Source organism: Mycobacterium mantenii, from assembly GCF_001667865.1.
Classification (GTDB): Bacteria; Actinomycetota; Actinomycetes; order Mycobacteriales; family Mycobacteriaceae; genus Mycobacterium; species Mycobacterium mantenii_A.
Genome location: NZ_LZJP01000069.1, coordinates 57,672 through 114,740, shown reverse-complemented (window position 1 = coordinate 114,740; position 57,069 = coordinate 57,672). Strand labels below are relative to the sequence as shown.

Below are 57,069 nucleotides of genomic sequence, written 5' to 3'. Positions count from 1 at the left end.
GATCTCAACGTGCTGACCAAGCCGAAGCAGCCCGGGGGTGGAAAATGAGCCCGCGCCGCAGGTTCGCGCCCGGCGAGCGATCCCTGCTCATCACTCGCCCGGTCGAGGCGCGGCGGCCATGGCCGGTGCCGCTGGCCGGCACGGTCGCCGCCGTGCTGATGGTGGCGGCGATCACGGCCTGCACACTGATGCTGGTGTCGCATGAATCCCGGGCCCGGAACACGGCGAGGGACCGCGAGGTGGTCAGTTACGTCAGCGGGTTCATGACGCAATTCGTATCCATCGATCCCTTTCACGCCAACGACTACGTGAACCGGGTATTGGCCCAGGCGACCGGCGACTTCGCCAAGCAATACCAGAAGAACGCCAACGAGATTCTGCTCCAGGTCGCCCGCGCCGAACCGGCCACCGGCAGCGTCCTGGACGCCGGCCTGGAGCGATGGAACGACGATGGCAGCGCAAACGTCATGGTGGCCACGGCAATCACCACCAAGTCGCCGGATGAAAAGCAGGTGTTGGAGAACGCCAATCGTTGGGCGGCGACCGCGACGCGGGAAGGGAACCAGTGGAAGATCAGCAGCCTGCAGCAGGTGACGTGACCGCCGAGGAGAACCCAGCCGCCCCCGACGACGAGGCGACTGGCGCGGCAAAGGGCGACGGCACGGAGCCCGACGACGAAAAGACCGAAGCGACAACCGAATCCGAGGATGCGGCCGGCGCCGATGCCGAGGCCACGGACGAGGACGCGGAGCAGGCCACGGACACGCCGCCGGCCGACGGTGGACGCAGGAAGCGGCGGGCCGGCAAGGCCTGGGCCGTCGCCGCCACGATTGCCGCCCTGCTGTTCGTCGGCTCCGCGGCGTTCGCCGGCGCGATGGTGCAGCCGTACCTGGCCGACCAGGCCAACGCCGCAACGAAACTCAACGTCGCACGGACCGCCGCCAACGCGATCACCACGCTGTGGACGTACACGCCGGAGAACATGGACACGCTCGCCGATAGGGCATCGCACTACCTCAGCGGCGATTTCGAAGCGCAGTACCGCAAGTTCGTCGACGCTATCGTGGCCCCCAACAAGCAGGCCAAGGTCACCAACAGGACCGACGTCACCGGTGCGGCGGTCGAAACGCTCGACGACCAGAACGCCGTGGTCATCGTCTACACCAACACGACGTCCACCAGCCCGCTCACCAAGAACGTGCCGTCACTGAAGTACCTGTCGTACCGGCTGTTTCTGAAGCGGTCCAACAGCCGCTGGCTGGTGACCAGGATGACGACGATCACGTCGCTGGATCTGACTCCAAAAGTTTAGTGATGACAGCGGGCGGTGCCGAAATATACTGCACCGCATGGGCGTCACGTCACCGGTATCCGAACGATGGACCGTCGCAGCGCTGCTGCTGTTGACCTTCGCCACCGGATTGGCGGACTCGATCAGCATCTTGGCGCTCGGCCACGTGTTCGTCGCCAATATGACCGGAAACGTCATCTTCCTCGGATTCTGGCTTGCTCCGAGCACCACCGTCGACCTCAACGCAGTCGCGGTCGCACTGCCGACCTTCGTCTGCACCACGATCGTCAGCGGCCGGTTGTCACGGCATCTCGGGGACCGCACGCGGGCGTGGATCACCACGGTGCTGTCGATCGAAATCGTGCTGCTGATAGGGCTGTCGATCCTGGCGGGCACGGGAGTGCTGCGTTATCAGGGGGCTTCGAAGCTGATCCTGATCGGTATGCTCGCGGTGACCTTCGGCTTGCAACACTCGAGCGCCCGCCAGTTCGGCATCCGGGAACTCTCCACCACCGTGCTGACGTCGACGATCGTCAGCCTCGGACTGGACAGCCGCCTGGCCGGCGGTACGGGCGAACGCGAAAGGCTGCGTGTCGGTGTGGTCGCCACGATGTGCGCCGGGGCCTTCTTCGGCGCGACGATGTCGAGATACGTGATCGCGCCGGTGTTCGTGGTCACCGCGGCGGTCATCGCGACGAGCTTGCTGATCTTCCGGTTCGGCCCGCCGGCGACGAAAACCGCCGCGGCCGTTACTAGTTGAACGCCAACCAGCTGGGCAGCGCCCGCTCGTGGGAATCGCACAGCACCTGCCGGGTGTCGCACGATCCCCGCGGGGATCCCGCGCCGGCCCACATGCCCCCGGTGTCGCGGCGCAGCACGATCGCCGACGAGCCACCGCCGTCGAGCAGCACGGCGTTGTCGCTGCCCAGGCCGCGGAACAGGTCCTGCATGTTGTCCGGCGTGTAGTTGCCGCCCTCGAAGATGTACATCTCGTCCTTTTGCCTGGCGTAGGCCAAAGCCGTTCGGGCCGCGCTGGGTCCGCCGTCGTGCAGCTGTCCGGTGTTGCCCGGCGCCAGCAGTCCGATGCCCGACACCGCGACGAACTTTTCGTTCTTGTTGAGCAGGTCGGCGACCACAGGTGTGGCAGCGTCGTAGTCGCTCTTTGTCCTGGGCCACACCACATATGGGGCGCCGCCGGACGGCAGGATCATGGTCGACAGCGCGCTCCAGCTCTCACCCCCACCGGAGAGGCCCTGCTTGCCCGGGTAGGCGACGGTCCCGGTGACGGCCTGGTTGGCGCGGCCCTGGCCCTGGGTGTTGTCGACGAACGCGCCCAGCGGTGAGCTGCAGCCGGTCTGCCGCCACGAGCCGCCCCTCTGCCCGCGGACGTCAAAGAAGTTGGCATTGATCGCGATGGTCGGCTGGCCCATGCGTTGCCACGCCTGCAGCGGTGCGTAGAGTTCCGAGGCCTGCCAAAGACCCTCGCCGGTGCGCGCCCCCGGATTGTTCTCGCACCGGGCCTGGTCGCCCTGGTGCGTGTCGACCAGCAGGTGGGGCGACAGGCGTCCCGCCGCGTTCTTGATGATCATCAGGTGGCCGCCGTTGTTCATCTCGTACCAGCTGCCACCGGCATTGAGCATCGGCGCGGGATGGCCGGGGCCGAAGTTGTAGACCAGGTAGGAGCCGCGGGTGCTGCCGATGGCGTTGGCCAGCAGATCGCGACCGTCGGCGGCCCGGGCGAGGGGCTGTCCCGACGTGATCGCCAGCGTGAAGCAGGCAACGAGGGTGGCGCAGCATGCGGCCAGGCGGCGGAAGCTGGCGCGTCGGGTCAGCACGATAGCCCTTTCCGCCCTGAACTGAATGCAACAGAGACATCATCAGTCTCAGAAGTCACACTGTCAACAAAGATAACAGCGTGGTGACGGTACGGCTACGCCCGAATTACGTACGCTCGCTTGAGCTTTCGGGCTCCGACGCGGCGGGCTCGGTTCCCGCGGCTTCGGTGGCGGCCGGTTCGGTTCCGACGGCTTCGGTGGTGACCGCGTTGGTGTCGGCCGGTTCGGTGCGCTTGCCGCGGCGGGCCTGGTGTTGGGCCTGGTGTTCCTGGGCGATCGCCAGCTCGACCGCACCCGGAATCCGGTGAAAGCCCTTGCGGTCGTAGAGGTGTGTGACAATGCCGCCGAGCAGCAGGCCGATGACGAGGCCGATCGACGTCATGGTCAGCGCCTGCGTCAGGCCGGCGTCACCGCGGCCGCCGAAGTACAGCAGCGACCGGGCCCCGAGGAAGACCTGGTGCATCGGTTCGAACTCGGCCAGCCAGCGGAAGAAGGACGGCGTCGCCTCCAGCGGCACGGTGGCGCCGGCCGACGGCAGCCCGAGGATCACGAAGATGAGCATGCTGACCAGCATTCCCGCGGTGCCCAGCACCGACAGCAACGAACTGGACGTAATGCCCACCGCGGCGATCGCAAAGACACCGAACGACCACAGTTGCCAGCTGTGGTCGATGGGCATGCCGAGCCCGTCGGCGATCGCCAGGTACACCGCCGAGGTCAGCAGCCCCAGCAGCACCATCATCGCCCACTTCAGCAGCAGCGTCTGGAATCTGGAAATCCTGACCTGCTCGGCGAACCGATACACCGGTCCGAATTCGGCCGGTACGTAACCGAGCAACGCATCCACCAGCGTGCTGACCACAATGCTTCCGGTGAATCCGGCCAGGAGCAGCAAGAGCGCGTAATAGAAGGCCGACAGGCCGTTGCCGGTGCCGTTGGGCAGCGGGTTGTAGACGTTGGACTGGATCTCGATCGGGGCGCTCAGGCCGACCTGGGCTGCCCCGGCCAGCGGCGCACCGCCGGTCTGCGCGGCCACCTCGGCCATAACCCGTTGTCCGGCTATGCCGTTGGCGATTCCCATCGCCGTGTTGAGGGTTTGGCCGGCGATGCTCGCACCGAGCGTGCCGGCCCGCGGATTGGTGGACACGGTGATCGAGGGCCGCTCGGCGCGGGTGGGCATCACCGCGCTGGTCCCGAAGTCCCGCAGCCTCGACGAGAAGCTCGGCGGGATCAGCACCTGCCCGTACACCTGACCGGTGTCCATCTGGTGCTTGGCCTCGCTGCGGGGCAGCACGCGGACGTCGAACTTGTTCTTGTCCAACCCGGTGACCAACCGGTCGACAATCTGCGCGCCCCCGGGACCGGCGTCCTCGTTGACCACGGCGATGGGGAAATGGCGCAGGTTGCTCGTCGGGTTCAAAATGCCGCCCAGATAGAGCGCGCACAACGCCGACATCAGCGCCACGGTGATGACCAGGGGCGCCGCCCAGAACCGCACGGTGCGGATCGCCTTGATGTTCCGGTTGGGGTTGGGCGCCGCGTGCTGCGCGTGCGAGTGAGGCATGCCGACTCCTGTCTGTCGAGCCCACTCTATGGGCTGCGGCGCCGGCCCTCTATGGCCTCAGTCACCCAGCTTCGCGTGCATCTCCCAGATCAGCAGTTCCGAGGGCGTGCTCGCCGACACGCGCCGGCCGTCGGCGTCCGTGAATCGCACCGCATCGCCCTCGTTCACCATGCCGATTCCTTCCACGTCGGCTTGGCCTCGCGCCACGAAAAGGTGCAGGTAGGGGGCCGGCGGCAGGTTCACCGCCGCACCGGCCGGCAGCCGGGTGCCGTGCAGCGCGGCGTTGCGGTTGTGCAGGGTGATCGCGGCGTCGTGGGCGGGCACTCCTGAGGCGATCGTCACAAGGCCGGCCGCCAACAGCTTTTCGTCGATCTCATGCTGCTGGTAGCTCGGTGGAACGCCGGCCTCGTCGGGCACCACCCACATCTGCACGAAATGGACCGGGTCGCTGGGGGAGTCGTTCCGCTCGGAGTGCAGGATCCCGGTGCCGGCCGACATGCGTTGCGCCAGGCCGGGATAGATCACACCGTGGTTGCCTGCGGAGTCGCGATGCGCGAGTTCGCCGCTCAGCACCCAGGTCACGATCTCCATGTCCCGGTGTGGGTGGGTGTCGAAACCCGTTCCCGCCGAGACGATGTCGTCGTTGTTCACCAGCAGCAGCCCGAAATGGGTGTTGTCCGGGTCGTAGTGGTCTCCGAAGGAGAAGGAGTGCCGGGACGTCAGCCAGGGGGTGTTGGTGACGGCCCGGCCCGCCGCATGCTTGATCTCCGTGGTGGCGGACATGACCCAAGCGTATCTTCGGTCGCGTCAGAGCACCGCGGCGGTGAGCAGCCCCTGGGCGTGCCGAAGCGCGGCCTCGAGGTCGGGCAACGTCAGGCCGGTGGAGTGACCCAGGTGGATCTCGATCTGGTAGTCCGGCTGGCCATCAATGGCGAATATCGGCAGGACGACGAATTCGACTGTGGCCAAGTCTGTTTCGAGAGAGTCGGTGACCGACTGCAGGGTCACCATCGTCATCAGGGTGGTGAGCTGGCGGGTGACTTGGGCCGTGGGCTCCAGCGAGGCGAGCACGTCGGCCAGCCGCGTGTGCAGCGACCGGTGGGTGTCGTCGAAGCGCCATGCGCCGTAGCCGCGGACGCGAATGTCGGCGAGTACCCGCTGGTGCCCGGCGATTTCGGTGCGGGTGAGCCGGGGGGTGACGCGCTGCAACCAGGCTTGGACGGCGTCGTCGTCGCGCCACGCCATGGCGACCAGGCCGAACGGCGGGTCGATGGGGAACCGCTGACCCACGGCGTGTTCGCCGTCGGTGGCATGGCCGACCGTGTCGACGGTGGTCAGATGGCGTTCGCCGATCTTCGACATCGAGCAGCCCGCCCCGAGCGCGTCGTGCAGGAAGCGCAGCGCGTCACGGCCGCGGTCCAGCAAGGGAAACTGCTCCCGAAGCCCATGGACCAGCCCGAACAATCCGCTGCCCAGCACGTAGCGGCGATCGCCGCGTCGTGCCACCCAGGCCCGCCGTTCCAGCTCGGCCAGCACCAGCGCGCACGTCGAGGTGCTGATCGCGCAGCTCTTCGCGAGCTCGGCCGAGGTCAGGCCGTGTTGCGAATTCGCAAGAGCGGCAAGGACATTCATCACCCGTGCGGTGGGTGGCGATTTGACGCCCGAGTCGCTGTGCGTCTCGGCCATTGACGTAGCCACTGACGCCTCCTTACGATCCGTCCAAAATGCAAGGATATAAGTCCTAATATTAGGAGATAGTCGTGCTCAAGGTGGGAGTTTGGGGGCCGGGTTCGATGGGGGTGATCGCCCTGCGCGGGGTGATCGACCATCCGGAGCTGGAACTGGTCGACGTCGTCGTGCACAGCGACGCGAAAGCCGGCCGCGACGCCGGGGAGTTGTGCGGCATCGCGCCGGTCGGGGTGGTGGCCACCCAGGATCCGGCGGCCCTGCTGGCCGGTGACGCCGACGCGGTGGTGTACGCCGCCGGTGCGAACCTGCGGCCGCTGGAAGCCGTCGAGGACATGGTGTCGATCCTGCGCGCCGGAAAGAACGTGGTGTCGTGTTCGGTGGTGCCGCTGGTCTTTCCCGACGCCCCAGAACCCGAGCGTGCCGCCTTCACCGACCCTTTGCGACAGGCCGCGATCGAGGGGGGCGTGTCGTTCTTCACCACCGGCATCGACTCCGGATTCGCCAATGACGTTCTGCCGCTGGTTCTTACTGGCGTATCGCGGGTGATCGACTCGGTGCGGGTGACCGAGATGTTCAACTACGCGACCTACCCGGACCGCTCCGCCGTCTACGAGATCCTCGGGTTCGGCCAGCGGCCGGACTATCCCGCCTTCGCGGCCCAACCGGGGATCTTCACCTTCGGCTGGGGTCCGGTGCTGCACCAGCTGGCCGCGGGACTGGGCACCACGATCGACAACATCGAGGAGAGCAACGAGCGGATTGCCGCCACCGAGTCGTTCGATACCCCCACCGGTCACATCGCGGCCGGAACCGTCGCCGCGATGCGCTCGACGCTCACCGGTTACGTCGACGGGAAGCCGACATTCGTGCTCGACCACGTGACCCGGATGCGTGACGACATCGCCCCGGACTGGCCGCAGCCGCATATCTCCATCCCGCCGAAGGACCTCGGCTACGGGCCGGCCTCCGGCCGCGGTCTGTACCGCGTGGAGATCGAGGGGTCCCCGAGCATGCGCTGCGAATTCGAGATGGCCGAAGACGCGGACCACGACCTGGGGGCCCGCATCGCCGGCTCGTCGCGAATGGTCAACGCCATCCCCGCGGTGTGCGCGGCCCCACCCGGTCTGCTGTCCGCGCTGGACCTGCCGCTGATCACCGGCGCCGGTCTGGTCCGTCCCGTGCCGGGCCCGCCCCCGGACAGCCGGCTGTTTCAGCCCGGCGACGGTGAGCGCCGGAACAGCGCGAGTGAGGAGCCGGGCAATCGGAGCTAGGCTCGCTCGCCCGGATACGTCGCGGCGGCGAGCTGCAGAATCTCGGCGCGATCGGCCGGCAGGATGAACCCGGAGGCGATCGCGGCGTCGAGGGCGGCGGTGAACCGTTCCAGGTAGTGCGCGTCGCCGCCCGGATACAACTGCTGAATTGTTGCGGTGTCGAAGTGCTCCCCGGAGCCGAAGATCGCCGACATGATGCTCTCCTCGCCGCCCAGGCCCGACAGCCTGGCGACGGGCACGTCCACCCATGGGGTCCGGATGCCGCCCCGGGCGAGTCCGTGGTGGTCCAGAACGGGTTGCGGCGCAGCGCTTTCCAGGACCTCCAGCGGGTCCGCGCCCGGCGCCGGCTCGCCGGTGGCGACCCAGGCGTTCAGCGCGGAGAGCGCCGCCTGCACGACGTAGTGGTGCTGCGGACCGAAGTTGATGTTGTGCGCCAGCTGTTGTCCCATCAGCATGTTGGTCGGCGTGTAGCCGGCAGCGAGGGCCTCCAGCGGTGCCGAGCCGCTGTCGATGAACGCCACCTGGATCGTGTAGTTGTCGGCGTGGGCGGCACCGGCGATCTCCCAGACCCGCAGCCTCTCGTTGTCCGGCTGCCTGGCGAAGTAATAACCCTCGCGCGGTCCGCCGAAGACGTCGGTTTCGGTGATGACCGTCAGCAACGGGACCCGAAGCTCCGGACGGAACGTAACCGACTGCGGTGCAGGGTCTTCGGCGAAAATCGAGGTACCGTCCAGCGGGGCGGCCGGGCCGAACCGGGAATGCACCAAAAAGCCGTCATAGACGGGAGTGTGGGGATCGACGGCGTTGATGTAGGTCGTGAGGAACATCGCGGACTGGGATTCGCCCACCGCGATGACGCGTTGCGCGGGGAGGCCCCGCAGGACGGCGCCGTGCCCGCCACTTTTGAGCATCGCGCCGATCTGAGAGAAGATGTCGTAGGAGAACGCGTCGCCGGGATGGTCCAGGGCCGCATACCGTTGGGGGTCTTGGCTTTTCAGTGACATGTCCGCCCCGAGCAGGCTTTCGCCGCCCTCGATTCCCACCCGCTGGGCCGAGACCGCGACGTATGCGTAGCCTTCGCGCAGGATTTCGCGGTGCGCCATCATCCACACCGCGGCGGCGTCGATGCCACCGCTGACGTTGAGCCATTCGACGAGCGCCGTCCCGTTGAACCGGGCCGGATCCGACGGCGTCAACACCACGATGCGGGTGGTGTAATCGGCCGAGCCCGAGGGCGTTACGTCCCAGCGGCCATCGGGACCCAGGGCGGCCGCCGGGGTGTAGGAGGAGGCCGTGGCCGAGACGATGAACTCCTCGACGACGTAGCCCGCCTCGGCCAGGTCGAAGGCACTCAGCAGCAGCGCCGGCGTGCCGGGGGTGGGCGTCACCTGGGGGGTGTTCGTCATGAATGCAACCTTCTTATTCGTCACCCGCGGTCAGCGAGCCGGGCAGCCCGAATTTCGTGAACAAGGTGTCGTCGAGGAAGGCCACCACGTGGGATACCTTCCCGCCCCGGACATCCAGCACGTGCAATTGAAAGGGGACGTGCACGTCGCCGGCGCGCATATACATGGCCGTCGCGGGCTGGCCGTTGGCGATCAGTGGCAGCATGCGCATGTCACCGCTTCCCTCCGCCGGGCATTGCTGATGAATGAGGGTGACGATGGCCCCCGCGCCCCGATACCAGCCGGTGTACGGTGGCATCTCCCAGATCGCCTCCGCGGTGAACAGGTCGACCAGCCCGTCGATGTCGTAGGTTTCGAACGCGGCGATGTAGCGGGCCAGCAGATCCTGAGCTTCGGCCGAATCCGGCTGCGCCAGTTCGTCTTCGGCGCTGGGACCGACGGCTTCCAGCTGGGACCGGGCCCGCTGCAGCAGGCTGTTGACGGCGGTCGTGGTGGTGCCGACCGCGTCGGCCACCTCGGCGGAGCGCCACTGCAGCACGTCGCGCAGCAGCAGCACCGCCCGTTGCCGTGGCGGGAGGTATTGCAGCGCAGCGACAAACGCCAACCGCACCGACTCACGCGACCCGACGATGACCGACGGATCCGCCGGATGCTCGGCGAGCTCCGGCAACGGCTCCAGCCACGGCACTTCGTGGCGCTCCACCAACTCGGCGGTCGGATCCGAACTCGGGGCGCCCAAGCCCACCGGCAGCGGCCGGCGCTGGCGCCCCTCCAACGCGGTCAGACAGGTATTGGTGGCGATGCGATGCAGCCAGGTCCGCATCGAGGACTTGCCCTCGAAACGGTCGTACGCCTTCCAGGCCCGCAGCAGGGTCTCCTGCACCAGGTCCTCCGCGTCGTGCAGGGAGCCGGTCATTCGATAGCAGTGGGCCAGCAGTTCGCGCCGATACGGTTCGGCGTGCGCCGAGAAGTCGGTGCCCACCTCCGGGGCGACCGCCGAGTATTCCGCCGGGTGGGGGTGCCACCCGCTCGCCGGGGAGCTCATCCGCATGAGCCTACGCAGTGTCCCCGACGCGGGCCGCATCAACAGCCATTACGCTGCCCGTAATGACTAGGACCCCCGAGTGAACCGCTCCGAGCGCAGTTTCGACGGGTTCGGCGGTGTGCGCATCGTCTACGACGTGTGGACCCCCGACGGCGCGCCGCGAGCGGTCCTGGTGCTATCCCACGGGCTCGGCGAATACGCCCGCCGCTACGACCACGTCGCGCGGCGCTTCGGCGAAGCCGGCCTGGTGACCTACGCGCTGGACCATCGCGGGCACGGCCGCTCCGGCGGTAAGCGGGTGCTGGTGCGTGACATCCACGAATACACCTCCGACTTCGACACCCTGGTCGGCATCGCCACCCGGGAACACCACGGCCTCAAGTGCATCGTGCTGGGGCACAGCATGGGCGGCGGAATCGTCTTCGCCTACGGGGTCGAACGCCCGGACAACTACGACCTGATGGTGCTGTCGGGGCCCGCGGTGGCCGCCCAGGATCAGGTGTCTCCGCTGCTGGCGCTGGCCGCCAAGGTGCTCGGTGCCATCGCGCCCGGACTGCCCGCGCAAGAACTCGACGTCGACGCCATCTCGCGGGATCCCGCGGTGGTGGCCGCCTACAAAGACGATCCGCTGGTGTATCACGGCAAGGTGCCGGCCGGCATCGGCCGCGCGTTGCTGCAGGTCGGCGAGACCATGCCGCAACGGGCGCCGGCGCTGACGGCGCCGCTGCTGGTGGTGCACGGGGAACAAGACCGGCTGATACCCGTCGCGGGTAGTCGCCGCCTCGTCGAGTGCGTGGGGTCCACCGATGTCGAGTTGAAGGTCTACCCGGGGCTCTACCACGAGGTTTTCAACGAGCCCGAGCGCGAGCAGGTGCTCGATGACGTGGTCTCCTGGATCACCGCTCGGTTGTGAGGCGGGCGTGTCGGCCCGCTCCCGTAGTTTGGCGCTATGACCCGCGCTGGTGACGATGCAGTGGGGGCACCTCCCGCTTGCGGGGGACGAAGCGATGAGGAGGAACGGCGCTATTGACTGACGACAAAATGCTGGCGCGCATTGCCGCACTGCTGCGTCAGGCCGAAGGCACCGACAACACCCACGAGGCCGACGCGTTCATGTCCGCCGCGCAGCGGCTCGCGACGGCCGCGTCCATCGATCTCGCGGTGGCGCGCTCCCATTCGGCCCAGCGCTCGGCCGCGCAGACGCCGACGCAGCGCACCATCACCATCGGGGCGGCGGGCACCAAGGGGCTGCGCACGTACGTGCAGCTGTTCGTGCTGATCGCGGCGGCCAACGACGTGCGCTGCGATGTGGCCTCGAATTCGACGTTCGTGTACGCCTACGGGTTCGTCGAGGACATCGACGCCAGCCACGCCCTGTATGCCAGCCTGGTGGTGCAAATGGTCCGCGCGTCGGACGCCTACCTGGCCTCGGGCGCGCATCGTCCCACGCCGACGATCACCGCCCGGCTCAACTTCCAGCTGGCGTTCGGGGCGCGGGTGGGCCAGCGGCTCGCCGAGGCCCGCGACCAGGCCCGGCAGGAAGCCACCAAGGACCGCCACCGGTCGCCCGGTACCGCTATCGCGCTGCGGGACAAGGAAGTCGAGCTACGCGACCACTATCGCAGTGCGTCGAAGGCCCGCGGCACCTATCAAGTCAGCCGGGCCACCGCCGGGTATTCGTCGGCGGCACGGCGCGCCGGCGATCGGGCCGGCAAGCGGGCGCGGCTCGGCAACAGCCCCGAACTGCCCGGGGCGCGGAGCGCGCTGAGCGGGTGACTTCGGGGAACTCCCCACGGCGGGATTCTCAACGCTCCAAGGTTTATGCGGCCGAGGAGTTCGTCCGCACGCTGTTCGACCGTGCCGCCGAGCACGGCTCACCGGCGGTCGAGTTCTTCGGGACGCAGTTGACGCTGCCGCCCGAGGGGCGATTCGGCTCGGTGGACTCCGCGCAGCGCTATGTGGACGACGTGCTGGCGCTCCCAGCGGTGCGGCAACGGTGGCCGGGCGTGACCCCGCTGCGGGTGCGACCGCGGCGGGCCGCCACCGCCGCGCACTACGAAAACCGCGACGGCACAGGCATTATCGCGGTACCCGATCGTGACACCGCCGACTGGGCGCTGCGGGAGCTGGTGGTGCTGCACGAAGTGGCGCATCATCTGTGCCAGGCCGAGCCGCCGCACGGCCCCGAGTTCGTTGCGACGATCTGCGAGTTGACGGAGCTGGTGATGGGACCCGAATTGGGGCACGTGCTGCGCGTGGTCTACGCCAAACAGGGCGTGCGGTGAACGCGGGCGACCCCGACGCGCGGGCGCGCGAGGTCGAAGCCGGGATGACCGACGACGAACGCTTCGCGCTGCTGGTCTCGGTGATGGGCGCCGGCGACATGTGGCCGGTGCGCGACGAGCGCATCCCCGCGGGCGTGCCGATGAGCGCGGGATACGTGCCGGGGATCCCCCGTCTCGGGGTGCCCGCGTTGCTGATGAGCGACGCCGGACTGGGCGTCACCAATCCCGGGTTCCGCCCGGGGGACACGGCCACCGCGCTGCCCGCCGGTCTGTCGCTGGCCGCCAGCTTCAATCCGTCGCTGGCCCGGGCCGCGGGAGAGGTGATCGGCCGCGAGGCGCGCAGCCGCGGGTTCAACGTGCAACTCGCCGGGGCGATGAACCTGGCCCGCGACCCGCGCAACGGCCGCAACTTCGAATACCTCTCCGAGGACCCGCTGTTGACCGCCACGATGGCCGCCGAGTCGATCGACGGCATCCAGCGCCACGGCGTCATCTCGACGGTCAAGCACTACACGCTGAACTGCAACGAGACCAATCGGCACTTCCTGAATGCGGTCATCGATCCCGACGCGCACCGCGAATCCGATTTGCTGGCCTTCGAATTGGCCATCGAGCGTTCGCAACCCGGTGCGGTGATGACCGCCTACAACAAGATCAACGGCGACTACGCGGCGGGGAACTCCGCCTTGATCAACGACGTGCTGAAAGGCGCTTGGGCATACCGCGGATGGGTCATGTCGGATTGGGGTGCCACGCCGAGCTGGGAGTGCGCCCGGGCAGGTCTCGATCAGGAGTGCGGCGCACAGATCGACGCGCTGCTGTGGCGGGCCGAGTCCTTCGGTGCGCCGCTGCGCGACGCGTACGCCGACGGCGGGCTGACCAAGGAACGCCTGTCGGACATGGTGCGGCGGATCCTGCGGTCCGTGTTCGCCGTCGGTGTGGATCGCGCCGATGCGACCCCAGCGCCGGACCTGGCCGCGCACAACGAGATTGCGCTGGACATCGCGCGGCAGGGCACGGTGTTGCTGGCCAATCGGGGGCTGTTGCCGTTAGCCCCCGACTCGACGGTGCGCATCGCGGTCATCGGCGGCTACGCGCACGCGGGTGTGCCGGCCGGATTCGGTTCCAGCACCGTGATTCCGCCGGGCGGTTTTGCGGGCGTGGTACCGATCGGCGGCTCCGGGCTGGAGGCCGGGCTGCGCAATCTGTACCTGCTGCCGTCGAGCCCGCTGGACGAGTTGCGAAAACACCTCCCGCAGGCCCAGATTGAGTTCGATCCCGGCATCGGCCCGGCCGAGGCGGTGCGGGCGGCGCGCGGGACCGACATCGCGATCGTGTTCGCGGTCCGCGCGGAGGGCGAGGGCTTCGACATCGCCGACCTCTCGCTGCCGTGGGGTCAGGACGAGCTGATCACGGCGGTCGCGGCCGCCAACCCCAACACCTTGGTGGTGTTACAGACGGGCAATCCGGCATCCATGCCATGGCGCGACTCGGTCAACGCCGTTGTGCAGGCCTGGTTTCCGGGTCAGGCCGGCGGCCGGGCCATCGCGGAGATTCTCACCGGAAAGGTGAATCCCTCGGGCCGGTTACCGATCACCTTTCCCGTCGACCTTGCCCAGATACCGCGCCCGCAGCTGCCCGGCGCCGGTGAGCCGTGGGGAACGCCGACCACGATCGACTACTTCGAGGGCGCCGACGTGGGATACCGCTGGTTTGCCCGGCGCGGTCATGATCCGATGTTCGCCTTCGGTCATGGGTTGTCCTACACCACTTTTGACTATCACGACCTGGTGGTCAGTGGCGAGGAAACCATTCGCGCGAGCTTCAGCATCGTCAACGCCGGCGAGCGTGCCGGGGCGGACGTACCGCAGCTGTACCTGACGGCCGCCGCCGGCGAACCCTGCTTGCGGCTGTTGGGATTCGAGCGGGTGGAGCTCGAGCCGGGTGAAACCCACCGGGTGACCATCGAGGCGGATCCGCGCCTGCTGGCCCGCTATGACGGCGGTGCCGGAACCTGGCGGATCCGCCCGGGCGAATACACGGCGGCGGTGGGTACTTCGGCGATCACCCCGCGGCTCGACGCCACGGTCGAGCTGGCCGGCCGTACGTTCGGGCGATGATCAACCAGGGCTGACGCCCGAACGCACGACCGGCCCGACGGGTTACTTGACGGGGGTCAGCTCGTCGCCGCACGTGCAGCGGTACGGCTCACCCGCACCCGAGCAGTGGCAGGGGACCTCGATGCGGACGCGACAGCCGCAGCCCTCGTGACCGCACGTCAGCTCGGTTCCGGCTTCGTAAGTTGCCATTTAACTCACCCTTTTCTCTGTGTGGTGACTGTTGCGGTGCGGGTCGACCGCACCCTTACTATATACCCCCCGTGGGTATACGGTAAATGCCCGCGGCCGGTTCGGTGCCGGCCCGGCCGTCCGTGCCGACCCCGTCGGGCGCGGCTAGCGTGGGCGCCATGACCGAGAAACCAACCCCCAAAGACGTCGACGCATTCTTGGACAACACCGTGGCGGAGGGCGATCCGTCGTTGACCGCGGCGCTGGAGGCCAGCAGCGCCGCCGGATTGCCGCCGATCGCCGTATCGGTCCAGCAAGGGAAGTTCTTGAGCCTGCTCGCCGCCGCCATGGGCGCGCGCAGCATCCTCGAACTCGGCACCCTGGGCGGTTTCAGCACCATCTGGCTGGCACGCGGCGCCGGGCCGCAAGGACGCGTGGTCACGCTGGAATACGAGCCCAAGCACGCCGAGGTGGCGCGGAGCAACCTGGAGCGGGCCGGCCTCGCCGATCGGGTGGAGGTCATCGTGGGGGCCGCGCTGGACACATTGCCGACGGTGACCGGCCCATTCGATTTGATCTTCATCGACGCCGACAAAGAGAACTACCCCGCGTACCTTCAGTGGGCGGTGCGGTTGGCCCGACCCGGCACGGTCATTGTGGCGGACAACGTGATTCGACAGGGCCAGATCCTGGCACCGGACTCGAATGCCCAGGCGCGGGCGGTGCGCCAAACGCTGCAGGCGATGGGCGAGGATCCGCGGTTGGACACGGCGGTCATCCAGACGGTGGGCGCCAAGCACTGGGACGGCTTCGCGCTCGCACTGGTGCGCTAGGCGTCAGCGCGGATCCAGGTCGGCAACGGCACGCTCGGCGGAGGTGAGTTCGCCTATCCGCAAAGCGGTTTCACCGGCGTACAGGGCAGCGCTGTCCAACCAGGATTCGGGCATGCCGGCCACCGGCGCCAGGGGCGTGAAAAAGGGCAGCGCCGACGACTGCAGGCGCATCAGCGGCCTCGCATCGAAATAGCCCAGCGCCGACAGCGGGCGGCTGGCCGCGTTCAGGGTGGCGGGCAGCGCCTTGGCCCTCCCGTCCGCGCCGCACCACCGGCGGGTGGCCGCGTTGGGCACGACACGGTGGCGCAACGGCCAACTCAGGCCGAACAGGTTGGTTTCGATCGTCCTGTCCGCCTGCAGAATTCGTTGCTGGTATCCGCGGCTGGCGTTGGCCTCGTGCGTCAAGAGGAATCGCGTGCCGGCGATGACACCGTCGCCGCCGGCGTCCAGCGCGGCACGGGTGTCCGCCGCGGTGGCGATGCCCCCGGCCACGAACACCGGGCGGTTGGCGGCCGCGCTGAGGGCGCGCGGCAGAAAGTCCAGGGCCGGCATGGTTCCCACGAGATGGCCGCCGGCCTCGCGTCCCTGAGCGATCAAACCGTCGGCGCCACCCGCGATCGCGGCGCGCGCCTGCGCCTCGGTCCCCACCATCGCGAAGACGAAGATGCCCGCGGCGCGCAGGTGCTCGACAAGCCCACGTTTCTCGCCGAACGCCACCACGACGACGTCCACCCGGGCGTCGACGCAGACCTCGACGTGACGGCGATGAACGAAGGGGATCAACAGGTTTACCGCGACGGCGCGCCCCGGTGCCTCGTCGCGCACCCGATCGATCGACGCGCGTAGCCGGTGGGGGGTGTCGATGCCCAGCGTGCCCAGTCCGCCCGCCCGGGCGACCGCGCCCGCCAGTGACGCGCCCGCCAGCCCGCCGCCCATGCCGGCCTGCCCGATCGGCACATCGAGGCGCAGCCGGTCCGCGATGTCCATGTCGCATGACGCTACGCGCTCCCTCGAATTGGGCGCCGCGCGGGCGTAATCTTGATCACAGATGGATGGGTGCGGTCCGCCCACAGTGCTTGTTACACAACGGGCTTACCGCATAACAGAAAGGTCACAAAATGAGTACAGTCCATTCATCAATCGATCACCATCCCGATTTGTTGGCTCTTCGCGCGCGCTATGAGCGGGTCGCCGAGTCGATGAGCGCGCACGTCACGTTCGGTCTGGCCCTGCTCGCAGGACTGTACGTGGCCGCGTCGCCGTGGATCGTTGGATTCAGCGCCATGGGATCGCTTGCCACGTCCGACCTGATCGTCGGGATCGCGGTGGCGTTCTTGGCGTACGGGTTCGCGACGACGCTGGACCGCGCGCACGGTATGACCTGGACGCTTCCGGTGCTGGGGGCGTGGGTCATCGTCTCGACGTGGATCCTGCCGAATGTCACGCTGACCGCCGGCATGGTTTGGTCGAATGTCGTCGCGGGTGCGTTGTTGACCTTCTTGGGCCTCAACGCGACCTACTTCGGCATGCGCACCCGTGCCGCGGGCACGCACGCGTAGACCCGAACTCGGTTAAGCCGCAAGGCTGTTCGTTCGGCCCGGGCCAATCCTCCCGAATCCTCCAGGCCCGGGCCGGCGATCAACCGCAGACCGCGCCGATCGCGGCCGAGCTGACAAGTTTCACGTACTTGGCCAGCACACCGGTCTTGTAGCGCGGCTCCGGCGGGGTGAAATCCTTTCGCCGAGAGTCGAATTCGTCTGGATCGATCACCACGTCGAGCACGTGGTTGGCCACGTCCAGACGAATCCGGTCGCCGTCACGCAGGAAGGCGATCGGTCCGGCGTCGACGGCCTCGGGGGCGATGTGGCCGACGCACAGGCCGGTCGTCCCGCCGGAGAACCGGCCGTCGGTCAGCAACAGCACGTCCTTACCCAGACCGGCGCCCTTGATGGCGCCGGTGATGGCGAGCATTTCCCGCATCCCCGGGCCGCCCTTGGGGCCCTCGTACCGGATCACCACCGCGTCGCCCTTGGTGATGGTGCCGTCCTCCAGGGCGTCCAGCGCGGCCCGCTCGCCGTCGAAAACCCTTGCGGTGCCTTCGAACACGTCGGAGTCGAAGCCGGCGGACTTGACCACCGCACCCTCGGGCGCCAGCGATCCGCGCAGGATGGTGATCCCGCCGGTCGGGTGGATGGGGTTGCTCAGCGCGCGCAACACCTTGCCGTCCGGGTCGGGCGGGGCGATCTCGGCCAGGTTCTCGGCCACCGTCGCGCCGGTCACCGTCAGGCAGTCACCGTGCAGCAGCCCGGCATCCAGCAGCGCCTTCATCACCACCGGCACCCCGCCGATGTGGTCAACGTGGGACATGACGTGGCGGCCGAACGGCTTGACGTCGGCCAGGTGCGGAACCTTCGAACCGATCCGGCTGAAATCGTCGAGCGACAGCTCGACCTCGGCCTCGTGGGCGATGGCCAGCAGGTGCAGCACCGCGTTGGTCGAGCCGCCAAACGCCATCACCACCGCGATCGCGTTCTCGAACGCTTCCCGGGTGAGGATGTCGCGGGCGGTGATGCCGCGCCGCAACAATTCGACGACGGCCTGGCCGCTGCGCCGCGCGAAGCCGTCGCGGCGGCGGTCGGTCGCCGGCGGCGCCGCGCTGCCCGGCAACGACATCCCCAGCGCCTCGGCGGCGCTGGCCATCGTGTTGGCCGTGTACATACCGCCGCACGCGCCCTCGCCGGGACAGATCGCGCGCTCGATGGCGTCGACGTCCTCGCGGGGCATCAGGCCGCGGGCGCAGGCGCCGACCGCCTCGAACGCGTCGATGATGGTCACCTCGCGCTCGCTGCCGTCGGACAGCTTGGCCACCCCGGGCAGGATCGAACCCGCGTACAGAAACACCGACGCGAGGTCCAGCCGTGCGGCGGCCATCAGCATCCCGGGCAGCGACTTGTCGCAGCCGGCCAGCAGCACCGACCCGTCGAGGCGCTCGGCCTGCATCACGGTCTCGACGCTGTCGGCGATCACCTCGCGCGACACCAGCGAGAAGTGCATTCCCTCGTGGCCCATCGAGATGCCGTCGGACACCGAGATGGTGCCGAACTCGAGCGGATAGCCGCCCGCGGCGAACACGCCCTCCTTGACCGCCTTGGCGAGCCGGTCCAGGGACAGGTTGCACGGGGTGATCTCGTTCCACGACGAGGCGACCCCGATCTGCGGCTTGGCGAAGTCCTCGTCACCCATGCCTACGGCCCGCAGCATGCCCCGGGCGGCGGCCTTCTCCAGGCCGTCGGTGACGTCACGACTACGCGGCTTGATGTCGGCGGTTGCGGCCGAATCGGTGGTGGGCATCGTTCAAGTATGCGCTGGCCAGTCGCGATCCCAATTCGCGGGGTGATACCCCGATGGGGTATAAGCTGGAGTTCGGCGTGCCGCCGCCGCAGGGCGGGCGAATGAGCAGGGGTGACGAATGACGAACGACCACGGGTACTCGCAGCAGAAGGACAACTACGCCAAGCGGCTGCGGCGCATCGAGGGACAGGTGCGGGGCATCGCCCGGATGATCGAGGAAGACAAGTACTGCATCGACGTCCTCACCCAGGTCAGCGCCGTCAACAGCGCGCTGCGCTCGGTCGCCCTGAATTTGCTCGACGAGCACCTGAACCACTGCGTCACCCGCGCCGTCGCCGAGGGCGGCGACGAGGCCGAGGAGAAGCTTGCCGAGGCCTCAGCCGCCATCGCGCGGCTGGTTCGTTCCTGACGAGGCGAATTCGTTCCTCATCGGTGACGTAGTTGAGACCCGCGTTTCGGCCCTGATGCAGGGGGAGGCGTAGTTGCGGTCCGTACGGTAAGGCAGTGTGATCGCATTAGGCGCGACAACCCAGGAAGTGGGTAGTCCGGCCGATACAGACGCCATGACTGCCGAGACCAATGCTGCCGCGCGAACGTGGACCCCACGGATCGCGGCTCAGTTGGCTGTGCTGGCAGCCGCCGCCTTCACCTACGTCACCGCCGAGATTTTGCCGGTCGGCGCGCTGCCGGCCATCTCCCGCGACCTGCACGTCAGTTTGTTCGCGGTGGGAACGCTGTTGACCTGGTATGCCTTCGTGGCGGCCCTGACCACGTTCCCGTTGGTGCGCTGGACCGCGCATTGGCCGCGGCGGCGTGCGCTGATGCTCAGCCTGACCTGCCTGACCGCCTCGCAGGTCATCTCGGCACTGGCGCCCAACTTCGCGGTGCTGGCCACCGGGCGGGTGCTTTGCGCCATTACCCACGGCCTGTTGTGGGCGGTCATCGCACCGATCGCGACCCGGCTGGTGCCGCCGAGCCATGCCGGGCGCGCCACCATGTCGATCTACGTCGGAACCAGCCTCGCGCTGGTGGTGGGCAGCCCGCTGACCGCCGCCCTCAGCTTGATGTGGGGCTGGCGCCTGGCCGTCGTGTGCGTCACCGTCGCGGCCGCCGCCGTCACCGTCGCGGCCCGGCTGATGCTGCCGGAGATGGTGCTCACCTCCGACCAGCTCGCGCACGTGGGCCCGCGGTCGCGGCACCACCGCAACCCCCGCCTGATCATGGTGAGCGTGCTGGCGATGATCGCGGTCACCGGCCATTTCGTGTCCTACACGTTCATCGTCGAGATCATCCGCAACGTCCTAGGTGTGCGCGGGCCGAATCTCGCCTGGGTGCTGGCCGCCTACGGACTGGCCGGCCTGCTGTCGTTGCCGCTGGTGGCGCGGCCGCTGGACCACCGGCCCAAGAGCGCCGTCATCCTGTGCGTGACCGGGTTGACGGCGGCCTTCGTGGTGCTGACCGGGCTGGCGCTCGGTGGTCGGACCGGCGTGGCCACCGCGCTGATCGGGACCGCCGCCATCGTGCTGTGGGGGGCGATGGCCACCGCGGTCTCGCCGATGATGCAGTCCGCCGCCATGCGCAACGGGGTCGACGACCCCGACGGGGCGTCGGGCTTCTACGTGACCGCCTTCCAGGTCGGCATCATGGCCGGCTCGCTGGCCGGCGGCCTGTTCTACGAGCGCAGCATCACGTTGATGCTGACCGCCTCGGCGGCGTTGATGGCCGTCGCGCTGGCCGGCATCGCGGCCAACCGGCGGATGCTGGAGATTGCTCCGACAAGCTCACCCGATTCATAGCCGCCCAGCTCAGGCCGGTAATCGCGGCCCTTCCCGGGGCGCGCGCAACCGTCGGTGACGGTAGCTGGCGCGGGCGCTATGCCACACTGTGTCGAGAACACGAGTGGAGGTATGCATATGTCGGGCTGGACGAAGGCCAGGACCAGAAGGGGCCTCTTCGCCGCTCTGAACGCCACCGGCGTGGCGTCTGTCGTGGGCTTGGCGCTGGTGCTGAGTGCGTCTCCCGCCCTGGCGGATCCGGACCCGGCTCCGGCCGACCCGGGTGCGGTCGCGGCTCCGCCCGGACCGCCCGCGCCACCCGATCCGTTCGCGCCGCCGCCGCCGCCCGACCCGCTGGCGGCCCCGCCGCCGCCCAACCCGCTGGCGCCGGCACCATGGCTGCCGCCGGCGGCGCAACCCGCCGCGGCCCCGGCCGACGGGCAAAACAACACGCCGTTCACCGGCACGGCGCCGTTCGGGCCGCCGTCATTCGTCCCGAAGAGCGGCTCGACCGTCGGAGTGGGCCAGCCGATCATCATCAACTTCCCCGGAACGGTCGAGAACGCCGACGCGGCCATCGGCGCCGTGCACGTCTCGTCGGTGCCGCCGGTACCGGGCAAGTTCTACTGGATGACCCCGACCCAGTTGCGTTGGCGGCCAATCAATTTCTGGCCCGCGCACACCGCGGTGACCGTTGACGCCGGCGGCACCGTGTCCACCTTTCAGACCGGGGACACGCTGATCGCCACGGCCGACGACGCGACTCACCAGCTGATCATCACCCGCAACGGCACCGTGGAGAAGACCTTCCCGATGTCGATGGGCATGACGTCGGGCAATCACCAAACTCCCAACGGCACCTATTACGTGCAGGACAAGAAGGCGTCGGTGGTGATGGACTCCTCGACCTACGGGGTGCCGGTCAACTCGACCTACGGCTACAAGGTGACGGTGGAGGACGCGGTCCGCTTCGACAACGTCGGCGACTACGTGCACAGCGCGCCGTGGTCGGTGGACGACCAGGGCAAGCGCGACGTCAGCCACGGCTGCATCAACATCAGCCCCACCAACGCCAAGTGGTTCTTCGACAACTTCGGTCCAGGTGACCCGATCGTGGTGAAGAACTCCAGCGGCGGCAATTACAAGAAGAACGACGGCTCCGCCGACTGGATGAACTAGCCCCGCACCCTCAACGCAGAATCGCCCATTCGTCCGCGGAATTGGGCGATTCTGCGTCTTGCTGTCAGGACGTTACGGCGCGGGCTTTCGCCGGCCCGCGAATTATGTATAGCATCATACATAGCTGTCGACCTGAGGAGCGCCGATGCGCAGTCCACGCGAGCGGATGGTCGTTTCTGCCGCGCTGTTGATCAGGGAGCGGGGCGCGCGCGCTACCGCCATCTCGGACGTGCTCGAGCACAGCGGCGCGCCGCGCGGGTCGGCGTATCACTACTTCCCCGGCGGGCGCACGCAGCTGCTCTGTGAGGCGGTGGACTACGCCGGCGACCATGTCGCCGCGGTCATCGCCGACGCGGACAACGGCGTGGCGCTGATGGACACGTTGATCGACAAGTACCGACGGCAGCTACTCGACACCGACTTCCGCGCGGGCTGCCCGATTGTGGCGGTCTCCGTCGAGGCCGGCGAGGAGGAGCGGATGGCGCCGGTCGTCGAGCGCGCGGCGGCGGTGTTCGACCGCTGGTCCGACCTCATCGCCGCGCGGTTCATCGCCGACGGCATACCGCCGCGGCGGGCACACGACTTGGCGGTGCTGGCCACCACCGCGCTCGAGGGCGCGATCGTGCTGGCCCGGGTGCGCCGCGACCTCACCCCGCTCGACGTCGTGCACCGCCAGCTACGCGACCTGCTGCTGGCCGAGGCGACCAGAAAGGACGTCCCGCAATGACCGGTGAGTGGAAGTCCACGGCCTGCATCCTGTGTGAGTGCAACTGCGGCATCGTCGTCCAAGTCGAGGACCGCCGGCTCGTGCGGATCCGCGGCGACAAGGCGCATCCGGCGTCCCAGGGCTACACCTGCAACAAGGCGTTGCGGCTGGACCACTATCAGAACAGCCGCGCCCGGCTGACCTCGCCACTGCGCCGCCGCGCCGACGGCAGCTACGAGGAGATCGATTGGGACACCGCGATCGTCGAGATCGCCGAGGGTTTCAAGCACATCCGCGACAGCTACGGCGGCGACAAGATCTTCTATTACGGCGGCGGCGGGCAGGGCAACCACCTGGGCGGGGCCTACAGCGGCGCCTTCTTGAAGGCCTTGGGATCGCGCTACCGCTCAAATGCGCTGGCGCAGGAGAAGACCGGCGAGTCCTGGATCGACGGCCAGTTGTACGGCGGTCACACCCGGGGCGAATTCGAGCACGCCGAAGTGGCGGTGTTCGTCGGGAAGAACCCGTGGATGTCGCAGAGCTTCCCGCGGGCCCGGGTGGTGCTCAACGAGATCGCCAAGGACCCGGCCCGCTCGATGATCGTCATCGATCCCGTCGTCACCGACACCGCCAAGATGGCCGACTTCCACCTGCGGGTGCGGCCCGGCACGGACGCATGGTGCCTGGCCGCGCTCGCCGCCATCCTCGTCCAGGAAAACCTCTGTGACGAAACATTTCTCGCCGAGCACGTGCGCGGCGCCGACGCCGTTCGGGCCGCGCTGCGCGAGGTTCCGGTGGCCGGCTACGCGCAGCATTGCGGGGTCGACGAGGAATTGCTGCGCGCGGCGGCGCGGCGGATCGGCACCGCGGCCAGCGTGTCGGTGTTCGAAGACCTCGGCGTGCAGCAGGCACCCAACAGCACGCTGTGCTCCTACCTGAACAAGTTGCTCTGGGTGTTCACCGGCAACTTCGCGAAAAAGGGTGGCCAGCACCTGCATTCGTCTTTCGCCCCGCTGTTCGGCCAGTTCTCCGGCCGCACGCCGGTGACCGGCGCCCCGATCATCTCCGGACTGGTGCCCAGCAATGTGGTGCCCGAGGAAATTCTCACCGACCACCCGGACCGCTTCCGCGCCATGATCGTGGAAAGCAGCAATCCCGCACACTCGCTGGCGAACTCGGCCGCCTGCCGCGAGGCTTTTGGAGCGCTGGAGCTGATGGTGGTCATCGATGTCGCGATGACCGAGACCGCCAGGCTCGCCCACTATGTACTACCCGCCGCCTCGCAATTCGAGAAGCCGGAAGCCACCTTCTTCAATCTGGAATTTCCGCACAACACCTTCCAGCTGCGCCGCGCCCTGATGGAGCCCCTGCCGGGAACCCTGCCCGAGCCCGAGATCTGGGCACGGCTGGTGCGGGCGCTCGGCGCGCTGGACGAGACGGATCTGCGGCCATTGCACGACGCCGCACAAAGCGGCCGGCAGGCCTACACCGAGGCGTTCCTGTCCGCCGTGGCCACCAATCCGACTGTGGCGCAGTTACTTCCCTACGTCCTCTACGAGACGCTCGGGCCGACACTGCCGGACGGATTGCGCGGGGCGGCCGCCCTGTGGGGCCTGGCCCAGAAGACCGCCCTTAGCTATCCGGACGCGGTGCGGCGCGCCGGGCACGCCGACGGCAACGCGCTGTTCGACGCGATCCTGGACACCCCGTCGGGGGTGACGTTCACCGTGCACAACTACGACGACGATTTCGCGTTGATCAGCCACCCCGACCGCAAGATCGCACTGGAGATCCCCGCGATGCTAGGCGAGTTGGGGGCGCTGACGCGCACCCCGCCCCGGCTCACCACGCCGGACTTCCCGATCGTGCTGTCGGTGGGGGAGCGGCGCGCCTACACCGCCAACGACATCTTCCGCGACCCGACCTGGCGCAAACGCGACGCCGACGGTGCGCTGCGGATCAGCGTCGAGGACGCCCAGGCCCTGGGGCTGGTCGACGGATGCCGGGCGCGCATCAGCACCGCGGCCGGCAGCGCAGAGGCCACTGTCGAGATCACCGAGACCATGATGGCCGGTCATGCGGCCCTGCCCAACGGTTTCGGGCTGGACTACGTCGGCGACGACGGCCGCACCATCACCCCCGGTGTCGCACCGAACGTGCTCACCTCGACCGAATGGCGCGATCCCTACGCGGGCACGCCGTGGCACAAGCACGTGCCCGCCCGGATCGAGGCCGCCCAGGTGGCCGGCGGCGTCAGTTCCAGATCTTGACCCGGCGCTGCGGCTCCAGGAACAGCGCGCCGGCGTCGGCGCCGTCGAAGGCGTCGTAGAACGCGTCCATGTTGCGCAGCACGCCGTTGCAGCGGAACTCCGGGGGCGAGTGCGGGTCCACCGCCAGGCGCCGGATCGCTTCCGCGTCGCGGGATTTGGTGCGCCACACCTGGGCCCAGCCGTAGAACACGCGCTGCACACCGGTGAGGCCGTCGATGACCGGAGCGGGCTGGCCGTTCAGCGACAACTGGTAGGCCAGCAGCGCGATCGACAGGCCACCCAGGTCGCCGATGTTCTCCCCGACGGTGAAGGCGCCGTTGACGTGATGGCCGCTGGATAGGGCCCGCGGCGTGTAGTTGTCGTACTGCTCGATGAGAGCCTTTGTGCGGGAACCGAATTCGGTCCGGTCGGCGTCGGTCCACCAGTCCACCAGGTTGCCGTCGCCGTCGTATTTGGCGCCCTGGTCGTCGAAGCCGTGGCCGATCTCGTGTCCGATCACCGCGCCGATGCCGCCGTAGTTGGCCGCGTCGTCGGCCTCGGCGTCGAAGAACGGCGGCTGCAAAATGGCGGCCGGGAAGACGATCTCGTTCATCCCGGGGTTGTAGTAGGCGTTGACCGTCTGCGGCGTCATGAACCACTCGTCCTTGTCCACCGGCCCGCCGAGCTTGGCCAGCTCGCGGTCGTGGTTGACCGCGTACCCGCGCCGAACATTGCCGTAGAGGTCGTCGCGGTCGATCACCAGCGCGGAGTAGTCACGCCACTTCGCCGGGTAGCCGACTTTGGCGGTGAACTTCTCCAGCTTGGTCAGCGCGCGGTCCCGGGTCTGCGGCGTCATCCAGTCCAGGTCGCTGATGCTCATCCGGTACGCGGCCCGCAGGTTGGCGACCAGCTCGTCGATGCGGGCCTTCGCCCCGGGCGGGAAATGCCGCTGCACATAAAGCTTTCCGACGGCATCGCCCATCAGGCTCTCGACCAGCGACACCGCGCGCTTCCACCGTTCCCGGATCTGCTCGGCCCCGGTCAGCAGGCGGCCGTAGAAGTCGAAGTCCGCGGATACCAGCTCGTCGGTCAGCCAGGCGGCGCGCGCGCGGATCAACCGCCACCGCGCCCAGCTCTTCCACACCTCCAGGTCTTCGTTGCGCCACAACTCGGCGAAGGTACGCAAGTAATCGGGTTGGCGCACAATCACTTCCGCGAGGGCCTCGGGGCTGGCGCCGAGCGCGGCGGTCCAGCCGGCCCAGTCGAAGCCGACCGCCTCGTCGCGAAGCGCGGCGAACGTGCGCAGGTTGTAGGTGAGGTCGGCGTCGCGGCGCTTGACCACATCCCAGTGTGCTTCGGCCAGTTTGGCCTCCAGCGCGACGATGCGGTCGGCGGTCTGGATGTGGTCTTCCGGCTCACCGCCGAACACCAGGCCGTACATCCGGGCGATGTGCGCCGGATAGGCCTCCAGCACCTCGGCGTGCCGCTCCTCGCGATAGTAGGACTCGTCGGGCAACCCGAGGCCGGACTGGGTGAAGTGCACCAGGTAGCGGGCCGAGTTCTTGGCGTCGGTGTCCACATACACCCCGACGCCCCCGCCCGCACCGGTGCGCTGCTGAGCGCCGATCGCCCGGGCCAGCGCGTCGGCATCGGCGGCGTCGTCGATCACGGCCAGCTCGTCGCGCAGCGGCTGCACGCCGCGGCGCCGCACGGTGTCCTCGTCGAGGAAGCTGGCGTACAGGTCGCCGATGCGCTGCGCGTCGGCGTCCCCGGCGGCCGAGCCCCGCTCGCTGGCCTCGACGATCAGATCGCGCACCTGTTCTTCGGCGCGGTCATACAGCTGCCGGAAGGCCCCGTCGGTCGCCCGGTCCGCGGGGATCTCGTGTTCGGCCAGCCAGCGGCCGTTGACGTGACCGAACAGGTCGTCTTGGGGGCGGATGCTGTCGTCGACAAAGCTCAGGTCGATACCCGAGCGGATGGCCGTATTCGTCACCCCAACATCCTTCCATCTTTCCCGGGTGCAACGATCGGGCCATGTCCGACGGCGAGCGAACCGAGTCCCCTGCCGAAGAAGAGTCCGTTGACGAAGAGCCCGACGACGAGCCCGACGACGACTCGAAGGACGAGGCGGCCGACGCCGGCGAGGACGAAGCCGAAAGCGGCGAAGTCTTCTCCCCCTACGGCATCGCTTCCGCGGTTCTCGGTGTGCTGTGCGTGGCCGCGGTGGTGCTCGGCGTCATGATCTGGTCCGACCACCGCGACCAGGTCGCCGAGCGCGGCTATTTGAGCCGCGCCATGCAGACCGCCGCGGAGTGGGCGAACGTGTTGATCAACATGAACAGCGGCAACGTGGCCGCCAGCCTGCAGCGACTGCACGACGGGACGGTCGGAGAGCTCAACACCGACTTCGACGCCGCCGTGCAGCCGTACAAGGCGGTCGTCGAGAAATTGCAGTCCAAGAGCGCCGGGCGGATCGACGCGGTGGCGATCGAGACCGTCCACCACGACCTGGACACCCAGCCCGGCGTTGCTCGGCCGGTGGTTACCACCAAGCTGCCGCCGTTCGCGAGCCGGACCGACTCGGTGCTGCTGATCGCGACGTCGGTCAGCGAAAACGTCGGCGCCAAGCCGCAAACCGTGCACTGGAGCCTGCGGCTGGACGTCTCCGACGTGGACGGGAAGCAGATGATCTCCGGCTTGGCTTCGGTCAGATGAGGATTCGATGAGAAACATCTGGCGACTGTTCGCCTTCGACATCCTGGCCCCGCTGGCCGCGATCGCGGCCCTGCTGGCCATCGGGCTGGTGCTCGGCTGGCCGCTGTGGTGGGTGTCGGCGTGCTCGGTGCTGATCCTGCTGATCGTCGAGGGTGTGCTGATCAATTTCTGGCTGCTGCGCCGCGATTCGGTCAGCCTCGGCACCGACGACGACGCGCCGGGGCTGCGGTTGGCCGTCGTCCTGCTGTGCACCGCGGCCCTGTCGGCGGCCGTCGCGACTGGCTACACGCACTGGACCAAGGCGGACAACGATTTCACCGACGACTCCCGCCAGGTCGTGCAGATCGCCACCGGCATGGCGGAGGCGATGGCGTCGTTCAGCCCCACCGCCCCGACCGGTTCCATCGACCGGGCCGCGGCGATGATCGTCCCCGAGCATGCGGCCGCGTTCAAGGAGCAATACGCGAAGTCCAGCGCCGACCTGGCCCAGCACAACGTCACCGCGCAAGCCGCCACGGTGTCGGCCGGGGTCGAGGCCCTCGGCCCGTCGGCGGCCAGTGTGGCGGTGGTCCTGCGGGTGACGCAGAACGCGCCGGGGCAGCCACCCAGTCAGGCGGCGCCGGCATTGCGGGTGACGCTGACCAAGCGGGGCAGCGACTGGCTGGTCGCCGATGTGCTGCCGGTCAGATAGCCGATCAGTTGGCTTCGGCCGACCGGGCGGACTTCACCTTGACGAACCGGTCCGACAGCCGCCGGATCCGGATCATCAGCGCGGCCGTCGGGCTGGTGCTGCCGTCGAGGTAGCCGTCCAGCTCCTCGGCCGAGACCCCGATGCGGGACGCGAATTCCTGTGGGGCAAGGCCCGATCGGTCGATGAGGAGCCGCACGTGGCGGGCCACCTCGGCGCGTTCGTTGGCCTCCAGGTGGGTGCGGGCCCGCTCGAGCACCTCCCACAGCGCCTTGGCGATGCCGTACGGCCGGGTGCCTTCGAGGACCTCTTCGACCTGGCGGGCGGTCCGCCCGTACGGGTCGCGCTTGAGCGCGCCGGCGATACGCTTCCAGGTCGCGATGTCACCACCCTGCAGGGCGGAACGGATGGCGGCGGTCGGCCAGAACTCCACCGGCTGCTCGGGGTCCTGGAAGGGGCCGGACGGCCCTGCGGACGGCCCCCCAGACGGCCCCCCAGACGGCCCATTGCCGCGCTGGCGTTGTTCGGGGCCCGGCCGGTGGGGCGGCGGTGCGGGGCGTCGGTCGGGTGCCAACGTCACCTCGCCTCCTCCAGCATCGCTACGGCCACTGACAGGCAGCGCTGCCGGATGGCCTCCCAGTCCGAGTTGGCGTCGGCTTCCGATCCCTGGTCTTCCGGGTAGTCGGACGGGTTGGGATCTGCGAGTCGACGCACCAACTGGGTGGCAATCCACTGCCGCCTGGATGATTTACAACAGTAATACCTGTCCATTCCGGCCAGCACCACCGCGGCGGTCTCGGGCTCCAGCGATTCGACCATGTCTGCAAAGTCGGCATAATCGCGCCGACTGTTACGGCACATGATCAGGTAGCCCTTGAGTCGCAGGGTCTCCGCACCGGTCGGGACCAGCAGCCGGTCGCCGGTGGGTAGCTGCACGTTGGTGGTCTCCACCGGGCTGCGCCGTTCGTATTTCGGTCCGTCGCCGACGACGTCGGTGTCGCTTTCCAGCGCGTCGATCGCGACCGACAGGCGCCCGCGCCACAGGGTCACCGGATGAACGGGTCGGTCCACCCCGGCGATGGCTTTGGCGATGCCGTTGCGTGAGGTCAGCCCGCCGACCCGCTTCTTGGCGGCCAGGGAGCCGTTGGTGTGGCCGTTCGGGCCGGGCTTCTTGTCGGCCGGGCCCGCACCGACGCCGACCTTCTCCTCGCCGAGGGCGACCTGGTGGGGGATCTGCCCGGGACCCAGGCCCCTGGTCTGGTCGTCGTCGGGGTCCGACGCCACCTGGCTCGCGTTGCGGCCGCAGCCGGTGAAGGCGAGCGGATCGGTCACGCAAATCGCGTCCGGCGCCAGATGCTTGAGCTTCGCGGACGACTTGAGCACCATCCGCAGGTCGGCGTTGGGCGCGACCAGGGCCGAGATGTCGTCGGGGATGATGACGACGTCGCCGAGGTCGACCTCCGGCAGGGGCCGGTCGAAGTCGACCGACGGCAGCACCCGGGACAGCCACGGCGGCAGCCACCAGTTCCACTGGGCGAACATCGCCATCAGCGCCGGCACCATCACCAGCCGCACCACGGTGGCGTCCACCGCGATCGCGACGGCACAGGCCACGCCGATCTCGGCCACCAGCGGCATGCCGGCGAACGCGAAGCCGACGAACACCGCGATCATGATCAGCGCGGCGCTGGTGATGGTGCGCGCGCTGGTGCTGACGCCGTAGGCCACCGCGTCGCGGGTGTTACCGGAATGCAGGAAACGCTCCCGGATCCGGGTGAGCAGGAAGATCTCGTAGTCCATCGACAACCCGAAGGTCATCGCGAGCACCAGCGGCGGGACGGTGCTGTCGATCGAGCTGATCTGAGCGAAGCCGAGGTCCTTCAGCCAGCCCCACTGGAACACCATCACCAGGCTGCCGTAGGCGGCGGCGACCGACAGCAAGGTCATCAAAACGCCCTTGAGCGCCAGGAAGACCGAGTGGACCGAAACCAGCAGCATCACGAACGCGATCAGCGCGACGATGCCCAGCACCAGCGGTTCGGTCTTGGACACCTGGTCGTCGAAGTCCTTGATCAGCGCGGTCGGGCCGCCGACGTCGACGCGCGCGGTGCCCGCTTCGGGGACCTTGGGCAGCTGCGCGCGCATCCAGCCGACGGTGTCGCGGGCCTTCATGTCCTCGGGATCCACCGACAGCACCGCGGACAGCAGCGCGCTGCCGTTGTCCTCGGCGAATTGGGGCGGCGACACCGACACGATGTTGGGCGCCTGCGACATCCGCTGGCGGATCGCGCCGACGGTGTGGCTGTGTTCGGGCGAGGCCGCGCCGCCGTCGGGGAAGTTGATCAGCACCCGGATCGGGCCCAACGCGCCGGGGCCGAGGGCCTGGGCCGCGGCGCCCACGCCCGCGCGGATTTCGTGTGCCGAATCGAACTGCCGCAGCAGGCTGTTGCCCAGCACCATCGATGCGGCCGGCGCGGCCATCACGAGCAGCACCAGCGATGCCGCCAGCGCGGACATCCACGGCCGGCGCATCACCCAGCCGATCCAGCGGTTCCAGAACCGGGACTGGGTGCTCTCGGGCCGCCGCGACCAGTGCAGGAAGCGCGACCGCTTGGCGGCCGCCCGCCCGAACGTCGCCAGCGCAGCCGGCGTCAGGGTCGTCGAGGTCAACATGGCCACCGCGACGGCCAGGATGGCGCCGGTGGCCATCGATTTGAGCGCCGGGGTGTTGATGACGTAGATCCCGGTGAGGGAGGCGATGACCGTCATCCCGGACAGCACCACGGCCAGCCCGGAGGTCGCCATCGCGGCGTCGACGGCCTCGCGGGGCTGGCGCCCGGTGCGCAGTTCCTCCCGGAACCGCATCAGGATGAACAGCGAATAGTCGACCGCGAGCGCGATCCCGAACATGGAGACCGTCGAGGTCACGAACACCGACATGGTGGTGTAGGCCGACAGCAGATAAACCAGGCCCATGGTGACCACGACCGTGCAGATGCCCAGCGCAAGCGGGATGGCCGCGGCGGCCAGCGAGCCGAACACCGCGAGCAGCACGATCAGAATGACGGGCAGGTTCCACTTTTCGGCGGCCGCGATGTCATGTTTGGTGTTGGCCGCCGCGGCGGCGGACAGCGCGCCCTGCCCGATGACATAGAGCCGCACCCGCCCGTTCGCGGTCTGGCCGGGTTGGTCGCCCTTGATGCCGACCTTGGTGCGGAGCTGCTTGGCGACGTCGCTCGTGTTGCGGGAATCCAGCCGCACCGACAGAACGTAGGGCCGGTCGGGCTGGGGCGGGCGCTGGGTGGGGTTGGGGATCTCGGTGGTGCCGGGGATGCCGTTGGCGATTTGTCGTAGCTGCGCGACGGCGTCGTTCATGTCCTGGTAGCTGGCGTCGGGGCGGGGCGCGGCCACCAGCGCCAGCGACGATCCACCCTGGTCGTGGTAGAGCTCCTCGAGTTGATCGTGAACCGCCAGGGACTGCGAACCGGCCACGTCGAACCCACCGCCGGTGAGGTTGCCCGACTGCGTCAGCGCCAGGTAGACCGCCGGAACCAATGCCAGCAACCAGCCCGTGAAGACCAACCAGCGGTACTTACGCAGGCTGCGGCTGAGGCGCATCATTAACTGCTGGATTTTCGCTCCCCGGTTCTCGCGTAACGCGTGCTGGCGACGATACCGCAGCAGTCTGTGGATTATGTCGGCTTGATGGTTCCTGAGCTGCGACGACGGCGTTGTTGCCAAGACGCTGCCAAGACGTTGTGAACCGGTGACCAACCGGGATTTCGGTCACATCCCCGCCCCCGGGCTCCGTTCGGACTGGCAGCGGTGATATCGGCGATGGCAGGATGTCGAATGGCCCGCGCGGCCCCCGGGGGATTCGGGGGATTCCTGCGCTTGACGCGGCCGTCTTTTGTAGCCGTTTGCGGGGCGCCGGTCTCGGTGGTCCGCCGCAAACTCGAAGGAGTTGTCCATGACGAGAGCCACCGTTGGACGGGGCCGCAAGATCTTCGCCGGGCTGATCGCCGCCACGGTGCCCGGTGCAGCCGTCGCGGTGCTGGCCGGCACCCCGGCGACCGGGGCCAACGACCCGTGCGCGGCCAGCGAGGTCGCCCGGACGATCGGCTCGGTCTCCAAGTCGATGGGTGACTACCTGGATTCGCATCCCGAGACCAACCAGACGATGACCTCGATGCTGCAGCAGCAGGCGGGGCCGCAGTCGGTGAACGGGCTGAAGTCCTACTTCGAGGCCAACCCCAAGGTCGCCGGTGACATGACGTCGATCGCCCAGCCGCTGACCAACCTGTCGTTGCAGTGCAAGTTGCCGATCTCCATCCCCCAGGCGATGGGCATGATGCAGCAGGCGCAGGGCGCGGCCGGCGGCCTTCCCGCGCTGCCCGGCAACCCCGTGGGTGCCTCGCCGTTGGGCGGGACCACCGGTGGCGCACCGGCCGCGGCGCCCCAGCCGGCTCCGCCCGCCGCGACCAACCCGCTGCCGGGTCCGCCGCGCGGCAACACCGTCGGCTAGAGCTTGCCGTCTTTCTCCGGATCGCGATCAGCCGGATCCCGGTCGGGCGGCACCGGTCCCTGCAGGGCGGTCTCGGTCGGGTCGGCCGGCGGGTCACCCTGCAGCGGCACGATCGGTAGCGGACCCGTGATCGGGTCTTCGTCGGCGTCGGTGACGTTCTCGGTGCGGAACACGAAGAAGAACACCACCCAGCCGATCGCGGAGATGAGCAACCAGCTGATCAGCCGGTAGATCAGCATCGCCGAGATCGCGTTGGGCAGCGACATCCCGCTGGACACCAGGCCGGGCACCAGCACGGCCTCGACGATCAGCAGGCCTCCGGGCATCAGCGGGATCGTCCCGACCGCGCGGGCGGCCGCGTAGGCCACCGTCAACCCGGCCACCGAGGCGTGGTCCCCGGCGGCGTACGCGGCGAAGCCCAGGCAGGCGACGTCGGCGATCCAGTTGAACATCGACCAGCCGAACGCCACGCTCAGGTCGCGGCGGCCCAGGCTCACCGACTCGAGCTGCATCAGCGTCTCGCGCCACTTGTCCAGGCCGGTCTCGGCCGGCCGGCCGCGAATCGAGTTGACCCACGCCAGCACCCGGCAGCCGATGCCGTCGATCAGTTCCGGCCGCGACGCGACGGCCTGGGCCAGCAGCAGCAGTGCGACAAAGCCGCCGAGGGTGAACAGCAGCGAGAACGGGTTGTTCTTCGCGCCCAGCAGGAACGCGCCGCCCAGGCCGAGCAAAGCCAGCCCGACCGCCTGCAGCACGCCCGACATCACCAACTGCCACGACGCCACCACCGTCGACGCGCCCCAGAGGCGCTGCTGACGGAACAGGAAGGTCGCCGACAGCACCGGCCCACCGGGCAGCGTGGTGCTCAGCGAATTGGCGGCATAGAACGCGGCCTCGGAGCGCAACTGCTTGACGTGTACGCCGGCCGATCTGAGCAGCGTGCGTTGGATCTGGGCAAAGCTGTGCATCGACGCGGCCGCCGCGGCCGTCGATGCGAGCAACCACCACCAGTTCGCCTCATACAGGCTCATCCAGGCTTTGGCCAGCTGATCCCAGCCCAGCGAAACCTCGACGGCAAGCACGATGGCTACCGCGCCGAGGATCACCCAGCGCACCCACCAGTACTTCCCACGGGAGGTTTCCCCGGGTGGGAAGTCGAGATTGCGGGCGGGTGCGTCGTGCGGCACGTGATTTAGGGTAACGGTGCAGGTGGCGCCGCGATCGCTGCGCATCGCCCACCGTGTCGGCGTCGTAACCGGATCGTGCCGGGGGCGATGGTTCCGGACGACGCGCGGACGCCCTTGAGACAGTTGGGAGACGTTTGGCGGTGCGCCGCGGCGGATAGGCTGGCCAAATGTCAGCAAACCTCGACGATGCCTCGGTCGAACCCCTTGTCCGCAAGACCGCAGCCTGGGCGTGGCGTTTGCTGGTCATCCTTGTCGCCGTGCTCGCGCTGTTGTGGGTGGTGCAGAAACTCGAAGTCATCGTCGTTCCGGTGCTGGTGGCGCTGCTGTTGAGCGCCTTGCTGGTGCCGGTGGTCGATTGGCTGGACAAGCGGGGACTGCCCCGCGGCGGCGCGGTGGCGTTGGTGTTGCTGTGTGGCTTCGCGATCCTGGGCGGCATCCTGGCGTTCGTCGTCCTGCAGTTCATGGACGGCCTGCCCGGCCTGACCGAGCAGGTGACGCACAGCATCGAATCGACCCGGCGCTGGCTGATCCACGGGCCGGCGCATCTGCGCAACGAACAGATCGACAGCGCGGGCAACGCCGCCATCGAGGCGCTGCACAACAACCAGGCGAAGCTGACCAGCGGCGCGCTCTCCACCGCGGCCACCGTCACGGAACTGGTCACGGCGGCGGTGCTGGTGCTGTTCACGCTGATCTTCTTTCTCTACGGCGGGCGCAACATCTGGCAGTACGTCGTGCAGATCATCCCGCCGCACGTGCGTCAACGGGTGCACGAAGCCGGCAACGCCGGGTACGGATCGCTGATCGGATACGTGCGGGCCACCTTCCTGGTGGCCCTGACCGACGCGGCAGGGGTCGGCACCGGTTTGGCGATCATGGGTATCCCGCTCGCGCTACCGCTGGCATCGCTGGTGTTCCTGGGGGCGTTCATCCCGCTGGTCGGTGCCCTGATCTCGGGACTGGTGGCCGTCGTGGTCGCGCTGCTGGCCAAGGGCGTGGTGTACGCGCTGATCACGCTGGGCCTGCTGATCGCGGTCAACCAGATCGAGGCGCACTTGCTGCAACCGCTGGTGATGGGCCGCGCGGTCTCGATTCACCCGCTCGGGGTGGTGCTCGCCATCTCCACCGGCGGCGTCACGGCCGGGATCGTCGGTGCCTTGCTGGCGGTCCCGACGGTGGCGTTCCTCAACAACGCGATCCAGGTGCTGCTGGCGCCCAACCCGTCCGCAGAAGCCGAGAAGCAGACCGAGGAGGCGGACGAGAAGAACACGATGCTGCAGGCCGAACCCGACCAACCCAAGAGCGAATCCCGCTGAGGCTCAGCGTTTTCCGGGCCTAGGCAGCGCCGGGGCGGCGGTTAAAGCCGCCCCTCGCGGCGCAGCAGATCCTGAGCGGACAGCCCGCCCCCGGAGCGCCGGCGTTGCCGCGCCGGGTCGCCGTTCTCGCCCTGCCCGCGCGCGTTCACCTGCTCGGTGGCCGTGTTGGGGTCGGTGCCTTCCGATCGCATCATCGGCAGGGCGGTGGTGGGTTCGGCGGCGTCGTTGTCGTCGGAACGGTGACCGGGTACCGGGATGGCCCGCGTCTGATCACCGGACGGCGGTGCCGCCGGGCCGGGCGCGGACGCCCGCTGGGGCTGCGGAGCCTGCTCGGCGGAATTGGTGCCCGGGCGCAGGTCGGCCGGGCGGTCGCGGCCGGGCGCTCCCTGGGCGGGGAGGCGGGTCGTCTTGGCCTCGGTCGGCTGGCCGGGACGGGGCGGGATCCGCGTGGTGCCCGCGCCGTCGTTCGGCCGCCCCTTCCCGCTCGGGGACGGTTCGTGCGCGGGCCGCGGCTCCGCGGGACCCGGGCGCGCCGGCCGTGACGGCTCCAGCGCGCCGGGATGGGTGGGGTCGTGCGGTGGCCGCGGTGCCGCGGCGACCAGGCTGGCCGCAACGGGTGGCCGCGCCGGCCGGCCGTTGAGCGTGGGCCGCTTGCGCTCGTCGGGCAGGTCGATCTCACCCAGCCCGATCTTGTTCTGCAGGCGCCGGGCCCAGCGCGGAGCCCACCAGCAGTCGTCGCCGAGCAGCTTCATCACCGACGGCACCAGGAACATCCGGACGACGGTGGCGTCGAGCAGCAGCGCCGCCATCAGACCGAACGCCAGATACTTCATCAACACCAGGTCGGAGAACACGAACGAACCCGCGACCACGGCCAGCACCAGCGCGGCGGCCGTGATCAGCCGCCCGGTGGTCGCGGTGCCGATCCGGATGGCCTCGGCCGTCGACATGCCGCGCTCGCGCGCCTCGACCATGCGCGATACCAGGAACACCTCATAGTCGGTGGCCAGACCGAAACCGACGGCGACGACCAGCGCGATGACCACCACCATCAGCGGGGTCGGCGTGAAATTCAGCACGCCCGACAAGTGCCCGTCGACGAAGATCCACGTCAAGATGCCCATCGTCGAGCCCAGCGTCAGCGCGCTCATCAGGACGGCCTTGATCGGCAACACCACCGATCCGAACGCCAGGAACATCAACAGCATGGTGGCGCTGAGCAACAGGACCAGCATCAGCGGAGCCTTGTCGAACAGGCTGTGGATGCTGTCCTGCTCGAGGGCCGGCGTGCCGCCGACGTAGAGGTTCAGCCCCTTCGGGGGGTTCACCGCCCGCAGTTCGCTGATCTTTTTGGCGGCGTCGTTCTTGTTGACCAGGCCGTTCTGGATCACCCGCACCGAGCCGTCCTTGGGCACGGTCGTCCCGTTCGGGCCGGCGACGCAGGGGTTGCCGGCGATGGTCGGGCAGGCTCGCTCCTCCCACTGCTTGTCGGTGAACCCGCCGATCGAGGAGATCCTGTTGCGGATGTCGGCGACCTGCTGGTCGGTGACCTTGCTGTGGTTGGAGCTTTGGATCACCAGCGTGAGCTGCTCGGTCCGGTAGCCGGGGAAGAGCTTGTCGAAGTGCTCCTGGGCCATGCGAACCGGGTTGTCCGGTGGCAGGTATTTCTCGCTCATGCCGCCGAACGACAGGTTGCCCAGCGGGATGACCAGCAGGATCATGCCGACGGCGATCGGGATGGCAAAGGCCAACGGCCGCTTCATCACCCAGTTGACGAGCTTGCCCCAGAAGCCGGCCTCGACCTCTTCACGGGTCTTGGTCTTCTGCAGCCGGTCGGCGAGCCAGTTCAGGTAGGCCCGCGAGTACTTCCAGTTCCGCAGGAACGGCACCCGGAAGGCGGTCCGCACGCCCAGCGCGTCGACGTGGCGGCCGAGGATGCCCAGGCAGGCCGGCAGGAACGTGATCGACAGCAGCGCCGCCAGGCCCACCGCGGCGAAGATCGCATAGGTCAGCGAGTGCACGAAGCCCTGCGGCAACACCAGCAGGCTGGCGCTCGACGCGATGATCAGGACCGCGGAAAACGCCACGGTCCGCCCGGCCGTCATCACGGTTCTTCGCACCGCGGCTTCGGTGTCGTAGCCCTCGGCTATCTCCTCCCGGAACCGGCTCACCACGAAAAGCCCGTAATCGATGGCGATACCCAGACCGATCAGCGACACCACCGGCTGGGCGAAGAAGTGCACCGGCCCGAACACGGCGACCAGCCGCAGGATGCCCAGCGAGCCCGCGATGCTCAGGCCACCCACGATGGCCGGCAGGCCGGCGGCGACCGCGCCCCCGAACACCAGGAACAGCACCACCGCCACCAACGGCACCGCCAGCACCTCCATGCGGCGCTGGTCGGTGGCGATGGTGCCGGTCAGCGCGTTGGCGATCGGCTCGAGGCCGGCCAGCTGCACGGTGCCGCCGTCGAGCTTCTGCAGCTCCGGCTGGATGGCCTTGTAGTTATTGAGGATGCTGTCGTCGTCGTTGCCCTTCAGCGGGATGGACACGAAGGTGTGCTTCTTGTCCTCGCTGACCATTCCCTTGATGACGGGGTTGGTGCTTTCCGGCGCCGCCAGCCAGCCGGCCCAGCCGACGACCTGGTCGGGATGATCGGACTTGAACTTGTTGAGCTCGGCGACGATTTTGTCCCGCCAGGCCGAGTCGTCGACCGTTTTGCCGCCGGGGGCGGTGAAGGTGGCCACCACGTGGCTGGTGCGGTCGCGGCCGTAGGTCTGGTCGCCCAGCACCGACGCCTTGACGGATTGGCTTGCGTCGTCATAGAAGCCGCTCTGTGTAACATGCTTGCCCAGGCTGACTCCGAAGACGCCGCCGAGCAGACACAGAGCTACCGTGACCCCGATCACGATGTACCGGTATCGGTACACAGTTCGACCCCACCAGGCGAACACGCAAGCTCCTTACTGGATCGTTAACGACCCGCGCATAGGTTTTCCAGTGTCACACACGCGCGGTCAACAGCGCGGACAGCGGCCGGAACGGCTGCAGCCACGCACCCTGGTCAGGCAGCGAATCTAGGCCGATCCGCGGCAACGGTTCCCGGAAGACACCCGCGATATCCTCCAGATCAACGAAGTCCAAGGTATCCGACGCTAGCGCCCAACTCGCATGTTCGCGAAATCCGATCACCTGGACGCTGACCCCGCTTCGGGCGATGTCTTCCAGCGGGTGACGAAACGCCTGGCCGTCGGCGGAAGCCACCACCAGCGCCGCCAAACCTTGGGTGCGCCGCAGTTCGATATGGGCCAGCATGTCGCGGTCGACGTCGCTGTCCTCGTCGATCTTCGGCTTGGCGAACACCGCAAAGCCCACGTTACGGAGCGCGTCCACCCACGGCCGGACGACGTCGGCGCTGCCCGGCGCGATGTTGGTGAAGACGGTGGCCTCGGGTTCCACCACGACGCCCGGGCGCCCGGTGCTGACCTCGGCCGTGCGTGACAACAACCAGCGTCCCAGGGCGTCGAACCGTGGGCGTTCCAGGGCGGTTGGGCGCCGGCCCAGGATGGAGCCCAGGCCCATGTCGAGGTTGGGGGCATCCCACACCAGCAGCACCCGCCCGCCCGGGGGAGAGAAACCGCCCCCCAGCGCGTCACCGGTCAGCACCGCCGGCGGCGCGACGGGTTCGGCCCCCGCCGCGCTCTCTTCAGTCAGGCTCATACTCATCGCCTACTCATCGTTTAAGCCAAATGAATTCGGTGACGGCGCTGCCCGCTTCTTGAGCCTTCGTCTCGTACTTGGTGGTCGGGCGGACGATCGAGATCGGCAGGGCACTGCCGGGTTCGACCGGGCGCAGCCGGGGTTCGCCCGCGCCGACCTCGGCGATGTGTTCGGCGTAGCCGGCGTGGTCCGTCGCAACGTGCAGGACACCACCAGGGAGTAGCCGGTCGGCTATCAAGCCAATCGTGCCCGGCTGCAGGAAACGGCGTTTGTGATGCCGGGCCTTCGGCCACGGATCGGGGAAGAAGACCCGAACCCCGGTCAGCGAAGCCGGCGCGATGAGGCGTTGCAGGACATCGACGGCGTTGCCGCGGATCAGCCGGATATTGGTCACCTTGTCGCGGTCGATCGCGCACAGCAGCTGCGCCAGCCCGCGGCGGTAGATCTCCACCGCGATCACATCGACACCGGGCTCATCCTTTGCCATTGCCAGCGTGGATATGCCACTGCCGCAACCGATTTCGAGCACCAGCGGCGCCTCGCGGCCGAACCACGCGCGGGCGTCCAGCGGCGGTTCGCCGCCGTCGGGCTCGTCGGCCGCGGCGCCCATCGACAGACCGAGTTCGGGCCAGCGCCGTTCCCAGGTCTGGCGCTGGGCGTCGGAAAGCGCCGATCGCCGCGATCGGAAAGCCGTGGCCGGGAGATAGCGCTGGTCGGGGCGGACCGGGTCACCGATCGGCGTGTCGGACGACATCGCCACCCCGCGCTGCGCATGCATTTGTCCATGGTGGCCTATAAACCGCGGATGTAGCCGCCCCTGGTCCGGATTGATACCCAACAGTTGCCTTGAGCTGGTAACTGATTAACGGTGGTTCGCTTCTTGGTGACGCGGGTGCCACCATTCGGTGGGACCGCTCGGCCGCGACGCTGCACCCAGTAGCGGCAACGCCGGCCGGGCGTGGGGGTCCATCGGAGACCGAACAGGCGGGATATGAGGGGACAAGGACACCAGACTTTCGTCGACGAGCTGGCGCGGTTTGCCGCCGGCCATGTCGACCCGCGCGTGACGGCGATCGCACAGCGAACCGCCGCGCCCCTGCGCGTGGTCGTGCGCGGCCGCCGGGGGGTCGGCTGCCGCACCGTGCGCCGCGCCCTGGACGGCGCCGGACGCGCGGCGGGCATCGCGGTCCAGCACCCGGCGACCGATGGCGACGCCGACGTGGTGGTCTATGCGCTCGCGGAGGTGGTCAAGCCCGAGGATGCCTGGGCGATCGCGGCGTCCGAGCGGCCGGTGCTGGCGGTGCTGACCAAGGCCGATCTGGCGGGCTCGCTGTCCGGCCGGGGTGGCGACGGGCCCGTCGCGGCGGCACGCACGAAATGCACGCAGCTCTCGGCGCTGATCGGCGCGCCGATGGAGCCGATGACCGGCCTGCTTGCCGTCGCCGCGCTCGACGACCTGGACAGCACGCTGTGGACGGCGCTGTCCACGCTCGCCGCTCACCCCGGGGGGACCGCCTGCTTTGACGGCTCCTTCGCCGGATTCCTGGCCGCCGACACCCCGGTGCCGACCGAGGTGCGGAAGCGTCTGCTGGACACCCTCGACCTGTTCGGCGCCGCGCTGGCGGTCGCCGCGCTCCGCCAGGGCCGGACCCCGGCCCAGGTGTTGACGCTGCTGCACCGGATGAGTGGTGTCGAGGCCGTCGTCGCCAGGATCGGCGCGCTCGGCGCGGAGGCGCGTTATCAGCGGGTGCTGGACGCCGTCGCGGAACTCGAGGCGCTGGCCGTCGGGGGCGGCAGGCTGGGCGAGCGGATCAGCGGGTTCCTGTCCCGCGACGACACCGTGGTGGCCCGGATGGCGGCGGCCGTCGACCTGGCCGAGGCCGCCGGGCTGGACCCGGGCGGCCGGCAGCCCCCCGGCGCGCGTCGCGATCCGTCCGCGCACCTGCCGCGGGCGGTGCGGTGGCAGCGCTATAGCCGCGCGTCGGCCAGCGACCTGCACCGCGCCTGCGGCGCCGACATCGCCCGGGGATCGCTGCGGCTGTGGTCGCAGGCCTGTGCGTCGCTGCCCGGGGAAACCTGGTGAGCGGCGAATCGGGCGGCGATCCCGTCGCCGCGGTGGACGCACTGGTGGCGGAGGCCGGGCCGGGGCTGGATCCGCCGGCGATTCAGCGCTGTGACGTGGTGCTGGTGACCGGCCCGTGGATGGCCGGGGTCAGCGCGGTGGCCGACGCCCTGCGTGAGCGGCTGCCGCAGCACAAGTTCGTGGAGTCGACGGACCTGGGGCCCGGCGAGGTGCCGACGGCGGTGGTGTTCGTGGTGTCCGCGGCGGCGAACCTGACGCCGTCGGACTGCGCGCTGCTGGATGCCGCGACCGAGCACACCGACGCGGTCGTCGGGGTGGTGTCCAAGATCGACGTGCATCTCAATTGGCGTGAGATCGTCGCCGCCAACCGCGACTCGTTGGGCGCGCACGCGCCCCGCTACGGCCGGACACCCTGGGTGGGGGTGGCGGCCCTGCCCGACCTGGGTGACCCGGACGTCGACGACCTGGTCGCAACCGTCTCGGCACAGCTCGATGACCCCGATCTTCCGCGACGAAACAGGTTGCGGGCGTGGGAATCTCGGCTGCAAACGGTGGCGCGGCGGGTTGACCGCGAGGCCGAGGGGTCCGGCCGGCGGGCCCGGGTCGAGGCGCTGCGCGAGGAGCGCAGCACCGCGCTGCAGCAGCGGCGTCAGGCGAAAAGCGAGCGCACCATCACGCTGCGCGGTCAGATCCAGCAGTCGCGGGTCACGCTGTCGCACTCCGCGCGCAACCGGTGCGCGGCGGCGCGCACCGAACTTCAGGAACACGCGGCGGGTTTGCCGCGCCGCGATATGCCCGGCTTCGAGGCCCATGCCCGCGAGCGGCTGGATGCGGTCGTCGTCGAGGTCGGCGACGGCATCGACACGCAACTGGCCGAGGTCGCGCGGGTGGTCGAGGTGCCGATGGAGCTGCCGCCCGTCGAGCGGCTGCCGGCGGTCGACGTGTCACCGCCGCCGCTGAAATCCCGCCGACAGGAAACCTGGCTGATGATCCTGCTGGGCGTCGGGTTCGGACTCGGGGTGGCGCTGACGCTGAGCCGGCTGATGAGCGGCCTGGCGTCGCGGCTCAATCCCGCGCTGGCCGTCGTCGCGGCCCTGGCGTGCGTCGCGATCTCGGTGGCGCTCACCTTCATGGTGATCAACATCCGTGCGCTGCTGCATGACCGCGCGCTGCTGGACCGCTGGGCGGGCGACGTGACGTCGTCGCTGCAATCGGTCGTCGAGGAGCTGGTCGCCACCCGCGTGCTGGTCGCCGAGTCGGTGTTGAGCAAAGCGCTACTGGCCCAGGACGAGGCCGAGAGCGCGCAGGTGTCCGCCTCGGTGAGCGTCATCGACGCCGAACTGCGCGAGCACGCGCTGGCCGCCGCCCGGGCCGCGGCCGCGCGGGATCGGGAGATGCCCGCGGTGACGGCCGCCCTGGCGGCGGTGCGTGCAGAACTGGGCGAACCGGGTATTAGAGAGGATGAAAGTCACGCTGAAGACGCCGGTAGTGACGACACCGAAAAAACCGCTTCAAGGAGCGACGATGGCGATCCGGCGGGATCCTCTGAATCGTTGTAGTGAGAAGGCTTATACCCGCCCGGGACTTCCCGTACAAGATCCTCACGATAACCTGTAGTTAACGCCACCAATTCCTTAATTGTGTGGGCGAGAGCATAGCGAGCAACACCAGCCCGACACGCAGACGAATTCAGGAGAGTTCGATGACCTCAGCGACCATTCCCGGTTTGGACACAGCACCCACGAACCATCAGGGCCTGCTGTCATGGGTGCAGGAGGTTGCCGAACTCACCCAGCCCGACCGGGTTGTGTTCGCTGACGGCTCCGACGAGGAGTTCCACAGGCTGGCCACCCAGCTGGTCGAGGCCGGCACCCTGAAGAAGCTCAACGAGGAAAAGCGCCCCAACTCCTATCTGGCGCTGTCGGACCCGTCCGACGTGGCGCGGGTGGAGTCCCGGACCTTCATCTGCTCGGAGCGCCAGGAAGACGCGGGCCCGACCAACAACTGGACGGACCCGTCCGAGATGCGGGCCACCATGACCGACCTGTACCGCGGCTGCATGCGCGGCCGGACCATGTGGGTGGTGCCGTTCTGCATGGGCCCGCTCGGCGCCGAGGACCCCAAGCTGGGTGTGGAGATCACCGACTCCGAGTACGTCGTGATCTCGATGAAGGTGATGACCCGGATGGGCAAGGCGGCCCTGGAGAAGATGGGCGACGACGGCTTCTTCGTCAAGGCGCTGCACTCCGTGGGCGCCCCGCTGGAGCCGGGCCAGAAGGACGTGCCCTGGCCGTGCAACGACACCAAATACATCACCCACTTCCCGGAGACCCGCGAGATCATGAGCTACGGCTCGGGTTACGGCGGTAACGCGTTGCTGGGCAAGAAGTGCTACTCGCTGCGCATCGCCTCGGCGATGGCGCACGACGAGGGCTGGCTCGCCGAGCACATGCTGATCCTCAAGCTGATCTCCCCGGAGAACAAGGCGTACTACTTCGCCGCGGCCTTCCCGTCGGCGTGCGGCAAGACCAACCTCGCGATGCTGCAGCCGACTATCCCGGGCTGGCGCGCCGAGACCCTCGGCGACGACATCGCCTGGATGCGGTTCGGCAAGGACGGCCGCCTGTACGCGGTCAACCCGGAGTTCGGGTTCTTCGGCGTCGCGCCGGGCACCAACTGGAAGTCCAACCCCAACGCGATGCGCACCATGGAGGCCGGCAACACCGTCTTCACCAACGTCGCGCTGACCGACGACCACGACGTCTGGTGGGAAGGCCTGGAGGGCGAGCCCGACCACCTGATCGACTGGAAGGGCAACGACTGGATCCTGCGCGAGACGGACACCAAAGCGGCGCACCCGAACTCGCGGTACTGCACCCCGATGTCGCAGTGCCCGATCCTGGCGCCCGAGTGGGACGACCCGCAGGGTGTGCCGATCTCCGGCATCCTGTTCGGGGCGCGCCGCAAGACCACGGTCCCGCTGGTGACGCAGGCCCGCGACTGGCAGCACGGCGTGTTCATGGGCGCCACCATGGGCAGCGAGCAGACCGCCGCCGCCGAGGGCAAGGTCGGCACCGTGCGCCGCGACCCGATGGCCATGCTGCCGTTCCTGGGCTACCACGTCGGTGACTACTTCCAGCACTGGATCGACCTGGGCAAGAACTCCGACGAGTCCAAGCTGCCGAAGGTGTTCTTCGTCAACTGGTTCCGTCGCGACGAAGAGGGCGGCTTCCTGTGGCCGGGCTTCGGCGAGAACAGCCGGGTGCTCAAATGGATCGTCGACCGCATCGAGCACCAGGCCGGCGGCCAGGACACCCCCATCGGCATCGTGCCGACGGCCGAGGACCTGGACCTCGACGGGCTCGACATCGACGGTGACGACGTGATCAAGGCGCTGGCCGTCAACCCGGCCGAGTGGCGCGAGGAACTGCCGCTGATCGAAGAGTGGTTCGAGTTCGTCGGCGACAAGCTGCCCACCGGGGTCCGCGACGAGTTCGACGCGCTCAAGCAGCGGCTGGCGGAAACCGACTAGGCGGGCCGAGCCCGGCCGGTCGCGGGTTGATCAGCCCGCGATCCGCGAATTGGGGCTGGCCTTCTTCTCCTCGTACATCAGCTCGTCGGCGCGGGCCAGCAGTTCGTCCACGGTGGAGTTATCCGACACCGGCACCCGCACCAGCCCGATGCTGGCCGACACGCGGTAGGGCCGGTCGCCGGTGGTGTTGAAGTTCGAGAACGCGTCGGCGAGCCGCTCCTTGAGCGACGTCGTGTCGCCGTCGTTCTCGGTGACCATCACACAGAATTCGTCGCCGCCGATGCGGGCCAGGATGTCGGACTCGCGGCGAATGGTGCGCAGCACGTGGGCGACGTCCCTGATCAGGGCGTCGCCCACCTCGTGGCCCAGCTCGTCGTTGACTTTCTTGAGGCCGTCGACGTCGAGGAAGGCAAGCACGCAGCTGTGGCCGAGGTGGTGCGCCCCCCTGAGTTTCTGCTCGGCTAGCAGGTAGAGGCCGCGCCGATTGTTCAGCCCGGTCAGTTCGTCGGTCACCGACAGCCGGCGGATCTCCTCGTTGGCGTCTTCCAGTGCCGCGGTGCGATCGCGGACCCGCTGCTCCAGTTCGGAGTAAAGCTGGATGTTCTCCATCGCGATCGAGGTCGAGTCGGCCAGCGCCTGCAGCAGGTGGACCTCTTGTTCGGACGGCTGATGCTGGTTAGCCCAGTAATTGCCGATCGCGCCGATCGGGTCCAGCTTGCGGATCGGCACCATCACCAGGCTTTTGACGAAGGTGGGACGGTACAGAGTGTGCGGGATGCGCGGGTCGCGGTAGATGTCGGGAATGACCGCCGCGTCGCGGTTGAGCATCGCCCACCCGCTGATGCAGGACCTGATGGGAAAGCGGCTGCCCTTCCACAGCGGGGCGATCGCATCCTCGTCGGCGTAGTAGCACCGGTCGTTGTCCCGCAGCACGAAGGTCGCGCCGTCACAGCCGGTGAGCGCGCGCGCCGAGAATCGGACGATCCGCTGGATGTCCGGAAGGCTGCGGGCCAGCGAGAGCTCCTGAATGGCATGCACCAGGCGCTCCATGCCGTCGACGTAGTCGGACACGGCGAATGTGGGGTCCGGCGAGGGAGAGGCCGCAGGCTCCGATACCTGCTCGGCGGTCATGCGCACCTCCGTGCCAACGTGGCGTACCCGCCAAGGCTAACCGCCGGGGCCGCGGGCAGTGTGCTTATCCGCATTCCGCCCCGGCACACGCTCGGGTGCGCCGCCTTGGCGACCACTTAACACCCGTCAAGTTTGGCGGCGGTACAGTCTGCGCATGCAGATCCGCCCCTACCTCGGCGCCGACAAACCTGCTGTCATCCTGTACCCGTCCGGGACGGTCGTCACCTTCGACGACCTGGAGGCCCGTGCCAATCGACTGGCACACCGGTTTCGTGAGGCGGGTCTGCGCGAGGGCGACACCGTCGCGATCCTGATGGAGAACAACGAGCACATCCACGCGGTGATGTGGGCGGCTCGTCGCAGTGGGTTGTACTACGTGCCGATCAACACCCACCTGACCGCGGCCGAGGCGGCCTACATCATCGACAACAGCAGCGCGAAGGCCATCGTCGGCTCGGCGGCGCAGCGCGACACCCTCGCCGGCCTGGGCGAGCATTTGCCGGGCGGGCTGCCCGAGCTGTTGCTGATCGCCGACGGCGATCTACCCGGCTGGGAGCGTTACCCGGAATGCGTTGCCGGTCAGCCTGATACCCCGATCGACGACGAAATCGAGGGCGACCTGCTGCAGTACTCGTCGGGCACCACCGGCCGGCCCAAGGGCATCAAACGCGAACTGCCGCACGTCCCACCGGAAGACGCGCCGGGGATGATGTCGGCTCTGGTCGGATTCTGGCTGGACCCGGACGCGGTGTACCTCAGCCCGGCGCCGCTGTACCACACGGCGCCGTCGGTGTGGTCGATGACCATTCAGGCCGGCGGCATCACCACGGTGATCATGGAGAAGTTCGATGCCGAGGGGACGCTGGACGCCATCCAGCGTCACCGGGTCACCCACGGCCAATTCGTCCCGGCCATGTTCGTCCGGATGCTGAAACTGCCTCAAGAGGTGCGTGATTCGTACGATCTGTCCAGCCTCAAGCGGGTGATGCACGCGGCGGCGCCGTGCCCGGTGCAGATCAAGAAGCAGATGATCGACTGGTGGGGACCGATCGTCGATGAGTACTACGCCTCCTCGGAAGCGCACGGTTCGACCCTGATCACCGCCGAGGACTGGCTGGCGCATCCGGGTTCGGTCGGCAAACCCATGGGGGGCGCCGTACACATTCTCGACGAGAACGGCGAGGAGTTGCCGCCCGGCGAGGCCGGCGAGATCTATTTCGAGGGCGGGTATTCGTTCGAATACCTCAACGACCCAACGAAAACCGCGTCGTCTCGTTCCAAGCACGGTTGGGCCACCGTCGGCGACATCGGCTACCTCGACGAGGAGGGCTACCTGTACCTGACCGACCGGCGCCACCACATGATCATTTCCGGCGGGGTGAACATCTACCCGCAGGAGGCCGAGAACATGTTGGTCACCCACCCGAAGGTGCTGGACGCCGCGGTGTTCGGGGTGCCCGACGACGAGATGGGTCAGCGCGTGGTGGCGGCCGTGCAGACCGTCGATGCGGCCGACGCCACCGACGAATTCGCTGACGAGTTGACGGCGTGGCTGCGAGACCACTTGGCGCACTACAAATGCCCGCGATCGATCGCATTCGAGGCGCAGCTGCCGCGCACCGACACCGGCAAGCTCTACAAGAATGGGCTGATCGAGAAGTACTCGGTGTGACCGATGCTCCGGGTGGTCGACCTGTCGTGCCCGCCGCAGGACGGCCCGCCGTCGCCGCCCGGGCTGATCGTCGGCGTGGGCTCGGCCGCCGACATCGCCGCGGCCGGATCATGGCTTGACGCAGCAACTTTCACCCTAACCGAGGATCCCTGCGCCGATCGGCGGGTGATCACCGTCGATTCTGCGCCGGAAACCGTGGACGAGCTGACCGCACGCTGTCGACGTTGGCCGCACGCCAGTGGGATCTGCGACGACGTGCTGCGCGCGGTGGATCCGCAGGGCCCGACGCTGTCCGGTGTGGTGACCGAGTCGTTGGCGTACTCCACCCTGCAGGCGGGCCCGGAGTTCGCGCGGTGGCTACGCGAGCGCGGGCCGGCCGGAGTGCCCGAGACCGCCGACCCGGTGCGGGTGCAGCGCGACGGGGATGTCGTGCGCATCGCGTTCAACCGGCCGCATCGGCACAACGCGTTCTCCACCGATGCGCGCGCCGCGCTGCTGGAGGCCCTGGCGGTCGCGCAACTGGATCCGTCGGTCACCGGAATGGTGTTGAGCGGCCACGGGCCGTCCTTCTGCAGCGGCGGGGACCTCGCTGAGTTCGGCACCTTCGCCGACCCGGCGAGTGCGCATCTGGCCCGTACCCGCTACAGCCCCGCCCTGGCGCTCGACGCGCTGACCGCCAGGCTCGGCCGGGCGTGCCGCGCCGAGGTGCACGGCCGGGTGATGGGCAGCGGAATAGAGATGGCGGCGTTTTGCGGATGGGTCCTCGCCGGCGGTGACGCGGTGTTCGGGCTACCCGAATTGGCGTTGGGGCTGGTCCCCGGGGCCGGGGGCACCGTCAGCGTCACGCGGCGGATAGGTCGTTGGCGCACGGCGTATCTCGTGTTGTCCGGCCGCACCATCGACTCGGATACCGCGCTGGCCTGGGGGCTGGTGGACGAGATCGCGGTTCAGAAGCCCGAATAGGTGGTGGTGGTCGTGGAAGGGATGGAGGACACGATCGCCGCGAACATGGCGAACCACACGACAACCCCGATCACCGCGACGACGGCACCGACGATCGCGCCGATGATGGCCCACTTCTTGGCGTTGTTGGACGCCTCCTGGGCCTCCGCATACCGTCCCTGGGCCCACAGCCCGGACACCTTGGTGGAGTAGACGATCGACACGATCCCGAGCGGCAGGCAGCACAACACCGTGCACAGGATCGCCCACACGAGATAGTTCTCGGGCTCCTGCCATCCCGGCTGCGGCGCCGACCATCCCGCGGGTGGCTGTCCCTGCCAGCCCGGCGGCTGCTGAGCTTGCCACCCGGCGGGCTGCTGGGCCTGCCATTCCGGTTGCTGGCCTTGCCATTCCGGATGCTGCCCGGGCCATTCGGGCGAACCTCCGGGCGGCACGGGAGGATAACTCATGGCGGCTGCCTTTCCCTGTGGTTCCCGCGGCCGGCGAACGACTTTGCTTACGCGACGGTTTGCCAGCCGGAGAAGTCAGGTAAATATACTCCGAAAGTTCCTTCGCGGGCCGCGAGATTGGCGGGCCTGGTCAGATTCCGCCCCGCGTCACCAGTTGCCGGGCGATCACATTGCGCTGGATCTCATTGGTGCCCTCACCGACGATCATCAGCGGCGCGTCCCGGAAGTAGCGTTCGACGTCGTATTCGGTGGAATAGCCGTAGCCGCCGTGGATTCGCACCGCGTTCAGCGCGATCTCCATGGCGACCTCGGAGGCGAACAGCTTGGCCATCCCGGCTTCCATGTCGCAGCGTTCGCCGCTGTCGTATCGCTCGGCGGCGTACCGGGTGAGCTGGCGGGCCGCGGTGAGTTTGGTCGCCATGTCGGCCAGGTAGTTACCGATCGACTGGTGCTGCCAGATGGGCTGGCCGAAACTCTCGCGCTGCTGAGCGTAGGCCAGCGCGTCGTCGAGCGCCGCGGTGGCAACACCCAGGGCGCGGGCGGCCACCTGGATGCGTCCCGTCTCCAGCCCTTTCATCATCTGTGAAAAGCCTTCGCCCGCAACGCCGCCCAGCAACGCCGACCGAGGCACCCGGAAGCCGTCGAACGACAGCTCGCAGGATTCCACGCCCTTGTAACCCAGCTTGGGTAGATCCCGCGACACCGTCAGGCCGGGCCCGTGCTCGACGAGCACGATCGAGATGCCCTGGTGGCGCGGCCGGGCGTTCGGGTCGGTCTTGCACAGCAGGGCGATGAGCCCGGAACGGCGCGCGTTGCTGATCCAGGTCTTGGAACCGTTGATCACCAAACCGTCCGGGCCGTCGGGGAGAGCCGTGGTCGCCATGTTCTGCAGATCCGAACCACCGCCGGGCTCGGTCAGCGCCATGGTGGCGCGCACCTCGCCGCTGGCCATCCGCGGCAGGTAGCTCCGCTTCTGGTCCTCGGTGCCGAACAGTGTCAGCAGTTTGGCGACCACCGTGTGCCCGCCCATCGCCCCGGCCAGGCTCATCCATCCGCGCGCCAGTTCCTCGGTGACCCGCACGTAGCACGGCATGGACACCGGCGACCCGCCGTATTCCTCCGGGACGGCCAGGCCGTAGATGCCGATCCGCTTCATCTGTTCAATCCACGCCTCGGGGTAGGTGTTGGCGTGCTCGACCTCGCGAACGCCCGGTTTGACGTCGCGGTCGATGAACGCCCGCACCGTGGCGACCAGCATCTCTTCTTCGTCGTTCACCTGCGATTACCCTCCACACCGATAGTGGCGACCCGCTTCGCGCGGCTTATGCCGATTGTGGCGATCCGCTGCGCCCGGCTGCGCCGCGCTTGCGATCGCCACGGCCGCGCTCGCGATCGCCACGAAGTTGACCCTCGATTCCACAGCCTGCCAGCATGGGACGTTGTGACGAGTCACGGGTATGCGGGGATCCGCGAGGGCGGACCGTACTTCGACGACCTCTCGGTGGGGCAGGTGTTCGACTGGGCGCCCTCGATGACCCTGTCGCCGGGGTTGGCCGGCGCGCACCAGGCGATCGTGGGGGACAGGCTGCGGCTGGCGCTGGACGCCGGTCTGTGCGGGGCGGTGACGGGCCTGCCCGCGCCGCTGGCCCACCCGGCGCTGGTGTGCGACGTGGCGATCGGGCAGTCGACGCTGGTGACCCAGCGGGTCAAAGCCAACCTGTTCTATCGCGGCCTGGTGTTTCACCGGTTCCCGATCATCGGCGATTCCCTCTACACCCGCACCGAAGTCGTTGGGCTGCGGGCAAATTCACCCAAGCCGGGCCGGGCCCCGACGGGGCTGGTGGCGCTGCGGATGATCACCATCGACCAGGCCGACCAGCTGGTGCTCGACTTCTACCGATGCGGCATGCTGCCCGCCGGCCCGGACTGGCAGCCCGACCACGAGCCGCACGACGATCTGTCCGCCATCGGGGTCGACGTGCCCGGCCCGGTCCACGATCCGACCGCGACATGGAACGGGGCGGTGTTCCGCGACAAGGTGCCCGGCCCGCATTTCGATGCCGGCCTGGCGGGATCGGTGCTGCACAGCACCGCCGACGTGGTCAGCAGCGCTCCCGAACTGGCCCGGCTCACTCTGAACATCGCTGCCACGCATCATGATTCGCGAGTCGGCGGCCGACGCCTGGTGTACGGCGGGCATACCATCGGGCTGGCATTGGCGCAGGCGAGCAGGTTGCTGCCCAACCTGGTGACCGTGCTGAACTGGCAATCCTGCGATCACACCGGCCCCGTGCACGAGGGCGACACCCTATACAGCGAGCTGCACGTCGAATCCGCCGAGCCGACCGATCACGGGGGCGTGCTGGGGCTGCGGTCGCTGGTGTATGCGGTCAGCGACACCGCGGATGAACCGGACCGCCCGGTGCTGGACTGGCGCTTTCACGCGCTGCAATTCTGAGCCGGGTTTGCCGGTCGCCGCGCCGGCCCGGGCCACGCGCACAATGGGGGCGTGAGTTCGGCGTCGTCAAAAGGGCAGTCCCAGCGGGCCGAAGCGTGGGGCAGCAGCGGGCTGGCCTACCTGACCGGCCTGCCCGACGGTCCCGCCGACTTTTCCCGCGCCGGCGTGTTGACCCGCGCGCACGACGTGGCCTCGGCCATCGGCGACCGCCTGCATATCGGCGTCGACGCGGTGAGCCTGTTGACCGGGCGGGCGGCCTTGCTGGGCCTGACCCGCGGCGGTCGGGTCTCGCCCGGCGGCGGCACCCGCCTGCTCACCGCACGGGACGGCTGCTGCGCGCTCACCCTTTCGCGCGCCGACGACCTCGACGCCGTCCCGGCGTTGCTGCAAGTCGATGACGTTTCCGCCGACCCGTGGCCGGCGCTGCAACGCTGGGCGGCCACCCGCTCGGTGGCTGAGGTCGTGGAGCGGGCCGGGCTGCTGGACATTCCGGTGGCGGGCCTGGGCGAGGCCGCGCCCGCGCCGCCCCGGCTGAGCCGGTGCGCAGCGCGGACGGCGCCGCGTGCGCCTCAGGGCCTGCTGGTGGCCGACCTGTCCTCGATGTGGGCGGGCCCGCTGTGCGGGCGGCTGCTGGCGCGCGCCGGAGCGACAGTCGTCAAGGTCGAAAGCCCGCGCCGCCCGGACGGCACCCGGGCCGGGGACGGCACCTTTTTCGACTGGATGAACGGCGAAAAGCTAAGCTATACAGTCGATTTCGACAGCGAGGCCGACGAATTGCGGGAACTGCTCGCGGCCAGCGACATCGTCATCGAGGGCTCGCGCCCGGCGGCGCTGGCACGCCGAGGGCTCGGGCCCGACGACGTCACACCGCGCGCGGGCCGAATCTGGTTGCAAATCACCGGTTATGACGGCCGCAGACCGGGATTCGGCGACGACACCGCGGTGGCGGGTGGCCTGGTCGGCACCAGCGTCCAGGGACCGGTGTTCTGCGGTGACGCCATCGCCGACCCACTGACCGGGCTGGAGGCGACCCTGGCGGTGGCCGAATGCCTGGGCCGCGGTGGCGGTGAGTTGATCCGCGTGTCCATGGCCGGGGTCGCCGCGACCTACGCGGCGCTGCCGACGGTGCCGTCGGAATCGTCGGCGCCGGTGTCACCACCGTCGGCCCCGGCGGCGTCGCGTCCGGCGTCCGGGCCGGGCGCCGATAACGAGACGGTGCGCCACCTGGTCGGCCAAAGACGTTGCCTGTCATGCTGATTCAGCGGGCTACCCTGCTGGACGGGACCACGACAGACATCCGGGTGGGTGCGCTGATCGAGGAGATGGCACCGCCGGGCGAGAGTCTGGTGGCGCGGGCGGGGGAGGGCGTGCTGTACGCGGGCGGCGGCGCCGTCCTGCCCGGGCTGCACGACCACCATGTGCACCTGCGCTCGGCGGCCTCGGCGCTCGATTCGTTCTTCGTCGGGCCGCCCGGGGTCAGCACCGCAGCGCAGCTCACCCAACTGCTGGCGAACGCCACACCGGGGCCCGACGGCTGGATTCGCGCTGTGGGCTACCACGATTCGGTTGCCGGAGAACTGGACCGGGGCGCTTTGGACGCCATCGTTCCGCACGTTCCGGTGCGCATCCAGCACCGCAGCGGGGCGCTGTGGATCCTCAATTCCGAAGCGCTGGGGCGGGTCGGCCTGGCCGAACATCCCGACGGCCGGCTGCGCAGCGCCGACCGCGGCTGGTCGCTGGCGCTGCAACGGCGCGAAACCGATCTGGCCGAACTGAGCCGCCGGATCACCGCGACCGGCGTCACCGGCGTCACCGACGCCAGCCCCGATCTCGACGCCGACGACATGGCGTCGCTGTCGGCGGCGCACCAGTGTGGCGAGTTCCGGCCGCGGCTGAGTTTCCTGTCGCCGGGCAAGAAGATCCTGCACGATGATCGCCTGGACCTCGACGCCCTCACGGAATGGATTGCCTGCCAGCATGAGAACGGCCAGCCGGTGGCCGTGCACTGCGTGACCGCGGCCCAGCTGGTGGTGACCATCGCGGCCCTGCGCGCGGCCGGCAGCCATCCGCGAGACCGCATCGAACACGCCGCCGTGGTGCCCGACGACAACCTGGCCGACCTCGCCGAGCTCGGGGTCACGGTGGTGACGCAGCCCAACTTCGTCGCCGAGCGCGGCGATCAGTACCTCGACGACGTCCCCGCCGCCGAGCACGATCAGCTGTGGCGCGTCGCATCCCTGCGCAACGCGACGGTCCCGGTCGCGCTGTCCACCGACATGCCCTTCGGCCACGGCGACCCCTGGACGGCGATGCGCGCCGCGGTGCACCGCACCACACTCCTGGGCACCGTGCTGGGCAGGCGTGAATGTGTCTCGGCGCGAGAGGCTTTGACGATGTTTCTGGGCCGGCCGGATCAGCCGGGACGGCCGCGCACCGTGGCGATCGGGCAGCCGGGGGACCTGTGCGTGCTCAACGAGCCGCCCGCTGTGGCACTGGCCGCCCTGGACGCCGGGCTGGTGGCGGCCACCGTCATCGGCGGCGAGTTGGTGTACTTCGCGATGTGAGCCGGGTCAGGCGGTGGGGGTCAGCGCGGCGCGCAGACTGTCGCACTGGCTGTCGAAAAACCGCCGCGACACTTGGGCTTTCGGCAAAACCAGGTCGAAGCCGTGGAACGCGCCCGGAATGGTTTCGACCTGGCACGGCACCCCCGCGGCCTGCAGGCGTTCGGCGTAGGCCAGGTCTTCGTCGTGGAACAGGTCATGCGTGCCCACCCCGATCCAGGCCGGCGGCAATCCGCTGAGGTCGTCGCGGCGCCCGGGAACGGCGACCTCGGGATCGGCGTTGCCCAGATATGCCGCCCAGCCGAACCTGTTGCTGCGGTTGTCCCACAGCCGGTATTTCGCGCTGGGCGCGGTGGCCGAACTGCGGTCGTCGAGCATGGGGTAGGTCAGCAGCTGGAATGCCGGGCTCACCTCGGCGCGGTCCCGGGCCAGCAGGGCCAGGGCCGCCGCCAGGCCGCCGCCCGCACTGGCGCCGCCGATGGCGATGCGGTAGCGGTCCACCGCCGGCAACCCGGCCAGCCAGGTCAGGGCCGCATAGCAGTCTTCCAGCGGTGTGGGATACGGATGTTCAGGCGCCAGGCGGTAATCCACCGATGCGACGGTGATGCCCAGCCGCTTGCTGAACCCGCTGCACAGCTGGTCGTCCTGCTGGGCGGTGCCGATCACGTACCCGCCGCCGTGGATCCACAGCAGCGCCGGCGTCGCCTGGGTGACCCCGGCCGGGCGGAACAGGCGCACACCAGCCCCCGAATCGAGCGTGATCGCCTCGACGCCGGCGACGGGCTTGCCGAGCCGCCCCCGCCACGCGAGCCCCTTCCGCACGAACGGCAGGGTGCGGGGGCCGACGAGCCGTCGTGGGGCGAAGCGGGCGAATCGCTGCAGGTCAGGATGAACATCGTTGTCCGTCACCGGTCAAGTATCACCGACGCGGAAAATCAAGGGCACGGCGATGTGTGATCCGCCGCGCACGCCACGACGTCAGGAGGCAGCGTGACCGCCAACACCCCCCGGCTGGCTACGCGGTTCGTCGATACCGTTCTCGGGACGCTCCGGGTTCAGGTGAGTACGGGGACCGGGCCCGCCATCCTGATGTGGCCCAGCCTGTTGATGACGGGCGACCTGTGGGCCGGGCAGGCCGCGCACTTCGGCGACAGCCATCGCCTGGTGCTCATCGATCCGCCCGGCCACGGTGGCAGCGCGCCGCTGCACGCGATGTTCAGTTTCACCGACTGCGCGCGCTGCGTCGTCGACCTGCTGGACGGCCTCGCCATCGACAGGGCGCACTTCGTCGGCAATTCGTGGGGAGGAATGATCGGCGGCACCTTCGCCGCCCTCTACCCCGACCGCCTCAACCGCGCGGTGCTGATGAACTGCACGGCGTCGAAAGCCGGTGTCGCGCAAAAGGTGCAGTATGCAGTCTTGGTGCGGTTGGCGACGGCGCTGGGTGGGATCCGGCCGCCGCTGACGCACTCGGCCGTCCGCGCCTTTCTGGGTCCGACGACGCTGCGCACCCGCCCGGACGTGGTCGACACCGTGCGGAACAACGTGCAGGCGGTGGACACCGACTCGGTCCGCTGGGCGGTGCGGAGCGTGGTCTCCGCGCGGCCGGACCAGCACGCCCTGCTGGGCCGCGTCACGGCCCCGGTGCTGGTGGTCGCCGGCGCGGAAGACGCCACCTTTCCGGTGGCCGAAACCCGCGCCATGGCCGACTCGATTCGGGGCGCGTCCTTCACGGTGCTCGACGGCGTCGCGCACCTCGCGGCGCTGGAGGACCCCGGTCGGGTGAACGCGCTGCTCGACACGTTCCTGTTCGGCTGAATCTCTGACCGCCCGTCGCGGTTAGAAGCGGCGAAAAGCGTTGTCGATGAAGAGCATTCGGGCATGTCCGGCACGGTGACCGAGGGCGGGGTACGCATCCGGCCGCCGCAGGCCGGTGAACCATGCCGGGCGCTGCACCGTAGCCGCAGGACGGGCCTAGGAAGAGAAATGGATTAGCAAAGCCACGATCGGGGTATCGGTGCAATGCTGACGCACCTGCTTGCCGTCAGCTTGTTGGGGTCTACCGGTACGCCGCCGCAACGTCCCGCACGGGACCGCGCGTCGCCACGCCGCCCGATCGGCCAGGACGCGAGGGACGTGAAATGCTTGGGCAACTTTACGATCGGGCACTGGGCGGGGAACGATGTTGGATCCGTCATGACGACGGGGAACTACGGCCGTTGCCGGCGCACCGCTGGCTGGGTGTGCGATGTCCGGGTGACGGATCTGGCCCCCCATTCGACGAAGCCGTCGACGAAGTTTTCGACGAAGCCGTCACGCAGATGTGCACCGGGCCGACCATCGAGCTGGGCTGCGGTCCGGGCCGGTTGGTGGCGAGGCTGATTCAGCGGGGCATCCCCGCACTCGGTATCGACCGGTCCGCGACCGCGATCCAGCTGGCGGGTCGCGGTGGTGCACCGGCCCTGCTGGGTGACGTGTTCGAGCCGCTGCCGGGCACGGGCCTGTGGCAGACGGTGCTGTTGGTCGACGGCAATGTGGGGCTCGGCGGGGACCCGCGGCGAATCCTCGGGCGCGCCTTCGAGCTACTGGCGCGCGGTGGCCGTTGCGTCGCCGAATTCGAAGCCGAGGCCATCGGCATCTGTTCGCGATGGGTCCGGCTGGAGTCGGCGGGCGAGGTGGGACCCTGGTTTCGCTGGGCATCCGTCGGGGTGGACAGCGCCGCCGCGCTGGCCGCGCAGGTGGGGCTGACGCTGACCGGCGTCCGCATGGTGGGTGGCCGGGTGATCGCCGACCTGGTGGCCAGGTAAGCGTGTCGTCCACAGCAAAATTTCCCGGATGTCAGCGAACCACGAGATCGGTTCAAACAGCGTAAATACCGGACTCAGCGAGCCTGCCGGGCAAAGCGTTTCAGCCACCGCCGACGGTTCTACGAAAACGTCAGTTTGTGAAACGTACGGAGGGGTACAGTCCCCTGCATGACGGCGAATGGACCGGGCGTTACCGATTGCGTCAAATGGTTGCTCCGGGCCCGTCCCGGTGACTATGCGCTGGCGCTGAGCGCGGCCGGGGCTTCGCTGCCCGTGGTCGGTAAGCACCTTGAGCCCCTTGGTGGTTTGACCGCCATGGGCGTCTGGGGCGCCAGGCACGCACCGGAGGCTATCTCCGCGGCCACCAAGGACTGGTTCACGCCAGGGATCGGCGACGCCCGGCGCCGCGACCGGGCGAGCACCCAACAGGTCTCCCTCGCCGCGTTGCGCGGGGTCGTGGCCGCCGCGGATCTCGAGACGGAATGGCCGGTCGCC

50 protein-coding genes and 2 pseudogenes (2 of these 52 running past the window's edge) are annotated in these 57,069 nt (G+C 68.8%); 32 read left to right on the top strand and 20 right to left on the bottom strand.

Going from position 1 to position 57,069, the window contains the following annotated elements:
- The 4 genes in view from A5688_RS11505 to A5688_RS11490 are tightly spaced (at most 37 nt apart) and all read left to right on the top strand, a layout consistent with a single transcriptional unit that may run on beyond the window.
- A protein-coding gene (locus A5688_RS11505) for an RDD family protein (RefSeq protein WP_067913194.1) crosses the window boundary here: on the top strand, window positions 1-48 show its end. 924 nt of this gene lie to the left of the window's left edge; 48 of the gene's 972 nt are visible here — the last part of the coding sequence; the start codon falls outside the window, past its left edge; it ends in the stop codon at window positions 46-48.
- Window positions 45-599: a mammalian cell entry protein gene (locus A5688_RS11500; RefSeq protein ID WP_067913214.1), complete on the top strand. Its 555-nt coding sequence runs from the start codon at window positions 45-47 to the stop codon at window positions 597-599. The genes A5688_RS11505 and A5688_RS11500 overlap by 4 nt, the downstream gene beginning before the upstream one ends.
- Complete coding sequence (locus A5688_RS11495) at window positions 566-1,312, top strand: mammalian cell entry protein (protein ID WP_067913197.1); 747 nt, start codon at window positions 566-568, stop codon at window positions 1,310-1,312. Before A5688_RS11500 ends, A5688_RS11495 begins: the two co-directional genes overlap by 34 nt.
- Before the next feature lie 37 nt (window positions 1,313-1,349).
- The gene (locus A5688_RS11490) at window positions 1,350-2,051 is read left to right on the top strand and encodes a YoaK family protein (RefSeq protein WP_067913200.1); all 702 of its coding nucleotides are present in this window, start codon (window positions 1,350-1,352) and stop codon (window positions 2,049-2,051) included.
- On the opposite strand, the gene A5688_RS11485 is transcribed toward A5688_RS11490, so the two are convergent.
- The 4 genes from A5688_RS11485 to A5688_RS11470 form a co-directional block, all read right to left on the bottom strand.
- Entirely contained in the window at window positions 2,044-3,153 is a 1,110-nt protein-coding gene (locus A5688_RS11485; protein WP_120312524.1) for a phosphodiester glycosidase family protein, read from the bottom strand. The two genes, A5688_RS11490 and A5688_RS11485, sit on opposite strands and share 8 nt — an antisense overlap.
- 79 nt (window positions 3,154-3,232) lie before the next feature.
- Window positions 3,233-4,690 (bottom strand): YhgE/Pip domain-containing protein, encoded by a 1,458-nt coding sequence (locus tag A5688_RS11480; protein WP_067913203.1) that lies wholly within the window; start codon window positions 4,688-4,690, stop codon window positions 3,233-3,235.
- A gap of 57 nt (window positions 4,691-4,747) precedes the next feature.
- Window positions 4,748-5,473, bottom strand: a complete 726-nt coding sequence (locus A5688_RS11475; protein ID WP_067913207.1) for a pirin family protein — start codon at window positions 5,471-5,473, stop codon at window positions 4,748-4,750.
- Between the two features lie 24 nt (window positions 5,474-5,497).
- Entirely contained in the window at window positions 5,498-6,388 is an 891-nt protein-coding gene (locus tag A5688_RS11470) for a MarR family transcriptional regulator (RefSeq protein ID WP_207546644.1), read from the bottom strand.
- 62 nt (window positions 6,389-6,450) lie between these two features.
- Here A5688_RS11470 and A5688_RS11465 point away from each other — a divergent pair, with 62 nt between their 5' ends.
- Complete coding sequence (locus A5688_RS11465; protein WP_082995940.1) at window positions 6,451-7,650, top strand: NAD(P)H-dependent amine dehydrogenase family protein; 1,200 nt, start codon at window positions 6,451-6,453, stop codon at window positions 7,648-7,650.
- On the opposite strand, the gene A5688_RS11460 is transcribed toward A5688_RS11465, so the two are convergent.
- Window positions 7,647-9,056 (bottom strand): alpha/beta hydrolase domain-containing protein, encoded by a 1,410-nt coding sequence (locus A5688_RS11460; RefSeq protein ID WP_068268162.1) that lies wholly within the window; start codon window positions 9,054-9,056, stop codon window positions 7,647-7,649. The genes A5688_RS11465 and A5688_RS11460 overlap by 4 nt on opposite strands.
- Before the next feature lie 13 nt (window positions 9,057-9,069).
- Window positions 9,070-10,227: pseudogene (locus A5688_RS11455) on the bottom strand (sigma-70 family RNA polymerase sigma factor).
- On the opposite strand from A5688_RS11455, the gene A5688_RS11450 reads away from it, so the two are divergent.
- The 5 genes and pseudogenes from A5688_RS11450 (at window position 10,181) to A5688_RS11435 (ending at window position 14,506) form a co-directional block, all read left to right on the top strand.
- Complete coding sequence (locus tag A5688_RS11450) at window positions 10,181-11,014, top strand: alpha/beta hydrolase (protein WP_067835053.1); 834 nt, start codon at window positions 10,181-10,183, stop codon at window positions 11,012-11,014. The pseudogene A5688_RS11455 and the gene A5688_RS11450 overlap by 47 nt on opposite strands.
- Window positions 11,015-11,056: 42 nt before the next feature.
- Window positions 11,057-11,131, top strand: a pseudogene (locus A5688_RS28115) (16S rRNA (guanine(966)-N(2))-methyltransferase RsmD); the annotation flags it as partial.
- Window positions 11,128-11,877, top strand: coding sequence for a DUF2786 domain-containing protein (locus A5688_RS11445; protein ID WP_067907773.1), 750 nt, complete (start codon window positions 11,128-11,130; stop codon window positions 11,875-11,877). The pseudogene A5688_RS28115 and the gene A5688_RS11445, both read left to right, overlap by 4 nt.
- Window positions 11,874-12,386, top strand: a complete 513-nt coding sequence (locus A5688_RS11440; RefSeq protein WP_067835058.1) for a TIGR04338 family metallohydrolase — start codon at window positions 11,874-11,876, stop codon at window positions 12,384-12,386. The genes A5688_RS11445 and A5688_RS11440 overlap by 4 nt, the downstream gene beginning before the upstream one ends.
- Before the next feature lie 44 nt (window positions 12,387-12,430).
- Window positions 12,431-14,506 carry a beta-glucosidase gene (locus A5688_RS11435; protein ID WP_067907785.1) on the top strand — a complete coding sequence of 692 codons (2,076 nt, stop codon included), beginning with the start codon at window positions 12,431-12,433 and terminating at the stop codon, window positions 14,504-14,506.
- A gap of 42 nt (window positions 14,507-14,548) precedes the next feature.
- On the opposite strand, the gene mymT is transcribed toward A5688_RS11435, so the two are convergent.
- Window positions 14,549-14,695, bottom strand: coding sequence for a metallothionein MymT (gene mymT, locus A5688_RS26855; protein WP_082951234.1), 147 nt, complete (start codon window positions 14,693-14,695; stop codon window positions 14,549-14,551).
- Window positions 14,696-14,853: 158 nt separating this feature from the next.
- Between mymT and A5688_RS11430 the strand changes: the two genes are divergently transcribed.
- Entirely contained in the window at window positions 14,854-15,507 is a 654-nt protein-coding gene (locus A5688_RS11430) for an O-methyltransferase (protein ID WP_067907776.1), read from the top strand.
- Between the two features lie 3 nt (window positions 15,508-15,510).
- Here A5688_RS11430 and A5688_RS11425 read toward each other — a convergent pair whose 3' ends face one another.
- Window positions 15,511-16,494 carry a nitronate monooxygenase gene (locus A5688_RS11425; RefSeq protein WP_067907779.1) on the bottom strand — a complete coding sequence of 328 codons (984 nt, stop codon included), beginning with the start codon at window positions 16,492-16,494 and terminating at the stop codon, window positions 15,511-15,513.
- A gap of 131 nt (window positions 16,495-16,625) precedes the next feature.
- Between A5688_RS11425 and A5688_RS11420 the strand changes: the two genes are divergently transcribed.
- Entirely contained in the window at window positions 16,626-17,066 is a 441-nt protein-coding gene (locus A5688_RS11420) for an SPW repeat protein (protein ID WP_067835064.1), read from the top strand.
- A gap of 79 nt (window positions 17,067-17,145) precedes the next feature.
- Here the strand turns inward: A5688_RS11420 and ilvD are convergent, their stop codons facing one another.
- Window positions 17,146-18,858: a dihydroxy-acid dehydratase gene (ilvD, locus tag A5688_RS11415; RefSeq protein ID WP_067907940.1), complete on the bottom strand. Its 1,713-nt coding sequence runs from the start codon at window positions 18,856-18,858 to the stop codon at window positions 17,146-17,148.
- 118 nt (window positions 18,859-18,976) lie between these two features.
- On the opposite strand from ilvD, the gene A5688_RS11410 reads away from it, so the two are divergent.
- From A5688_RS11410 to A5688_RS11390, 5 genes are all read left to right on the top strand, one after another.
- A complete protein-coding gene (locus tag A5688_RS11410; RefSeq protein ID WP_067835068.1) occupies window positions 18,977-19,267 on the top strand; it encodes a metal-sensitive transcriptional regulator in 291 nt (96 codons plus the stop codon).
- 154 nt (window positions 19,268-19,421) lie between these two features.
- Window positions 19,422-20,654 (top strand): MFS transporter, encoded by a 1,233-nt coding sequence (locus A5688_RS11405; RefSeq protein WP_067907943.1) that lies wholly within the window; start codon window positions 19,422-19,424, stop codon window positions 20,652-20,654.
- 117 nt (window positions 20,655-20,771) lie between these two features.
- Complete coding sequence (locus A5688_RS11400) at window positions 20,772-21,812, top strand: L,D-transpeptidase (protein WP_067907946.1); 1,041 nt, start codon at window positions 20,772-20,774, stop codon at window positions 21,810-21,812.
- A gap of 145 nt (window positions 21,813-21,957) precedes the next feature.
- Entirely contained in the window at window positions 21,958-22,539 is a 582-nt protein-coding gene (locus tag A5688_RS11395; RefSeq protein ID WP_067907949.1) for a TetR/AcrR family transcriptional regulator, read from the top strand.
- Window positions 22,536-24,788, top strand: a complete 2,253-nt coding sequence (locus A5688_RS11390) for a molybdopterin oxidoreductase family protein (RefSeq protein WP_067907952.1) — start codon at window positions 22,536-22,538, stop codon at window positions 24,786-24,788. The genes A5688_RS11395 and A5688_RS11390 overlap by 4 nt, the downstream gene beginning before the upstream one ends.
- Here A5688_RS11390 and A5688_RS11385 read toward each other — a convergent pair.
- Window positions 24,772-26,760, bottom strand: a complete 1,989-nt coding sequence (locus tag A5688_RS11385; RefSeq protein WP_067907954.1) for a M13 family metallopeptidase — start codon at window positions 26,758-26,760, stop codon at window positions 24,772-24,774. The two genes, A5688_RS11390 and A5688_RS11385, sit on opposite strands and share 17 nt — an antisense overlap.
- Window positions 26,761-26,801: 41 nt before the next feature.
- On the opposite strand from A5688_RS11385, the gene A5688_RS11380 reads away from it, so the two are divergent.
- Both A5688_RS11380 and A5688_RS11375 read left to right on the top strand, forming a co-directional pair.
- Window positions 26,802-27,482, top strand: coding sequence for a hypothetical protein (locus tag A5688_RS11380; protein WP_067835081.1), 681 nt, complete (start codon window positions 26,802-26,804; stop codon window positions 27,480-27,482).
- Between the two features lie 7 nt (window positions 27,483-27,489).
- Window positions 27,490-28,173: a hypothetical protein gene (locus tag A5688_RS11375; RefSeq protein ID WP_067835083.1), complete on the top strand. Its 684-nt coding sequence runs from the start codon at window positions 27,490-27,492 to the stop codon at window positions 28,171-28,173.
- Between the two features lie 4 nt (window positions 28,174-28,177).
- On the opposite strand, the gene A5688_RS11370 is transcribed toward A5688_RS11375, so the two are convergent.
- A complete protein-coding gene (locus A5688_RS11370; RefSeq protein ID WP_067835085.1) occupies window positions 28,178-28,750 on the bottom strand; it encodes a hypothetical protein in 573 nt (190 codons plus the stop codon).
- Window positions 28,747-31,791 carry an MMPL family transporter gene (locus A5688_RS11365; RefSeq protein ID WP_067835087.1) on the bottom strand — a complete coding sequence of 1,015 codons (3,045 nt, stop codon included), beginning with the start codon at window positions 31,789-31,791 and terminating at the stop codon, window positions 28,747-28,749. Before A5688_RS11365 ends, A5688_RS11370 begins: the two co-directional genes overlap by 4 nt.
- Before the next feature lie 349 nt (window positions 31,792-32,140).
- Between A5688_RS11365 and A5688_RS11360 the strand changes: the two genes are divergently transcribed.
- Window positions 32,141-32,695: a hemophore gene (locus tag A5688_RS11360; RefSeq protein WP_067907957.1), complete on the top strand. Its 555-nt coding sequence runs from the start codon at window positions 32,141-32,143 to the stop codon at window positions 32,693-32,695.
- On the opposite strand, the gene A5688_RS11355 is transcribed toward A5688_RS11360, so the two are convergent.
- Window positions 32,692-33,882 carry a lysylphosphatidylglycerol synthase transmembrane domain-containing protein gene (locus A5688_RS11355; RefSeq protein WP_067907959.1) on the bottom strand — a complete coding sequence of 397 codons (1,191 nt, stop codon included), beginning with the start codon at window positions 33,880-33,882 and terminating at the stop codon, window positions 32,692-32,694. The genes A5688_RS11360 and A5688_RS11355 overlap by 4 nt on opposite strands.
- Window positions 33,883-34,049: 167 nt before the next feature.
- On the opposite strand from A5688_RS11355, the gene A5688_RS11350 reads away from it, so the two are divergent.
- A complete protein-coding gene (locus A5688_RS11350) occupies window positions 34,050-35,198 on the top strand; it encodes an AI-2E family transporter (RefSeq protein ID WP_067835093.1) in 1,149 nt (382 codons plus the stop codon).
- 41 nt (window positions 35,199-35,239) lie between these two features.
- Here A5688_RS11350 and A5688_RS11345 read toward each other — a convergent pair whose 3' ends face one another.
- Genes A5688_RS11345 through trmB form a run of 3 tightly spaced genes read right to left on the bottom strand, consistent with a single transcriptional unit; the run spans window position 35,240 to window position 39,714 of the window.
- Entirely contained in the window at window positions 35,240-38,152 is a 2,913-nt protein-coding gene (locus A5688_RS11345) for an MMPL family transporter (protein WP_067835095.1), read from the bottom strand.
- 49 nt (window positions 38,153-38,201) lie between these two features.
- Entirely contained in the window at window positions 38,202-38,918 is a 717-nt protein-coding gene (locus A5688_RS11340) for an NYN domain-containing protein (RefSeq protein ID WP_067907962.1), read from the bottom strand.
- A 13-nt stretch (window positions 38,919-38,931) separates the two neighbouring features.
- Complete coding sequence (trmB, locus tag A5688_RS11335; protein WP_207546646.1) at window positions 38,932-39,714, bottom strand: tRNA (guanosine(46)-N7)-methyltransferase TrmB; 783 nt, start codon at window positions 39,712-39,714, stop codon at window positions 38,932-38,934.
- 195 nt (window positions 39,715-39,909) lie between these two features.
- Between trmB and A5688_RS11330 the strand changes: the two genes are divergently transcribed.
- From A5688_RS11330 to A5688_RS11320, 3 genes are all read left to right on the top strand, one after another.
- On the top strand, window positions 39,910-41,001 hold the full coding sequence (locus A5688_RS11330; RefSeq protein ID WP_067835102.1) for a hypothetical protein: 1,092 nt from the start codon (window positions 39,910-39,912) through the stop codon (window positions 40,999-41,001).
- Window positions 40,998-42,560, top strand: coding sequence for a hypothetical protein (locus tag A5688_RS11325; protein WP_207546643.1), 1,563 nt, complete (start codon window positions 40,998-41,000; stop codon window positions 42,558-42,560). The genes A5688_RS11330 and A5688_RS11325 overlap by 4 nt, the downstream gene beginning before the upstream one ends.
- A 143-nt stretch (window positions 42,561-42,703) precedes the next feature.
- The gene (locus tag A5688_RS11320) at window positions 42,704-44,533 is read left to right on the top strand and encodes a phosphoenolpyruvate carboxykinase (GTP) (protein ID WP_067835106.1); all 1,830 of its coding nucleotides are present in this window, start codon (window positions 42,704-42,706) and stop codon (window positions 44,531-44,533) included.
- Window positions 44,534-44,563: 30 nt separating this feature from the next.
- Here the strand turns inward: A5688_RS11320 and A5688_RS11315 are convergent, their stop codons facing one another.
- Window positions 44,564-45,664 carry a sensor domain-containing diguanylate cyclase gene (locus A5688_RS11315; RefSeq protein WP_068268160.1) on the bottom strand — a complete coding sequence of 367 codons (1,101 nt, stop codon included), beginning with the start codon at window positions 45,662-45,664 and terminating at the stop codon, window positions 44,564-44,566.
- Between the two features lie 154 nt (window positions 45,665-45,818).
- On the opposite strand from A5688_RS11315, the gene fadD4 reads away from it, so the two are divergent.
- Window positions 45,819-47,336: a fatty-acid--CoA ligase FadD4 gene (gene fadD4, locus A5688_RS11310; RefSeq protein ID WP_067908366.1), complete on the top strand. Its 1,518-nt coding sequence runs from the start codon at window positions 45,819-45,821 to the stop codon at window positions 47,334-47,336.
- Window positions 47,337-47,339: 3 nt separating this feature from the next.
- Window positions 47,340-48,299, top strand: coding sequence for an enoyl-CoA hydratase/isomerase family protein (locus A5688_RS11305; RefSeq protein WP_067908362.1), 960 nt, complete (start codon window positions 47,340-47,342; stop codon window positions 48,297-48,299).
- Here A5688_RS11305 and A5688_RS11300 read toward each other — a convergent pair.
- On the bottom strand, window positions 48,284-48,748 hold the full coding sequence (locus tag A5688_RS11300) for a CD225/dispanin family protein (RefSeq protein ID WP_067835114.1): 465 nt from the start codon (window positions 48,746-48,748) through the stop codon (window positions 48,284-48,286). The two genes, A5688_RS11305 and A5688_RS11300, sit on opposite strands and share 16 nt — an antisense overlap.
- Window positions 48,749-48,878: 130 nt before the next feature.
- Window positions 48,879-50,024 (bottom strand): acyl-CoA dehydrogenase family protein, encoded by a 1,146-nt coding sequence (locus A5688_RS11295; RefSeq protein ID WP_067908360.1) that lies wholly within the window; start codon window positions 50,022-50,024, stop codon window positions 48,879-48,881.
- A 165-nt stretch (window positions 50,025-50,189) separates the two neighbouring features.
- Here A5688_RS11295 and A5688_RS11290 point away from each other — a divergent pair, with 165 nt between their 5' ends.
- The 3 genes from A5688_RS11290 to A5688_RS11280 are packed head-to-tail and all read left to right on the top strand — an operon-like array spanning window position 50,190 to window position 53,770.
- Window positions 50,190-51,206 carry a MaoC family dehydratase gene (locus tag A5688_RS11290; RefSeq protein ID WP_067908358.1) on the top strand — a complete coding sequence of 339 codons (1,017 nt, stop codon included), beginning with the start codon at window positions 50,190-50,192 and terminating at the stop codon, window positions 51,204-51,206.
- 51 nt (window positions 51,207-51,257) lie between these two features.
- Window positions 51,258-52,463 (top strand): CoA transferase, encoded by a 1,206-nt coding sequence (locus A5688_RS11285; protein ID WP_067835120.1) that lies wholly within the window; start codon window positions 51,258-51,260, stop codon window positions 52,461-52,463.
- Window positions 52,457-53,770, top strand: coding sequence for an amidohydrolase family protein (locus tag A5688_RS11280; RefSeq protein ID WP_067835122.1), 1,314 nt, complete (start codon window positions 52,457-52,459; stop codon window positions 53,768-53,770). Before A5688_RS11285 ends, A5688_RS11280 begins: the two co-directional genes overlap by 7 nt.
- 6 nt (window positions 53,771-53,776) lie before the next feature.
- Here the strand turns inward: A5688_RS11280 and A5688_RS11275 are convergent, their stop codons facing one another.
- On the bottom strand, window positions 53,777-54,676 hold the full coding sequence (locus A5688_RS11275) for an alpha/beta hydrolase (RefSeq protein WP_067835124.1): 900 nt from the start codon (window positions 54,674-54,676) through the stop codon (window positions 53,777-53,779).
- A 180-nt stretch (window positions 54,677-54,856) separates the two neighbouring features.
- Here A5688_RS11275 and A5688_RS11270 point away from each other — a divergent pair, with 180 nt between their 5' ends.
- The 3 genes from A5688_RS11270 to A5688_RS11260 form a co-directional block, all read left to right on the top strand.
- A complete protein-coding gene (locus tag A5688_RS11270; protein WP_082955009.1) occupies window positions 54,857-55,585 on the top strand; it encodes an alpha/beta fold hydrolase in 729 nt (242 codons plus the stop codon).
- Window positions 55,586-55,908: 323 nt separating this feature from the next.
- Window positions 55,909-56,574 carry an SAM-dependent methyltransferase gene (locus A5688_RS11265; protein WP_067835129.1) on the top strand — a complete coding sequence of 222 codons (666 nt, stop codon included), beginning with the start codon at window positions 55,909-55,911 and terminating at the stop codon, window positions 56,572-56,574.
- A 168-nt stretch (window positions 56,575-56,742) separates the two neighbouring features.
- On the top strand, window positions 56,743-57,069 hold the 5' end (the start) of the coding sequence (locus tag A5688_RS11260; RefSeq protein WP_067835131.1) for an alpha/beta hydrolase. Its footprint extends 879 nt past the window's final position; only the first 327 of its 1,206 coding nucleotides appear in the window; the start codon lies at window positions 56,743-56,745; its stop codon lies beyond the right edge, outside the window.

What these genes read in the sequence shown, in the direction of transcription:
- A5688_RS11500 (WP_067913214.1), top strand. Translation starts at nt 45, where the DNA reads ATGAGCCCGCGCCGCAGGTTCGCGCCCGGCGAGCGATCCCTGCTCATC.
- A5688_RS11490 (WP_067913200.1), top strand. Translation starts at nt 1,350, where the DNA reads ATGGGCGTCACGTCACCGGTATCCGAACGATGGACCGTCGCAGCGCTG.
- A5688_RS11480 (WP_067913203.1), bottom strand. Translation starts at nt 4,690, where the DNA reads ATGCCTCACTCGCACGCGCAGCACGCGGCGCCCAACCCCAACCGGAAC.
- A5688_RS11475 (WP_067913207.1), bottom strand. Translation starts at nt 5,473, where the DNA reads ATGTCCGCCACCACGGAGATCAAGCATGCGGCGGGCCGGGCCGTCACC.
- A5688_RS11460 (WP_068268162.1), bottom strand. Translation starts at nt 9,056, where the DNA reads ATGACGAACACCCCCCAGGTGACGCCCACCCCCGGCACGCCGGCGCTG.
- A5688_RS11435 (WP_067907785.1), top strand. Translation starts at nt 12,431, where the DNA reads ATGACCGACGACGAACGCTTCGCGCTGCTGGTCTCGGTGATGGGCGCC.
- mymT (WP_082951234.1), bottom strand. Translation starts at nt 14,695, where the DNA reads ATGGCAACTTACGAAGCCGGAACCGAGCTGACGTGCGGTCACGAGGGC.
- A5688_RS11430 (WP_067907776.1), top strand. Translation starts at nt 14,854, where the DNA reads ATGACCGAGAAACCAACCCCCAAAGACGTCGACGCATTCTTGGACAAC.
- A5688_RS11425 (WP_067907779.1), bottom strand. Translation starts at nt 16,494, where the DNA reads ATGGACATCGCGGACCGGCTGCGCCTCGATGTGCCGATCGGGCAGGCC.
- A5688_RS11420 (WP_067835064.1), top strand. Translation starts at nt 16,626, where the DNA reads ATGAGTACAGTCCATTCATCAATCGATCACCATCCCGATTTGTTGGCT.
- ilvD (WP_067907940.1), bottom strand. Translation starts at nt 18,858, where the DNA reads ATGCCCACCACCGATTCGGCCGCAACCGCCGACATCAAGCCGCGTAGT.
- A5688_RS11410 (WP_067835068.1), top strand. Translation starts at nt 18,977, where the DNA reads ATGACGAACGACCACGGGTACTCGCAGCAGAAGGACAACTACGCCAAG.
- A5688_RS11405 (WP_067907943.1), top strand. Translation starts at nt 19,422, where the DNA reads ATGACTGCCGAGACCAATGCTGCCGCGCGAACGTGGACCCCACGGATC.
- A5688_RS11400 (WP_067907946.1), top strand. Translation starts at nt 20,772, where the DNA reads ATGTCGGGCTGGACGAAGGCCAGGACCAGAAGGGGCCTCTTCGCCGCT.
- A5688_RS11395 (WP_067907949.1), top strand. Translation starts at nt 21,958, where the DNA reads ATGCGCAGTCCACGCGAGCGGATGGTCGTTTCTGCCGCGCTGTTGATC.
- A5688_RS11390 (WP_067907952.1), top strand. Translation starts at nt 22,536, where the DNA reads ATGACCGGTGAGTGGAAGTCCACGGCCTGCATCCTGTGTGAGTGCAAC.
- A5688_RS11380 (WP_067835081.1), top strand. Translation starts at nt 26,802, where the DNA reads ATGTCCGACGGCGAGCGAACCGAGTCCCCTGCCGAAGAAGAGTCCGTT.
- A5688_RS11375 (WP_067835083.1), top strand. Translation starts at nt 27,490, where the DNA reads ATGAGAAACATCTGGCGACTGTTCGCCTTCGACATCCTGGCCCCGCTG.
- A5688_RS11365 (WP_067835087.1), bottom strand. Translation starts at nt 31,791, where the DNA reads ATGATGCGCCTCAGCCGCAGCCTGCGTAAGTACCGCTGGTTGGTCTTC.
- A5688_RS11360 (WP_067907957.1), top strand. Translation starts at nt 32,141, where the DNA reads ATGACGAGAGCCACCGTTGGACGGGGCCGCAAGATCTTCGCCGGGCTG.
- A5688_RS11350 (WP_067835093.1), top strand. Translation starts at nt 34,050, where the DNA reads ATGTCAGCAAACCTCGACGATGCCTCGGTCGAACCCCTTGTCCGCAAG.
- A5688_RS11340 (WP_067907962.1), bottom strand. Translation starts at nt 38,918, where the DNA reads ATGAGCCTGACTGAAGAGAGCGCGGCGGGGGCCGAACCCGTCGCGCCG.
- A5688_RS11330 (WP_067835102.1), top strand. Translation starts at nt 39,910, where the DNA reads ATGAGGGGACAAGGACACCAGACTTTCGTCGACGAGCTGGCGCGGTTT.
- A5688_RS11320 (WP_067835106.1), top strand. Translation starts at nt 42,704, where the DNA reads ATGACCTCAGCGACCATTCCCGGTTTGGACACAGCACCCACGAACCAT.
- A5688_RS11315 (WP_068268160.1), bottom strand. Translation starts at nt 45,664, where the DNA reads ATGACCGCCGAGCAGGTATCGGAGCCTGCGGCCTCTCCCTCGCCGGAC.
- fadD4 (WP_067908366.1), top strand. Translation starts at nt 45,819, where the DNA reads ATGCAGATCCGCCCCTACCTCGGCGCCGACAAACCTGCTGTCATCCTG.
- A5688_RS11305 (WP_067908362.1), top strand. Translation starts at nt 47,340, where the DNA reads ATGCTCCGGGTGGTCGACCTGTCGTGCCCGCCGCAGGACGGCCCGCCG.
- A5688_RS11300 (WP_067835114.1), bottom strand. Translation starts at nt 48,748, where the DNA reads ATGAGTTATCCTCCCGTGCCGCCCGGAGGTTCGCCCGAATGGCCCGGG.
- A5688_RS11280 (WP_067835122.1), top strand. Translation starts at nt 52,457, where the DNA reads ATGCTGATTCAGCGGGCTACCCTGCTGGACGGGACCACGACAGACATC.
- A5688_RS11270 (WP_082955009.1), top strand. Translation starts at nt 54,857, where the DNA reads ATGTGGCCCAGCCTGTTGATGACGGGCGACCTGTGGGCCGGGCAGGCC.
- A5688_RS11265 (WP_067835129.1), top strand. Translation starts at nt 55,909, where the DNA reads ATGCTTGGGCAACTTTACGATCGGGCACTGGGCGGGGAACGATGTTGG.